This is a genomic window from Gulosibacter sediminis (genome assembly GCF_014904065.1).
Lineage (GTDB): Bacteria > Actinomycetota > Actinomycetes > Actinomycetales > Microbacteriaceae > Gulosibacter > Gulosibacter sediminis.
The window spans coordinates 68,638-124,258 of the sequence record NZ_JACXJG010000009.1 but is presented as its reverse complement, the minus strand read 5'-3'; the positions used below and the strand labels follow the sequence as shown (position 1 = coordinate 124,258).

At 69.2% G+C, this 55,621-nt stretch carries 51 protein-coding genes and 3 pseudogenes; 25 read left to right on the top strand and 29 right to left on the bottom strand.

From position 1 onward, the window contains the following. A partial coding sequence (locus ID132_RS14345; RefSeq protein WP_193128033.1) for a DUF222 domain-containing protein occupies nucleotides 1–1,040 on the bottom strand: 1,040 nt, incomplete at its 3' end. 516 nt (nucleotides 1,041–1,556) lie between these two features. After that, complete coding sequence (locus ID132_RS05235; protein WP_125107557.1) at nucleotides 1,557–2,696, bottom strand: glycerate kinase; 1,140 nt, start codon at nucleotides 2,694–2,696, stop codon at nucleotides 1,557–1,559. A 72-nt stretch (nucleotides 2,697–2,768) separates the two neighbouring features. Between ID132_RS05235 and ID132_RS05230 the strand changes: the two genes are divergently transcribed. From ID132_RS05230 to ID132_RS05215, 4 genes are all read left to right on the top strand, one after another. Next, complete coding sequence (locus ID132_RS05230) at nucleotides 2,769–3,806, top strand: LacI family DNA-binding transcriptional regulator (RefSeq protein ID WP_193128032.1); 1,038 nt, start codon at nucleotides 2,769–2,771, stop codon at nucleotides 3,804–3,806. Nucleotides 3,807–4,122: 316 nt separating this feature from the next. Continuing rightward, complete coding sequence (locus tag ID132_RS05225; protein ID WP_125107559.1) at nucleotides 4,123–5,313, top strand: Gfo/Idh/MocA family protein; 1,191 nt, start codon at nucleotides 4,123–4,125, stop codon at nucleotides 5,311–5,313. Beyond that, nucleotides 5,313–6,419, top strand: coding sequence for a DUF993 family protein (locus ID132_RS05220; protein ID WP_193128031.1), 1,107 nt, complete (start codon nucleotides 5,313–5,315; stop codon nucleotides 6,417–6,419). Before ID132_RS05225 ends, ID132_RS05220 begins: the two co-directional genes overlap by 1 nt. 471 nt (nucleotides 6,420–6,890) lie before the next feature. After that, entirely contained in the window at nucleotides 6,891–8,129 is a 1,239-nt protein-coding gene (locus ID132_RS05215; protein WP_125107563.1) for an Nramp family divalent metal transporter, read from the top strand. Between the two features lie 6 nt (nucleotides 8,130–8,135). Here ID132_RS05215 and ID132_RS05210 read toward each other — a convergent pair whose 3' ends face one another. From ID132_RS05210 to ID132_RS14710, 11 genes are all read right to left on the bottom strand, one after another. Then, nucleotides 8,136–8,813: a metal-dependent transcriptional regulator gene (locus tag ID132_RS05210; RefSeq protein WP_125107564.1), complete on the bottom strand. Its 678-nt coding sequence runs from the start codon at nucleotides 8,811–8,813 to the stop codon at nucleotides 8,136–8,138. Nucleotides 8,814–8,874: 61 nt separating this feature from the next. Continuing rightward, complete coding sequence (locus tag ID132_RS05205) at nucleotides 8,875–9,990, bottom strand: fatty acid desaturase family protein (protein WP_413229352.1); 1,116 nt, start codon at nucleotides 9,988–9,990, stop codon at nucleotides 8,875–8,877. Between the two features lie 149 nt (nucleotides 9,991–10,139). Continuing rightward, on the bottom strand, nucleotides 10,140–10,619 hold the full coding sequence (locus ID132_RS05200) for a hypothetical protein (protein WP_193128030.1): 480 nt from the start codon (nucleotides 10,617–10,619) through the stop codon (nucleotides 10,140–10,142). Nucleotides 10,620–10,660: 41 nt separating this feature from the next. After that, complete coding sequence (purL, locus tag ID132_RS05195; protein ID WP_193128029.1) at nucleotides 10,661–12,970, bottom strand: phosphoribosylformylglycinamidine synthase subunit PurL; 2,310 nt, start codon at nucleotides 12,968–12,970, stop codon at nucleotides 10,661–10,663. A 78-nt stretch (nucleotides 12,971–13,048) separates the two neighbouring features. Beyond that, nucleotides 13,049–14,152, bottom strand: a complete 1,104-nt coding sequence (locus ID132_RS05190) for a hypothetical protein (protein WP_125107568.1) — start codon at nucleotides 14,150–14,152, stop codon at nucleotides 13,049–13,051. A 108-nt stretch (nucleotides 14,153–14,260) separates the two neighbouring features. Beyond that, nucleotides 14,261–15,961: an ABC transporter ATP-binding protein gene (locus tag ID132_RS05185; protein ID WP_328743688.1), complete on the bottom strand. Its 1,701-nt coding sequence runs from the start codon at nucleotides 15,959–15,961 to the stop codon at nucleotides 14,261–14,263. Between the two features lie 1,232 nt (nucleotides 15,962–17,193). Further along, nucleotides 17,194–18,024: a hypothetical protein gene (locus ID132_RS05175; RefSeq protein ID WP_193128027.1), complete on the bottom strand. Its 831-nt coding sequence runs from the start codon at nucleotides 18,022–18,024 to the stop codon at nucleotides 17,194–17,196. Continuing rightward, complete coding sequence (locus ID132_RS05170) at nucleotides 18,024–18,572, bottom strand: hypothetical protein (protein ID WP_193128026.1); 549 nt, start codon at nucleotides 18,570–18,572, stop codon at nucleotides 18,024–18,026. The genes ID132_RS05175 and ID132_RS05170 overlap by 1 nt, the downstream gene beginning before the upstream one ends. 7 nt (nucleotides 18,573–18,579) lie before the next feature. After that, the gene (locus ID132_RS05165; protein WP_193128025.1) at nucleotides 18,580–20,016 is read right to left on the bottom strand and encodes a phytoene desaturase family protein; all 1,437 of its coding nucleotides are present in this window, start codon (nucleotides 20,014–20,016) and stop codon (nucleotides 18,580–18,582) included. 66 nt (nucleotides 20,017–20,082) lie between these two features. Further along, nucleotides 20,083–20,514 carry a DUF3817 domain-containing protein gene (locus tag ID132_RS05160; protein WP_125107573.1) on the bottom strand — a complete coding sequence of 144 codons (432 nt, stop codon included), beginning with the start codon at nucleotides 20,512–20,514 and terminating at the stop codon, nucleotides 20,083–20,085. A gap of 9 nt (nucleotides 20,515–20,523) precedes the next feature. Next, the gene (locus ID132_RS14710) at nucleotides 20,524–20,877 is read right to left on the bottom strand and encodes an EamA family transporter (RefSeq protein ID WP_193128024.1); all 354 of its coding nucleotides are present in this window, start codon (nucleotides 20,875–20,877) and stop codon (nucleotides 20,524–20,526) included. Nucleotides 20,878–21,869: 992 nt separating this feature from the next. Here ID132_RS14710 and ID132_RS05145 point away from each other — a divergent pair. From ID132_RS05145 to ID132_RS14705, 3 genes are read left to right on the top strand one after another with little or no spacing between them, the layout of a single operon-like run. Then, nucleotides 21,870–22,148, top strand: a complete 279-nt coding sequence (locus tag ID132_RS05145; RefSeq protein ID WP_193128023.1) for a hypothetical protein — start codon at nucleotides 21,870–21,872, stop codon at nucleotides 22,146–22,148. Nucleotides 22,149–22,159: 11 nt separating this feature from the next. Next, complete coding sequence (locus ID132_RS05140) at nucleotides 22,160–22,339, top strand: hypothetical protein (RefSeq protein WP_125107576.1); 180 nt, start codon at nucleotides 22,160–22,162, stop codon at nucleotides 22,337–22,339. Between the two features lie 18 nt (nucleotides 22,340–22,357). Beyond that, entirely contained in the window at nucleotides 22,358–22,936 is a 579-nt protein-coding gene (locus ID132_RS14705) for a helix-turn-helix transcriptional regulator (RefSeq protein ID WP_125107577.1), read from the top strand. A 12-nt stretch (nucleotides 22,937–22,948) separates the two neighbouring features. Here the strand turns inward: ID132_RS14705 and purQ are convergent, their stop codons facing one another. Both purQ and purS read right to left on the bottom strand, forming a co-directional pair. After that, nucleotides 22,949–23,641 (bottom strand): phosphoribosylformylglycinamidine synthase subunit PurQ, encoded by a 693-nt coding sequence (purQ, locus tag ID132_RS05130; RefSeq protein WP_125107578.1) that lies wholly within the window; start codon nucleotides 23,639–23,641, stop codon nucleotides 22,949–22,951. Beyond that, the gene (gene purS / locus ID132_RS05125) at nucleotides 23,641–23,904 is read right to left on the bottom strand and encodes a phosphoribosylformylglycinamidine synthase subunit PurS (protein ID WP_125107579.1); all 264 of its coding nucleotides are present in this window, start codon (nucleotides 23,902–23,904) and stop codon (nucleotides 23,641–23,643) included. The genes purQ and purS overlap by 1 nt, the downstream gene beginning before the upstream one ends. A gap of 148 nt (nucleotides 23,905–24,052) precedes the next feature. On the opposite strand from purS, the gene ID132_RS05120 reads away from it, so the two are divergent. Then, on the top strand, nucleotides 24,053–25,288 hold the full coding sequence (locus ID132_RS05120; protein WP_241209203.1) for an AI-2E family transporter: 1,236 nt from the start codon (nucleotides 24,053–24,055) through the stop codon (nucleotides 25,286–25,288). 12 nt (nucleotides 25,289–25,300) lie between these two features. Here ID132_RS05120 and purD read toward each other — a convergent pair whose 3' ends face one another. Next, complete coding sequence (gene purD, locus ID132_RS05115; protein ID WP_193128022.1) at nucleotides 25,301–27,583, bottom strand: phosphoribosylamine--glycine ligase; 2,283 nt, start codon at nucleotides 27,581–27,583, stop codon at nucleotides 25,301–25,303. A 53-nt stretch (nucleotides 27,584–27,636) separates the two neighbouring features. Between purD and ID132_RS05110 the strand changes: the two genes are divergently transcribed. Continuing rightward, entirely contained in the window at nucleotides 27,637–28,005 is a 369-nt protein-coding gene (locus tag ID132_RS05110; protein ID WP_125107582.1) for a sterol carrier family protein, read from the top strand. A gap of 17 nt (nucleotides 28,006–28,022) precedes the next feature. After that, nucleotides 28,023–28,427 carry a hypothetical protein gene (locus ID132_RS05105; protein ID WP_125107583.1) on the top strand — a complete coding sequence of 135 codons (405 nt, stop codon included), beginning with the start codon at nucleotides 28,023–28,025 and terminating at the stop codon, nucleotides 28,425–28,427. Between the two features lie 19 nt (nucleotides 28,428–28,446). Here ID132_RS05105 and ID132_RS05100 read toward each other — a convergent pair whose 3' ends face one another. The 3 genes and pseudogenes from ID132_RS05100 to purF all read right to left on the bottom strand — a co-directional run bounded on the left by ID132_RS05100 (nucleotide 28,447) and on the right by purF (nucleotide 30,638). After that, nucleotides 28,447–28,752 carry a helix-turn-helix domain-containing protein gene (locus ID132_RS05100; protein WP_125107584.1) on the bottom strand — a complete coding sequence of 102 codons (306 nt, stop codon included), beginning with the start codon at nucleotides 28,750–28,752 and terminating at the stop codon, nucleotides 28,447–28,449. After that, nucleotides 28,752–29,102: a type II toxin-antitoxin system RelE/ParE family toxin gene (locus tag ID132_RS05095; protein ID WP_125107585.1), complete on the bottom strand. Its 351-nt coding sequence runs from the start codon at nucleotides 29,100–29,102 to the stop codon at nucleotides 28,752–28,754. Before ID132_RS05095 ends, ID132_RS05100 begins: the two co-directional genes overlap by 1 nt. Nucleotides 29,103–29,179: 77 nt before the next feature. Next, nucleotides 29,180–30,638 (bottom strand): annotated as a pseudogene (purF, locus tag ID132_RS05090) (amidophosphoribosyltransferase). Between the two features lie 107 nt (nucleotides 30,639–30,745). On the opposite strand from purF, the gene ID132_RS05085 reads away from it, so the two are divergent. Both ID132_RS05085 and purM read left to right on the top strand, forming a co-directional pair. Continuing rightward, nucleotides 30,746–31,513, top strand: coding sequence for a tyrosine-protein phosphatase (locus ID132_RS05085; protein WP_193128021.1), 768 nt, complete (start codon nucleotides 30,746–30,748; stop codon nucleotides 31,511–31,513). A gap of 10 nt (nucleotides 31,514–31,523) precedes the next feature. Further along, nucleotides 31,524–32,627 (top strand): phosphoribosylformylglycinamidine cyclo-ligase, encoded by a 1,104-nt coding sequence (gene purM, locus ID132_RS05080; RefSeq protein ID WP_193128020.1) that lies wholly within the window; start codon nucleotides 31,524–31,526, stop codon nucleotides 32,625–32,627. On the opposite strand, the gene ID132_RS05075 is transcribed toward purM, so the two are convergent. Then, the gene (locus ID132_RS05075; RefSeq protein ID WP_125107589.1) at nucleotides 32,624–33,001 is read right to left on the bottom strand and encodes an SdpI family protein; all 378 of its coding nucleotides are present in this window, start codon (nucleotides 32,999–33,001) and stop codon (nucleotides 32,624–32,626) included. The genes purM and ID132_RS05075 overlap by 4 nt on opposite strands. A 12-nt stretch (nucleotides 33,002–33,013) precedes the next feature. After that, a complete protein-coding gene (locus ID132_RS05070; RefSeq protein ID WP_125107590.1) occupies nucleotides 33,014–33,250 on the bottom strand; it encodes a DUF3073 domain-containing protein in 237 nt (78 codons plus the stop codon). A 169-nt stretch (nucleotides 33,251–33,419) separates the two neighbouring features. Here ID132_RS05070 and ID132_RS05065 point away from each other — a divergent pair, with 169 nt between their 5' ends. Next, on the top strand, nucleotides 33,420–34,553 hold the full coding sequence (locus tag ID132_RS05065) for an NAD(P)-binding domain-containing protein (RefSeq protein ID WP_193128019.1): 1,134 nt from the start codon (nucleotides 33,420–33,422) through the stop codon (nucleotides 34,551–34,553). Here the strand turns inward: ID132_RS05065 and ID132_RS13665 are convergent. The 5 genes from ID132_RS13665 to ID132_RS05040 form a co-directional block, all read right to left on the bottom strand. After that, nucleotides 34,437–34,850 (bottom strand): fluoride efflux transporter FluC, encoded by a 414-nt coding sequence (locus ID132_RS13665; protein ID WP_235988323.1) that lies wholly within the window; start codon nucleotides 34,848–34,850, stop codon nucleotides 34,437–34,439. The genes ID132_RS05065 and ID132_RS13665 overlap by 117 nt on opposite strands. A gap of 77 nt (nucleotides 34,851–34,927) precedes the next feature. Further along, nucleotides 34,928–35,311: a fluoride efflux transporter FluC gene (locus tag ID132_RS13660; protein WP_193128018.1), complete on the bottom strand. Its 384-nt coding sequence runs from the start codon at nucleotides 35,309–35,311 to the stop codon at nucleotides 34,928–34,930. A gap of 10 nt (nucleotides 35,312–35,321) precedes the next feature. Beyond that, nucleotides 35,322–35,873, bottom strand: a complete 552-nt coding sequence (locus ID132_RS05050; RefSeq protein ID WP_125107594.1) for a PadR family transcriptional regulator — start codon at nucleotides 35,871–35,873, stop codon at nucleotides 35,322–35,324. Continuing rightward, nucleotides 35,870–36,847, bottom strand: coding sequence for a DUF4097 family beta strand repeat-containing protein (locus ID132_RS05045; RefSeq protein WP_193128017.1), 978 nt, complete (start codon nucleotides 36,845–36,847; stop codon nucleotides 35,870–35,872). The genes ID132_RS05050 and ID132_RS05045 overlap by 4 nt, the downstream gene beginning before the upstream one ends. 32 nt (nucleotides 36,848–36,879) lie before the next feature. Next, the gene (locus ID132_RS05040) at nucleotides 36,880–38,136 is read right to left on the bottom strand and encodes a GNAT family N-acetyltransferase (RefSeq protein WP_193128016.1); all 1,257 of its coding nucleotides are present in this window, start codon (nucleotides 38,134–38,136) and stop codon (nucleotides 36,880–36,882) included. 56 nt (nucleotides 38,137–38,192) lie between these two features. Between ID132_RS05040 and ID132_RS14325 the strand changes: the two are divergent. From ID132_RS14325 to ID132_RS05025, 7 genes and pseudogenes are all read left to right on the top strand, one after another. Next, nucleotides 38,193–39,536, top strand: a pseudogene (locus ID132_RS14325) (efflux RND transporter permease subunit); the annotation flags it as partial. Nucleotides 39,537–39,639: 103 nt separating this feature from the next. Beyond that, nucleotides 39,640–40,605: an efflux RND transporter permease subunit gene (locus ID132_RS14320; protein WP_268898494.1), complete on the top strand. Its 966-nt coding sequence runs from the start codon at nucleotides 39,640–39,642 to the stop codon at nucleotides 40,603–40,605. Continuing rightward, on the top strand, nucleotides 40,592–41,365 hold the full coding sequence (locus ID132_RS14315) for an efflux RND transporter permease subunit (RefSeq protein ID WP_328743687.1): 774 nt from the start codon (nucleotides 40,592–40,594) through the stop codon (nucleotides 41,363–41,365). The genes ID132_RS14320 and ID132_RS14315 overlap by 14 nt, the downstream gene beginning before the upstream one ends. A 38-nt stretch (nucleotides 41,366–41,403) precedes the next feature. Next, complete coding sequence (locus ID132_RS05030; protein WP_235988310.1) at nucleotides 41,404–42,825, top strand: DEAD/DEAH box helicase; 1,422 nt, start codon at nucleotides 41,404–41,406, stop codon at nucleotides 42,823–42,825. 74 nt (nucleotides 42,826–42,899) lie between these two features. Next, nucleotides 42,900–43,550, top strand: coding sequence for a lamin tail domain-containing protein (locus tag ID132_RS15495; protein WP_328743686.1), 651 nt, complete (start codon nucleotides 42,900–42,902; stop codon nucleotides 43,548–43,550). Then, nucleotides 43,435–44,091: pseudogene (locus ID132_RS15490) on the top strand (lamin tail domain-containing protein); the annotation flags it as partial. The gene ID132_RS15495 and the pseudogene ID132_RS15490, both read left to right, overlap by 116 nt. Beyond that, complete coding sequence (locus tag ID132_RS05025) at nucleotides 44,083–46,185, top strand: lamin tail domain-containing protein (protein ID WP_459562444.1); 2,103 nt, start codon at nucleotides 44,083–44,085, stop codon at nucleotides 46,183–46,185. The pseudogene ID132_RS15490 and the gene ID132_RS05025, both read left to right, overlap by 9 nt. A 64-nt stretch (nucleotides 46,186–46,249) precedes the next feature. Here the strand turns inward: ID132_RS05025 and ID132_RS05020 are convergent, their stop codons facing one another. Genes ID132_RS05020 through ID132_RS14700 form a run of 3 tightly spaced genes read right to left on the bottom strand, consistent with a single transcriptional unit; the run spans nucleotide 46,250 to nucleotide 49,211 of the window. Further along, nucleotides 46,250–47,020, bottom strand: a complete 771-nt coding sequence (locus ID132_RS05020; protein ID WP_193128014.1) for an energy-coupling factor transporter transmembrane component T family protein — start codon at nucleotides 47,018–47,020, stop codon at nucleotides 46,250–46,252. Beyond that, nucleotides 47,017–47,640, bottom strand: a complete 624-nt coding sequence (locus ID132_RS05015; protein ID WP_193128013.1) for an energy-coupling factor ABC transporter ATP-binding protein — start codon at nucleotides 47,638–47,640, stop codon at nucleotides 47,017–47,019. Before ID132_RS05015 ends, ID132_RS05020 begins: the two co-directional genes overlap by 4 nt. Beyond that, nucleotides 47,544–49,211 (bottom strand): ECF transporter S component, encoded by a 1,668-nt coding sequence (locus tag ID132_RS14700; protein WP_459562443.1) that lies wholly within the window; start codon nucleotides 49,209–49,211, stop codon nucleotides 47,544–47,546. Before ID132_RS14700 ends, ID132_RS05015 begins: the two co-directional genes overlap by 97 nt. Before the next feature lie 186 nt (nucleotides 49,212–49,397). On the opposite strand from ID132_RS14700, the gene ID132_RS05005 reads away from it, so the two are divergent. From ID132_RS05005 to ypfJ, 5 genes are all read left to right on the top strand, one after another. Next, nucleotides 49,398–49,793 carry a response regulator gene (locus ID132_RS05005; protein WP_193128011.1) on the top strand — a complete coding sequence of 132 codons (396 nt, stop codon included), beginning with the start codon at nucleotides 49,398–49,400 and terminating at the stop codon, nucleotides 49,791–49,793. Nucleotides 49,794–49,836: 43 nt separating this feature from the next. Continuing rightward, nucleotides 49,837–50,733: an ABC transporter ATP-binding protein gene (locus ID132_RS05000; protein WP_125108030.1), complete on the top strand. Its 897-nt coding sequence runs from the start codon at nucleotides 49,837–49,839 to the stop codon at nucleotides 50,731–50,733. Then, nucleotides 50,733–51,926, top strand: a complete 1,194-nt coding sequence (locus tag ID132_RS04995) for an ABC transporter permease (protein ID WP_193128010.1) — start codon at nucleotides 50,733–50,735, stop codon at nucleotides 51,924–51,926. Before ID132_RS05000 ends, ID132_RS04995 begins: the two co-directional genes overlap by 1 nt. Nucleotides 51,927–52,142: 216 nt before the next feature. After that, entirely contained in the window at nucleotides 52,143–54,227 is a 2,085-nt protein-coding gene (locus tag ID132_RS04990) for an acyl-CoA dehydrogenase family protein (RefSeq protein ID WP_193128009.1), read from the top strand. 47 nt (nucleotides 54,228–54,274) lie between these two features. Continuing rightward, entirely contained in the window at nucleotides 54,275–55,159 is an 885-nt protein-coding gene (ypfJ, locus tag ID132_RS04985; RefSeq protein ID WP_125107606.1) for a KPN_02809 family neutral zinc metallopeptidase, read from the top strand. Nucleotides 55,160–55,621: the final 462 nt, after the last annotated feature.

Sequence of the window (55,621 nt, the reverse complement as noted above, 5' to 3'; positions counted from 1 at the left end):
ATGCGGTCGAAGCAGGTCACGGTGCCCGCGATTTGGCGGGCTTCGAACGCGCTGATGGGTTCCATCCCGTCGATGGTCGCGATATCGCGCGGCGCATCTGGGTCGAGCAGCGTGGTGATCGGGACGATGATGCTCACCGTCGCCTGCACGCGGGGTTTCCCCTTCGCGACGGATTCGAGGATGCTTTGCGGCGTCGAGGTGAGGAGCGTCTCGATGAACACATCGGCGCGGAGTTGTGCGACGGTGCGCGGATCGTCAATGAACGCGGCATCCTCCGGGGAGAGTTCCTCCCCGGCTGCTTGCGCCTCGCGGACGCGGGCGCGGTGCGCTTTGGCGTCATCGTGGTGGTCGTCGCGCAGCTGGGTAGCTTGTTTGCTGAGCAGGTCGTAGCCCGCGTGTGCGGCGACGGTTGGGATGGTCGCGGAGAGGATCGACATGCCGTCGTCGAGGTCTTGGATGGTGACCGCGCGGTCATCGTAGGCGCGTTCGAATGCGGTTTCGAAGTCGGCGGCGTTGAGGCGTGCCGCGAGTTTCTTGGCGTAGGTGTCGGTCTGCCCTGGCGTGTGCGTCGCCGCGTAGTCGAGGACCTTCGTGCCGTAGTCATCGCGTCGGTCGTCGTTGACCTTGTTCGCGTAGCGCAGCAGCGCGGTGGCGTGGCGGAGGGTGACGGTGCCGTCGTCGAGCGCGGTCATCCAGGCAGGGAAGGCGGTGGTGAGGCGGTGGGCGTCGCGGGCGCGGTTGGCGAGGGTGAGGTCGCTGTCATTGGTGCGGATGCCGGCGGTGCCGACGATGGATCGGAGGTGGGAGTGGAGGCGGTGTTCGTCGGAGATGAGGTGCGCGCCCGCGGTGGTGTCGCGGCGGGTGTGTTCGGCGGCGATGTCGTAGGCGACCGCCAGCATGCGGATCTCGCCGACGTCGGCGTGGCGGCGCTGCTGGTTGTAGTCGAGATAACCGGTGGTGAAACGCCTGGTGCGTTCGGTGAGGTCGTCGTATTCGGGGTCGGGGGTGGTGCCGTCGGGTCGGTGCCGGGTGGATGCCATGGGTGTCACCTCCTCAAAACTGTTCGTCAGCGTGCCGGGTCTGGTGGAGCTCTTCGTTGTTGCCTTGGAGACGCACGAGCGGCCCAAAACGTGAACCAGGGTGCGAGTCTTTTTGCTGGGATTTTCCTGACCACGAGGGTGTGGGCAAGGACGAGTCGGCGACGGAATTCAGGGGGAGTGCTGGGGGACTGGTTCCACTTCACCACGAGCCACCGACATGGCCAGTGGTGCGGGAAATCGGGGGAGTTCGGGGGACTGGTTCTACTTGATCACGAGCCACCGACATGTATCGGCGGTCTTGGAATCGGAGGAATTCTGGGGATCGCAGTTAGCTCATCACGAGCCACCGACATGCATCAGCGTCGCTGGAATCGGAGGAGTTCTGGGGGGGGATGAGTTCCACTCCATCACGGGCCTCCGACATTGCTCGGCCGCGGCCGATAGCGGGTGATCGGGCGACTGACTTCACGAGATCACGAGCCACCGACATAGGTCGGCAGCACGGCAGCTCAGCGCTCAGCGGCTAGACTGGCCCGCACCAACCCGCTCGAACGACTCCGCGGCCCGCGCCCCCGCGGCCTCGAGCCAGCGCTCGGTGTCCCGCATCGCTGCATCCGCGCCGCCGGCCAGCTCGGTGAGCGACCAGGCCTCGACCTCGCCCGTCGCGCGGCGCAACTGAAGCGCATCCGGGGTCACGCGGCCCGCAATCACGCCCGCCGGGACGCCCGCCGCGTCGGCCATGCCGAACACGATCGACGGCACCTTGCCCGCGAGCGACTGCGTGTCGAAGCTGCCCTCGCCGGTCAGCACGAAGTCGGCGCCGGCGATGGCGTCGGCGAGCCCGATCGTTCGCGCGATCTCGACGGCTCCGGGGCGGATGCGCGCCCCGAGCGCGAGCAGGCCGAAGCCGGTTCCGCCGGCGGCGCCCGCGCCCGGCGCATCCCGGTCGGCGTCGAGCAGCTCGGCGAGGCGCGCAAGGCCCGCGTCGAAGCGCGCGACGTCCTCTACCGAGGCGCCCTTCTGCGGCCCGAACACGGCAGCGGCACCGGCATCACCCAACAACGGACTCTCAACATCGGTCAGCGCTAGCAGCTCATCCGGCAGCGAGACACATCCGCTCAAGTCAACCGAGGCGAGCTCGTGCAGCCCCGCGTTGCCCGGCGACACCTCGCGCCCCGCAGCATCGACAGCCCGCGCCCCCAATGCCACCAGCGCCCCGAGCCCTCCGTCGGTCGACGCGCTGCTGCCGAGCCCGACGAGCACACGCCTGGCGCCGTGCGACACGGCGAAGCGAATCGCCTCGCCGAGCCCAAACGTCGTGGCCGAGGCGGCCGTCGCGCGCGTCACCTCGGGCAGGTAGGCGATGCCGCTCGTCTCGGCGAGCTCGACCACCCACGTGTCGTCGGCGAGCCGGAGCACCTGCGCGTCGACCGGCGCGCCAAGTGGCCCGCGCACGCGCACCCGCTCAATCGAGGCCCCGTCACTCGCTGAGCCCATCGCCTCGATCGTGCCCTCGCCGCCGTCGGCCATCGGGGCGGCGACGCACTCGTCGTCGGGCCGCACCGAGCGCCAGCCCCGTACGATGGCGGCAGCCACATCGGCGGCGGGGCAGGTGCCCTTAAACGAGTCGGGGCAGATGACGATGCGACGATGCATGCGTCAAGGTTAGCCGGAAAGCCGTTTCCCGCTAGAATCAACTCCGACAACGACGAACATTCGGAGGGACGCATGGCGGCAGCGAAGCAGCCGGTGACGCTCGGGGATGTCGCTCGTGAGGCGGGCGTGTCGATCGCGACCGCCTCGCGCGCGATCAACGGCAGCACTCGGCGCGTGAACGAAGACATCCGCGCGCGCGTGCAGGAAACCGCAGATCGCCTCGGCTACCTGCCGAACCTCTCGGCGCAGGCGGTTGCGAAAGGCGCCTCGTCGACGATCGCGGTCGTCGTGAGCGACATCGCCGACCCCTACTTCAGCGCGATCGCCGCCGGTGTCATGCGCGGCGCGGCCGAAGAAGGCCTGGTCGTGATGGTCGCGACGGCCCATCATGACACCGGCTCCGAGGTCGAGATCGTGCGCACGCTGCGCACGCAGCGGCCAAAGGCGATCATTCTCACCGGCTCGCGCACGACGGATGCGGCGAGCCAGTCGGCGCTCGACCAGCACCTCAGCGACTACATCGCGACCGGCGGCAAGGTTGTGCTCATTTCGCAGCACCACCCGCCGTTCGACGTCGTTGAGCTCTCGAACCGTCAGGGTGCGAAGGACCTCGCGCTCGCACTCGTGAAGCTCGGCGGCACGCGGTTCGGCATCGTCTCGGGCCCGCGCCGCCTTGTTACCAACGTCGACCGCGTCGAGGGCTTCATCGAGGGACTCGCCGAGGCGGGCATCGAGTTCGGCGGCGACCACCACGTCGAGGCCGAGTTCAGCCGCGACGGCGGCTACGCCGGCGCCCGCAAGCTGCTCTCGCGGATGCCCGACGTCGACACCATCTTCGCGACGAGCGACGTGATGGCGATCGGCGCCATGACCGCCCTGCGTGACCACGGCAAGCTGCCCGGCCGCGACGTTTCGGTCGCCGGCTTCGACGACATCGACACCGCCCGAGACGTCACGCCGACCCTCACCACGGTCGTCGTGCCGCTCGACGACATGGGCTACCGCGCGGTCAAGGTCGCGATGCAAGACGACCCCGAGCGCGCCCCCGTCGCCCTCGCGGCGAACACGTCGGTCGTGATCCGCGAGAGCACCCCGCCCCGCAGTGCCTAGCTGCGCCTGACCGGCACCGCCCCGCGGCGTCGACCCCGGGGGGGGCATCCGGCCCCGCCCCGCGGCGCCTAACCGCGCCGCCCGACCGGCCTGACCCTGTGGCGCCGAACCGCGCGCATCCGGCCCCGCCTAACCGGCCCGACCGCCCCCGCTTCGCGGCGCCGAACCGCGCATCCGCCACCCGCGCCAACCCGCCCCAAACCCGGCCCCCGCCCACCCGCGGAGGCCGGTTTCGCATCCATCGCTTGCTCGGGTAAGCGCTTTCCCATAGGATTGCCACAACCTCAACGACGAGGTCTCGCATGAGAGGACCGACATGACTCAGAACACGATTGGCATCATCGTCAACGGTGCGACCGGCCGCATGGGCTACCGCCAGCACCTCGTTCGTTCGCTGCTCGCGCTGCGCGACGAAGGCGGCTTCCCGCTTTCTGACGGCTCGCGCCAGCCGATCGAGCTCTACCTCGTGGCCCGCAATGAAGAGAAGCTGCGCGAGGTCGCCGAGAAGCACGGCGTCGAGAAGTACACGACCGACCTCGACGAGGCGCTCGCCGACCCCGACTTCCCTATCTACTTCGACGCGCTCGTCACGCAGCTGCGCGTGCCCGCGATCCGCAAGGCGATCGCGGCCGGCAAGGCGATCTACACCGAAAAGCCCACCGCCGAGAGCTACGCCGAGGCCGTCGCCCTCGCTGACGAGGCCGAGGCCGCGGGCATCAAGAACGGCGTCGTGCACGACAAGCTCTACCTGCCCGGCCTGCTCAAGCTCAAGCGCCTCATCGACAGCGGCTTCTTCGGCGAGATCCTCTCGGTGCGCGGCGAATTCGGCTACTGGGTGTTCGAGGGCGACTGGCAGCCCGCCCAGCGCCCGAGCTGGAACTACCGCAGCGAAGACGGCGGCGGCATCATCGTCGACATGTTCCCGCACTGGAACTACGTCATCGAGAACCTCTTCGGCAAGATCTCCTCGGTCTACACCGAGAAGCGCACGCACATCCCCACCCGCGTCGACGAGCGCGGCGAGGCCTACACCGCCACCGCCGATGATGCCGCCTACGCGATCTTCGACCTCGAGGACGGCCCCATCGTGCAGTTCAACTCGAGCTGGACGGTGCGTGTGAACCGCGACGAGCTCGTCGAGCTGCACGTCGACGGCACGCATGGCAGCGCCGTCGTCGGCCTCTTCGGCGCGAAGGTGCAGCCGCGCAACGCGACGCCGAAGCCGACGTGGAACCCCGATTTGCCCGACGCGAACGACTACCAGTCGAACTGGGTCGAGGTGCCGCAGAACGACGCCATCGAGAACGGCTTCAAGCTGCAGTGGGTCGAGTTCCTCCGCTACGTCGTCGGCGACGGCGAGCACCACTACGACTTCCGCTCGGGCGCCGCGGGCATGCTGCTCGCCGAGGCCGCCCTCGAGTCGGATGCGCAGGGTCGTCGCGTGAGCCTGCAGGAGTTCGCGCTCGGCAACGCCGTCGACCGCGCCGCAGAGCAGGTGGATGCCTGATGACCGCGACGCAGACGTTCGACTCGAGCCGCGCATCCACCGACATCACGCTGCAGCTGCTCGACGCCGACGGCACGACCCGCGCCACCGAGTTGCTCGCGGCCCCGGCGTTCGCGAAGCCGACCGGCCCGCTGCGCTCGCGCACGCTCTACGCGGCGGCGCACGTGATTCCGAAGGCGCACGCCGAGAACGTGCCCGGCGCACCGGCCGACATCGACTGGGATGCGACGCTCGACTACCGGCGCCAGATCTTCTCGTGGGGCCTCGACGTCGCGGATGCGATGGACACCGCCCAGCGCAACATGGGTCTCGACGCGGCCGCGACCCGCGAGCTCATCGCGAAGTCGGCGGAGTGCGCGCGTGAGGCGGGCGGCCGGGTCGCCGTCGGCGTGAACACCGACGGCCGCACCGAGGAGCAGCTCTCGCTGCAGGAGATCGAGACGGCCTACCTCGAGCAGCTCGCGTTCGCGCAGGAGCAGGGCGTCACGCCCGTGCTCATGTCGAGCCGGCACCTCGCCCGCGCGGCGACGTCGGCTGCCGACTACCTGCGCGTCTACGACCACGTGCTGCGCGAGGCGTCGAGCAAGGTGATCATCCACTGGCTCGGCACCGCGTTCGACCCACAGCTCGCGGGCTACTTCGGGTACAGCGACTGGCGCACCGCCGCCGACTACCTACTCGAGATCGTCGACAGCCACGCCGCGAAGATCGCCGGCATCAAGATGAGCCTTCTCGACGCCGATGCCGAGCGGTACGTGCGGGGGCAGCTGCCCGAGGGCGTCACGATGTTCACGGGCGACGACTTCAACTACGTCGAGCTCATCCGTGCCGACGAGTCGGGCGAGTATTCGGATGCGCTGCTCGGCGCGTTCAGCGTGCTCGCGCCGAACGCCTCGGCGGCCGTGCAGGCGCTCGACGCGGGCGACGTCGAGAGCTTCACGCGCATCCTCGAACCCACGCAGGAGCTCTCGCGCCAGGTGTTCGCCGCGCCGACCTGCTATTACAAGACCGGCGTCGCGTTCATGAGCTGGCTCAACGGTCACCAGTCCGCCTCGGTCACGATCCACCACGCGATGAATGCGATGACGAGGAAGATGGTCGGGTAGACGTAGCCGCTCGTTTGCTGGAGCCAGCCCGACTTCGCCCTGCGCCGAGCCTTGGGCTTGGGCGCGTCTGGTGAGTCGATCACCGGAGTTGCAGTGGTTGCACTTGTCATGTGCACTCCTTACATCGTTGTAAGAGATCTGAGAGGCGATGGGTAAACGCTTTCCGGTGACGTCAGCCTACAACGGCGCGAGTGGCATCGGCAACCATCTGGATGCCCGGGAAAGGTTTCCGACTCGGCTCGCGTCGCGTCCTAGCTTGCGTCGCCGTGCCTCGGCCAGCGGGGAGCCGGGATCTGCAAGCGGCGCGCGGCGAGGGCTGTCGCCACCGCGAGCAGCCCGGCCGCGCCGACGCAGAATGCGGGAGTGAGATGCAAGGGGCAGCGTCACGCGCGATAAATATTCGGTGCTACTGTTTTCAAAAGTTCGGCGCGACGAAGTTTTGTCGCAAATGGCGAAAAGGTGGACGACACGATGGCGAGTACGACCGGCACGCAGCGAGCAACGAAGGCGAAGCCGGCATGGTTGCTCGGCCCCGCGCTCGTGGCCGGCGTCGCGTATCTCGACCCGGGCAACGTCGCCGTCAACATGTCGGCCGGCGCGCAGTTCGGTTACCTGCTCGTCTGGGTGCTCGTCGCGGCGAACGTCGCGGCCTGGCTCGTGCAGTACCTCTCGGCGAAGCTCGGCCTCGCGACGCACGCGAGCCTCGCCGAGCTGCTCGGCCGCCGCATCTCGAATCGTGCCGGGCGCATCCTTTACGGTCTGCAGGCGCAGTTCGTCGCGATCGCGACCGACCTCGCCGAGGTCATCGGCGGCGCCGTCGCGCTCTGGATCATGTTCGACATTCCCCTCGTCGTCGGCGCGATCATCACCGGCGTCGTCTCGACCGTGCTGCTGCTCATTCAGTCACGCCGCGGCGCGAAGACATTTGAGTTCGTCATCATCGGCCTCGTACTGGTTATCGCGATCGGTTTCTGCTGGAGCCTCTGGCTCGCGCCGCCCGCCGTAGGCGACGTGCTCGGCGGCATGGTGCCTCGCTTCGAAGGCGCCGACTCGGTGCTGCTCGCCGCGAGCATCCTCGGTGCAACCGTCATGCCCCACGCGATCTACGCGCACTCCTCGCTCGCCCGCGACCGATTCGGTGCGGACACGAAGAAGCCGCTACGCACGCTCATCCGCGCGACCCGCGTTGACGTCACGATCGCGCTCACGATCGCCGGCACGGTGAACCTCGCGATGTTGCTTGTCGCAGCGACCGTGCTGCCGGGGGTCGAGGGCACCGATACGCTCGGTGGCGCGCACGCCGCGCTCGAGCACGCGCTCGGCACGACGGCGGCCTGGATGTTCGCGATCGGCCTGCTCGCCTCGGGCATCGCCTCGACCGCGGTCGGCGCCTACGCCGGCAGCGACATCATGGGCGGCCTGCTCAACCGAGGCATGCGGCTGCTCACGCGCCGGCTCATCACGATCATCCCCGCGATCATCGTGCTCGCGATCGGCATCGACCCGACCCAGGCACTCGTCTGGAGCCAGGTCATCCTCTCGTTCGGCATCCCGTTCGCGCTCGTGCCGCTCGTCTGGCTCACCGCGCGCAAGTCGGTCATGGGCGAGGCGGTCAACGCGTGGTGGACGACGGCGCTCGCCTGGATCATCACCGCGGCGATCATCGTGCTCAACATCGGCCTGATCGTGCTGCAGTTTGGGATGCAGTAGGGCGCGTTACGCGCGCTCGCTCACCCAGACTTCGTGTGCGGCCGTCGAGCTGATCGACAGGCTCGCGCCGGTGGGCTGCACCGTGAGGCTGACCGCGTCGGTGAACGGGGCCGAGCCCTGCACCTCGAGCTCAGCGCCGTAGATGACGCCCTGCTCGGCGAGGTATTCGAGCAGTGCTGGGTCGCTGTCGGAGACGCGCTCGACGAGCAGCGACTGCCCGGGCTTCGCCTCGCTCAGCGGGGTCGCCTCGGGTCTGTCGACGGTGCCGTCGGGGCCCGGGATGGGGTCGCCGTGCGGGTCGCGCCGCGGGTTGCCGAGTGAGGCGTCGATGCGCTCGATCATGAAGTCCGAGACCTCGTTCTCGAGCCGCTCGGCCTCGTCGTGGACCTGATCCCAGCGGTAGCCGAGGGCCTCGACCAGGAAGGTTTCAATGAGTCGGTGGCGGCGGACTGTCTGCACCGCGTGCACGGTGCCCTCCTCGGTCAGCGTCACAGCACCGTAGGGCGCGTGGTCGAGCAGACCGCGCTCCGAGAGCTTCTTGATCGCATCCGACGCCGTCGACGTGCGCACGCCGACGCGGGCCGCGATCATCGTCGCCGTCACCGGTTCATGCGACCACTCGCCGAGGGCCCAGACGGCCTTGAGGTAGCTGAGGTTGCTCGGCGAGAGCGGCGCGTTCGACACGCATGAACCGTACCAAAGTTTCGAGTTCGGGCAGTCAAACTCAGCGGGGGTTGAACCCTGCCTAGACCCGCCGGAACTGCTGCGCGGCCGGGCAGTCGAAGGGGTCGCGCGCCGCGAGCCCCACCCGGTTGAGGTACTCGATCACGATTGCGTACGAGCGCCAGAGCGAGGTCTCGGTGTAGGGCACGCCGAGGGTCTTGCAGTGCTGGCGCACGATCTCGCGGGCCTTCGCGAGGTGCGGCCGCGGCATGCTCGGGAACAGGTGGTGCTCGACCTGGTAGTTGAGCCCGCCCATGAGCCAGGTGGCCCACCAGCCGCCGCGGATGTTGCGCGAGGTGCGCACCTGCTTGCTGAAGAAGTCGAGCTTCGCGCTCTCGGCGATGACCGGCATGCCCTTGTGGTTCGGGGCAAACGACGCGCCCATGTAGACGCCGAACACGGCGTAGAGCACGCCGAGGAACGCGAACGCCATGCCGACGGGCAGGAACAGGAAGATCGGGGTGAGCAGCAGCACGAAGCGCGCGAAGATGATGCCGAGCTCGGTCCAGCGGCCGTTGACCGGGCCGCGCTGGAAGAGGTGCTTGAAGCTGTGGAGGTGCAGGTTGAACCCCTCGAGCGTGAGCAGCGGGAAGAAGAACCAGCCCTGGCGCTTCGTGATGGCCCGCCGGAGCCCGCGGGCCTCGACCGCATCCTCTTCGAGGAACGAGATGGTGTCGACCTCGATGTCGGGGTCTTTGCGCATGCGGTTCGGGTTCGCATGGTGGCGGGTGTGCTTCGAGTCCCACCACGCGTAGCTCATGCCGACGCTGCAGGCGAGGATGCGCCCGAGCCGCTTGTTCGAGGGGCCCGACTCGAGGATCTGCCGGTGCGCCGCCTCGTGGGCGAGGAACGCGACCTGCGTGAAGATGATGCCGAGCGCCGCGGCGATGAGCAGCTGGAACCAGCTCGGGCCGAGCAGGATGAACCCGGTCACCGCGCCGCCGAGCGCGAGCACGATCGCGAGGCCGACGAGGCCGTAGAACCAGGGCGTGCGGCGCAGCAATCCGGTCTCGCGCACCACGGCCGAAACCTCGGTGTAGGCCTTCGCGATGGGCGGGAAGTCGGTGGTGTCGGCGCGCTTGGTCGTGCGCAGCGGACCGAGCCCGCTAACAACGGGCGTGGCGGTGGGAGAGATGATCGGTACCTGTTTTCGTCGCGGGCCGCAACTCGGCCCTTGGGAAGCCAAAGGCAGATTACCGATCGCTTCAACTCACCGTACCGAGCGAGGGCCGCGTGAAACTGGGCGCAACGTGCCCATCGCCTGTGGATGCGGTTACCCCGCACCTGCTACGGCCCCTCGGTGCGGTCGGCCGACATGGCGAGGCCCTCGTTGTCGACGGCGACCACGGCGTCGAGGCCGGTGACTCCCCCGGCGTGCTCGAGCACGGTTGTTGCGAACGCCTCGAGGTCGTTAGGGCGCACCTTTTCGCTGAGCACGACGGTGACGCGGCCCTCGCTGAACGAGTCCCACGAGCCGATGTACGACATCAGGATCGTCGTGTTGTCGGTCGCCTCGATCTCGCTGAACTCGTCGACCTCGTACGCGTCGAGCACGGCCTGCTCGCTCGCGCTCGCGAGGGCGGTGCCGTCGTAGGCGGGAGCCGCGGGGGTCGCGGCGGAGTCGTTGTCCGGCGTGCCCGATTTCGCTTCAACGGTCGGCGCTGCGACGCGAATCAGCACGACAATCGCAATGACCGCGCCCGCGACGACCACCCAGGTCCACAAATTCTTCCACCACGGCACCGCCGCGCTCTGCCCATCACGCATGCTGCGCAGGATAAACGACGCGCGTTGCGCGCCGGAAAACGCTACGCCTCGACGCGCTCGCCGAAGCGCTTCGGCAGCGTCGCGCTGCGCAGTTCGCGGAGCTTCGTGACCGGCACGGTGAACTGGCCCTGCACCTCGAGCTGCGCATCCGCATCCACGCCGTCGGAGACGCCGATGCGGATCACGGGGAAGCCGCGCGCCTCGCACATGTACGTGAACTTCACGTCCTCTTCGCGCGGAACCGACACGAGCACGCGGCCGGTCGACTCCGAGAAGAGGGCGGTCGCGGCGTCGACGTGGTCGCGCGAGATGATCTCGTCGAGCACGACGCGGGCGCCGATGCCGAAGCGCGTCACGCACTCGGCGAGCGCGAGCGCGAGCCCACCCTCAGAGAGGTCGTGCGACGAGCCGAGGATGCCCTGGCGCGAGGCGCCGTCGATGAGGTCGGCGAGCGCCTGCTCGCGCTCGAAGTCGACGACCGGCGGGTGGCCGCCGAGGTGGCCGTGCACCGCATCCGCCCAGAGCGAGCCCGAGAGCTCGGTGTGGGTCTCGCCGAGCAGGTAGAGGTTGTGGCCCTCTTCCTGCCAGCCGTTCGGCACGCGGCGCGCGACGTCGTCGAACTTGCCGAGCACGGCAACGACGGGGGTCGGGTGGATGGGCACGTCGCCCGTCTGGTTGTAGAACGACACGTTGCCGCCGGTAACCGGAATCGAGAGCTCGAGGCAGCCGTCGGCGAGGCCCTCAACGGCCTCCTTGAACTGCCACATCACCTCGGGGTTCTCGGGCGACCCGAAGTTGAGGCAGTCCGAGACTGCCATCGGCGCGGCGCCGGTCGCGGCGACGTTGCGGAACGCCTCGGCGAGCGCGAGTCGCGCACCCGCACGGGGGTCGAGCTGGGCGTAGCGGCCGTTCGCATCCATCGCGAGGGCGACGCCCATGCCGGTCGACTCGTCGACGCGCACGACGCCGGCGTCCTCCGGGTAGGCGAAGGCGGTGTTGCCGAGCACGTAGCGGTCGTACTGGTCGGTGATCCACGCCGGGTCGGCCGCGTTCGGCGAGCCGAGCAGCGTCAGGAACTGTGCCTTGAGCTCTTCGCCCGATGTCGGGCGGGGGAGGCCCTCGGCGTTGTTCGCCTGGAGCGCGTCGATCCACGTCGGGTAGACAACCGGGCGGTCGTAGACGGGCGAGTCGACGGCGACGGTGCGCGGGTCGACGTCGACGATGCGGCCGCCGCGCCAGTCAATCGTGAGGCGACCGGAGTCGTTCACCTCGCCGAGCACCGAGGTCTCGACCTCCCACTTACTCGTGATGGCAAGGAACGCCTCGAGCTTCTCGGGCTTGACGATCGCCATCATGCGCTCTTGCGACTCGCTCATGAGGATTTCCTCGGCGGTGAGCGTCGGGTCGCGCAGCAGCACGCTGTCGAGGTCGATGTGCATGCCGCCGTCGCCGGCGGCCGCGAGCTCAGACGTGGCGCACGAGATGCCGGCCGCGCCGAGGTCTTGAATGCCCTCAACGGAGTCGTTCGCGAACAGCTCGAGGCAGCACTCGATGAGCACCTTCTCAGCGAACGGGTCGCCCACCTGCACGGCGGGGCGCTTCGTCGGGCCGCCCTCGCTGAAGGTGTCGGACGCGAGAATCGAGGCTCCGCCGATGCCATCGCCGCCGGTGCGCGCACCGAAGAGCACGACCTTGTTGCCGGCACCGCGCGCGTTCGCGAGGTGGAGGTCATCGCGCTTGAGCACACCCACGGCGAGCGCGTTGACGAGCGGGTTCACCTGGTAGGTCTTGTCGAACCAGGTCTCGCCGCCGATGTTCGGCAGGCCGAGGCAGTTGCCGTAGAACGAGATGCCGCCGACGACGCCGTGCACGACGCGCGAGGTGTCGGGGTGGTCGATGGCTCCGAAGCGCAGGCCGTCCATGACGGCCACGGGGCGCGCGCCCATCGAGATGATGTCGCGGACGATGCCGCCGACGCCGGTCGCGGCACCCTGGAACGGCTCGATGTAGCTCGGGTGGTTGTGCGACTCGACCTTGAAGGTGACGGCCCAGTCGTCGCCGAGGTCGAGCACGCCCGCGTTCTCGCCCATGCCGACGAGTAGGTGCTCACGCATCTTGTCGTTCACCTTCTGGCCGAACTGGCGCAGGTACTTTTTCGACGACTTGTACGAGCAGTGCTCTGACCACATCACCGAGTACATGGCGAGCTCGCCCGACGTGGGGCGGCGGCCGAGCAGTTCGCGAATCTGCGCGTATTCGTCGGCCTTGAGCCCGAGTGCCTCGTACGGCTGTTCGCGCTCGGGGGATGCCTCGGCGTGCTCAACGGTGTCGGGAACGTGCTCGATGCTCAAGTGACGGCTCCTTGCAGACGGATGCTGGCGGCGATTTCGCCTTCCCTGAGTCTAGTCGGCGTGCGGGCCGCGGTGCGCCTACGTGTTGCCTGCCACATCCGCGAGGGTGATCGAGCCGTCGGTGCCGACGCGGTAGAGCAGGCGCACGGAGTCGCGGGTGCTGGGCAGGCCGTCGGCTTGCGACACCGAGCAGCTGCTCGCGGACGTGCTTGAGCAGGTCACCTTCGAGTAGTCGATGCTGAGCGGGCTTACCTCGGCGTACTGCGCGGCTGCGTCGCCCTGCTCGGTAATCGCTGACTCCCAGTCGCCCGGGTTGTCGCGGTCGACCGGGGTGACCGACGAGGCGCCGGGGCCGGTCGTGATCGTGAAGATGCCGGTGCCGTCGACGGCCTGCGACCACACCATCGCCTGCCACTTGTCGTTCGCCGGCTCGCTGCACCAGCCCGAGCACATGTTCACGTCGTCGGCGTACTTGCCCGAGACGAGGTCGATTCCGGCGGACGACAGCTGGATGCTCGCGGCCGAGGCGATCTCTTCGCGCGTTGGCGGTGTCTCGTTCTCGCGGTCACCGACGAATACCGGCACCTGCTCGGCGTCGGTGGTCACCTCAAACGCGCCGGTCGGTGGCGTCACGGTGTAGAGGTACGCGCCCGGCAATGAGTCGATCTTGTCGTCGAGCTCGATGCCGTCCTGCTGTGGCACCACCTCGTAGTCGGCGAAGGGGCCGCTGCCGCCGCTGCTCGGCGTCTCGACCTCGACGATGGCATTCGTGAGCTGCCAGGCCGGGTCGTCGCTGCCGCTCGAGACGTACCGCAGCTGCGCATCCCACGACGCCTCCTCGCCGGCGAGCGAATAGGTGACCTGCACGGTCGCCGAGGCGCCGTCGAAGTGGCCCGTGTTGCCCGTGATCTCGCCGATCTCGACGAGCTCGGGCGCCACGTCGGGCACCTGCACGTCGACGTCGTCGTAGTCGGGCACGAGCTCGTCGAGCCGGTCGGCGTCGTGCTCGTCGATCGCGGTGAAGAGGTCGGTGATGACCGACTCCACCTCGGGCGCCTCCGCGACTTGCTGCGCGGCGTCGGTCGAGTGATCGTTGGGCTCGATGCGCTCGCCGCCGCCCGAACAGGCGGTCAGCGCGAGGCCCGCGAGCGCGAACCCGCCGGCGGCGCGCAGCCACCGCATCCGTGTAATCGACGTTCGTCGCGCACCAAAACCCATCACGAGTTGAAGACTACGCAGGTGCGCGACGCCGATCGTCGGTCGGCGGTTGTAGCGGACTCGGCCCGGAGGCTACTCCTCGTCGTCCGCGTCGTCGGCCTCGCGGGGCTGACCGAACGCGGCGACGGCCGCCGCCGTGCGCTCACGGCTGGCCGGGTCGGTGCCGTCGAGGCGCCAGTCGCGTACATCCACGCCGAGCGCTTCGGGCCGGTGTGAGGCGACGATCGCGATGCCGGGATACTCGCGCAGCACCCCGCGCAGAGCCTCGAGCCCGCTCGCGTCGAGCGCCGAGTCGAGGTGCTCGAGCACGAGCAGCGGCGGCGTGCCGAGCAGCGCCCGCGCGAGCTTGAGCCGCGCGACGTCACCGCTCGACCAGGGCGCGCCGTCGTTCTTGAGCTTGCGGTCGAGGCCGCGGGGGTCGGTGCGGATGCGCTGCTCGAGGCCGACGACGCGCACGACCCGCCAGATCTCGGCGTCGCTCGCGTCGGGCAGCCGGTAGCCGATGAGCCGACGCAGCGAGCCGCGCTCGAGCGGCAGCTGGCTCGACGCGAAGCCGACGAGGTGGCGGCGAAAGCGCGCGGGCGCGAGCCGCAGGTCGAAGCCGGCGATGCGCACCGTGCCGCCCGACTCGGGGTCGCCCTCGAGCAGCTCGGCGAGCACGCGGCGCACGAGGGGCGGATGCTCGGAGCGCAGCAGCACGCGTTCGCCCGGCTCGGCGTGCAGCTCGGGCACCGCGACGCCGCCGGGGCGCACGCCCTCGATGCGGAGCTTGCCGGTGCCGGCGGGCGCGCCCGCATCCCCGTGCGAGCGGCGCCACTCGCGCTCGCGGGCGCGCTCGGCGGCGGTGAGCTCGCGCGCCTGCGCGAGCATCGGGGCGAGGATGCGCCGGGCCGCGCGGTAGTTCTGGCGATATTCGACGACGCGGCCGAGGTCGGACATCGGCGTCGCCATGACGCCGAGCAGCGTCATCGCCGAGGCGACCGCGGCCGCCTCGATCTGGCCGAGTAGCGCGAGCAGCACGACCGCCGCGGTGCACAGCGACGCCGTCGTGACCGTGAGCGCGCGCACGAGGCCGGTGACCTGCGCGCGGTGCAGCGCCGCATCCACCACCCGGGCCGAGGCGCGGTCGACGGCGCTGAGCTCGCGGCGCACGGCCCCCGCGATGCGCACCGATTCGCCGGCGCGAGCGGTGTCGGCGATGTGCCCCGACATCTTGCCGCGCTGGCGGCGCAGCGCGCGGGCCCGGTCGTGGGCGAGCTGCGCGAGCCGCGGCAGCACAAGCGCCATGAGGCCGATCGGCACCGCGATCGCGAGGGCGATGAGCGGCTGCGTCACGGCGAGCACGCCGATGACGACGACGATGAGGCTGAGCCCGGTGCACAGCGGCACGATGCCCTGCGCGATCCAGTTGCGCACCGCGTTGAGGTCGTTCGAGGCGCGGGTGACGATGACGCCGAGCGAGCGGTTGCCGACATTGCCGAGCGCGGCCGCGACGAGGTGGCGACGCTGCTCGAACACGTAGTCCTGTCCGAGCGACTCGGCGACGATCCGCTCGGCCCAGCGCGCGATGCCGATGAGCAGCACCGAGGTGACGAGCGCGACGAGCGCGAGCCAGGCCGAGGCATCCCCGGTGCCGCCGAGCACCGCATCCACGCTGAAGGCCATCACGAGCGCGAGGGCCGCCTGCGCGACGCCGAGCCCGACGAGGGTGAGCAGCATGCCACGGCGCCGGCCCCGCCACACGGCGGGCATCTTCGGCGTCGAGTCGGCCACTACTTCGCCCGCTCGAGCAGCGACAGCGCCACCTCGGGTGCCGTGAGGTCGAAGGTGCCGAGCACGCGCACGCCGAGCGGGTCGAGCACGGCACGGGCCTCGGTGCTCGCGAGCGGCGACGAGGTCATGACGCCGGTCGCGGCGCTCACGCGCAGGCCCGCCGACTGCAGCTCGCGCACCCCGGCGAGGGCGCCGAGCGCGTCGACGGCCGAGAACACGACGTGGTCGACCGCGGCGTGGAAGCCCGGGTCGCGCAGCAGCTGCGAGGTCTCGCCCTGAAACACGCCGTCGGCGATCTCGACCACGACGACGTCGGGGTCGGCCGCCGCGAGCTGCTCGATGAGCCCGAAGGTGATCGCGCGAATCTGCGGCATTGGCAGCTTGAACGTCGTGCCGAAGCCGAAGTCGCTGAAGTCGAGCACGGTCTCGGCGCCCGCGTCGCGGTAGATCGTCGGGTCGTTGCCCGCGCCGGTGCCGGTCGCCTTGCCCGCCGTAACGCGCAGGCCCGACTTCGTGAGGCCGTTGATGAGCGTCGCCATCGAGGTCGACTTGCCCGAGTTCATCGAGGTGCCGAGCACCGCGATCACCTCGGGGCGCTTGCGGCCGCGGGCGTCGAGCGGGCGCTCGGGCGCGTCGGTGGCGGATGCCGTGAACGGCGCGTAGTCACGCAGGTTCACGACGCCGTGGTGGTCGGCGAGCAGGCCGAGCGGCTCGAGCTGCGTCGGCGCACCGATGCGGTCGTGCTGGGTCTCGACCGCGCCCGCGATGCCGCCGGCGGCGACGAGGTGGCAAGGGCCGAGGTCGGCGGGCACGTGGGCGAGGAACTGGTCGGCGGCGTAGCGGTTGCCGTAGGCGACCATGACGATGTGGTCGCCGAACAGGATCGCCTTGCGCGACTCGGGCGTCTCGATGCGCTTGTGATTGCCGATCTTCGTGACGCGGGCGACGACAACGTCGCCGGCCTGCGGGTGCACCTCGGCGCCCGAGACGAGGTGNAAGGCGTCGCGGTTCGCCTCGACGGCGGCGCCGACGAAGCGGGTGGTGTAGGCGGGCTGGATGCGCGCCGGCAGCGGCTGCCGAGCGCTCGCGGTGATGGGTGCCGGGGCGGTGGCGGAGGTGGTCATGATGGCGGCCTTTCGAGCGAGGGGACCGGCGGTGTCTGCCGATTCATTCCGAGTGAATCGCTCGCGCATGATGTGCAAATGGGATGCACGTGAGAGCGTTCTCATGCGCTAGCGCGGGCTGAGTGCGGGGATGTTCGTGAGGTAGGGCAGGTAGGCGACGCCGGAGGTGTTGTAGCTGAATTTGATGCCCATGATCATGCGAATTCCGACGTGCATGCCCCAGGCGCCGGCGCTAAACAGCGCGCCGAGCCGGCGGTCGACGAGCGAGAGCGGCGCGCCGAGTTCGATGACGAGGGCGCCGATCGCGAGCAAGCCGAACTGCCCCTTGCTGCGATACATTTCGCCCGCGAACTTCGGCGGCACCCCGCCGAACGACTCCTTGCGAATCGCGTCGGCCGCGATCTGCTCGCGCAGGGTGTCGCCGCTCGCCCAAGCCCACCCCTGCGGGCTGCGCACCTTCGCGACGCCCGAGATGAGATAGACGGCGCAGGTCGCGAGGTTCATGACGGTCGCGATGCCGCCATAGTGCCGGCTCACGCGGTTCGGCAGCAGGGTGCGCTGCGTGACCAGGGCATCCACCGAGAGCGCGTCGGCGCTGCGCCCGAGCCCAAGCGCCATCTGGTGCATCGTGAGCGTGTTGTCGTTGTGAAAGACCATGCCCCACGAGTTGCGGTAGGTGATGGTCCACAGCTGCAGCGCGGCATTGAGTGGGCCGGTGACGCGGTGGGCGAGCCCCGCGGTCGCGGCGAGGTTCACGAGCTGGGCGGCGTCGACGGGAGCCCAGCGATCCTCGCCCTGCCGGTGCAGCGTGCGGAACATCGCGCGGCGACGCAGATTGTGCACCGCCGAGAAGGCGCCGACGCCGAGCCGCAGCAGCGCGGGCCGGACGGCGTGGGTAGTGGGGCGAAGCGTGCGCGTCATGGCACGAACGATGGGCATCACAGTGGCTCCTGGTTGGGGTCGATGACTGCGGTGGACTTGCGGGTGACGCGGCAGCGCACGGCCGTGCCGCCGACGGCACACTCGGCGTGCACCACCTCGGAGCTCGGCGCGGTGCGGCCGGCGAAGTAGCGGTCGAACACGAAGCGGGCGCGCACGACCTCGACGCGCACGAGCTCGCGCTCGCCCGCGACGGCGAGCGAGTCGGCGTACTGCTGCGCGACGCTCGCGGCCTGGCCGGCGCGCACCGCGCGGGCGATCTGCTTGCGCACCTGATTCAGCCCGCCGGCCCCGTAGTGGCGGTAGTGGGGGATGCGCCGCTCGCCCGCCGCCGTGAAGGCGACGACATGGGGCAGGTAGAGCCGGCCGCGGCGGTCGGCCGAGAACATCGGGTAGGTCGACAGCGGAAACGAATCCTCCTCGACCTTCGCCCGGTCGACCTCGGCGCGGGTGCCGCGGTAGTGGCCCAGCGGGGCGAGCAGTACGCCGGCGAGGGCGGCGTAGCCGAGCAGCGGCAGGGCATCTCGGGCGGTGACGGGCGATTTCACGGGTGGCTCACTTCTCTCGGGTGTCGGCGATAAGGGTCTTTGCGGCCCAGTAGCCCGGCATGCCGTGCACGCCGGCGCCGGGCGGGGCGGAAGCGGAGGCGAGGTAGGTGCCGGGCGCGAGCCGGTAGGGGTTCGGCCCGACGCCGAAGCGGCGCAGCAGCTGCGTGCCGGTCATCGCGCCGCCGGCGATGTCGCCGCCGACGAGGTTCGGGTTCCACGCCTCGAGCTGCTCGGGCGAGGTGGTGCGGCGGAACACGACGGTGTCGCGGAATCCCGGCGCGAAGCGCTCGAGCTGGCGCTCGATGCGGTCGACGACCTCGTCCTCGCGCCACTCGGCGTAGCCGTGCGGCACGTGCGCGTAGCCCGACACGACGACCGAGTCGCCCGGGGCGCGCACGCGGTCGGCCGCCTGCTGCTGCGTGAGCAGCACGAACGGATGCTCGGGCAGGCGGTCGCGCGCCACCTCGCGTTCGGCGAGCAGCAGCTCTTCGGCGGTGCCGACGACGTGCACCGTCGTGGCCTCGGCGACGCGCGGGTTCGTCCACGGAATCGGCTCGCGCAGCAGGTAGTCGACCTTGAACGCGCTCGCGCCGTGCCGCCACCGCCGCAGGCCGCGGGGGAGCTCGGACGCGCCGCCGAGCCGCGCGATCTGGCGTGGGGTGAGCGCGAGCACCGTCGCGTCGGCGGGCGGCAGCTCGCGCAAGTCGGTGACCTCGTGGTCGAGGTGCAGGCGGGCGCCGTGGGCGCGCGNGACCGCGAGCAGCGCATCCGTAATCGCCTGGCTGCCGCCGGCCGCGACCGGCCAGCCATGCGTCATGCCGAGCGCCCCGAAGAGCACGCCGAACGCGCCCGTGAGCGGCTGCTGCAACGGGGCGAAGGCGTGTGCGGCCGAGCCGAGAAACAGCGCCCGGGCGGCCGGCGTCGTGAGAGCGCGGCGGGCAATCGTCGACGCAGGTGCGAGCGCTGCCGGCGCGAAGCGCGCGAGCTGCACCGGGTGACGGGGCAGGTGCGCGAGCGGTTGGAGCACCTCGTTGAGCAGCGCGTCGATGTCGTCGGTCGCGGGGCGGTGGAGGCGGCGCCAGGCGGCCGCGTCGGCGCCGAGGTCTTCGGCCGTCCAGCCGAGCTGGTGGTGGAGCAGCCCCGCGTCGCCGCCGGGGAGCGGATGCGCGAGCGCGAGCCCCGAGTGCTGCCACTCGAGGCCGTAGTTCGTGAGCTCGAGCTCGCGGAACGCGCGGCTCGCGACGCCGAAGGGATGCGCGGCGGCGCCGAGATCGACGAGCGTGCCGGGCCCGAGCGCCGAGGTGGTGGCGGCCGCGCCGCCGGGGCGGTCGGCGCGCTCGTAGATGTCGACCTGCCAGCCCGCTTTCGCGAGCACGGCGGCCGCAGTGAGCCCGTTTGGGCCGGCGCCGACGACGTTCGCGCGGCGCCCGTGGTGGGTGTGCATACCCAACACTGTTTCGCCCGGTCATGAGCCGGGCGTGAGGCAACTATGAGAGGGCGATGAGAGGCGCTAAGCCGACAGCGACGACGTCAGCACGAACGCGAACACTGCGAGCGTGCTGCAGGCGAGGGTGAAGGGATGCGTCGCGGTCCAGCGCACGAGGCCGCGCGCATCCGCGCCCTCGCCTTCGTCGCGCACCGACGGCGGCACGTGGCCCTTGCGGTGCACGTACCAATCGAACAGCAGCGTGCAGAACGGCGGCAGCGCCGCGAGCCCGCCGAGCAGCGCGACGCGGAACGGCCAGCGCGCGTGCACCCACGCGACGATCACCGCGAAGCCATACGCGAGAAACGCCGTGCCGTGCAGCGAGCCCGCCCACGAGATGAGCGTGCCGCCGAGCTCTGCGTCGCCGAGCGTGCGGATGAGCATCGACGCGATGAGCAGTGCCCACGTGCACGCCTCGATGATCGAGGTGACGCGAAGCAGGCGAGCGGGATGCACCCGTCTAGCCTATCGATTCGCGGCAGCCCGCCGCGCGTTCGCGACCGTCGTGAAGCCGATCGCCGCGATGACGATCGCGATGCCGAGCCACTGCAGCACCGTGATCTGCTCGGCGAGGAACACGACGCCGCCGACGACCGCGACGAGCGGCTGGATGAGCAGCAGCATCGGGCCGGTCGTGCCGTCGACGCGGGGGAGTGCGCTCGACGTCGCGATCCAGCCGACCACCTGCGCGAGCAGTGCGAGGGCAATGAGCACGAGCAGGTGATCGAGCGGCGGCGTGAAGTTCGGCGCACCGAACGNGCCGCGACGAGCGTGCCGACGACCATCGCCGCCGTCGTCGACAGGAACACCTGCGTGCACGCGTGGCCGGTCGGGCGCGCCCGCGCGATCACCATGACGTAGCCCGCATACGCGAAGCCGCCAGCGACCGCGAGCATGACGCCGAAGAACACCTCGCCCGAGAACGAGCCCTGCTCGAGCGCACCGCTGAGCAGCACGACGCCGGCGAGCATGAACGGAATCGCGATGACGAACGGGCGCGCCATGCGCTCGCGGAAGAACAGCATCGCCATGAGCGGCACGATGATGACCTGCAGGTTGCCCGCGACGGTGGCGATGCNCGCGCCGGCGAGGTAGACGCCCGGGATGAACAGGCCCACGTCGAGGCCAAAGAACACGCCCGCGAGCAGGTGCATCGCTATGCCCTTCCAGCGCATCCGGCCGTTGAGGCGCCACTCGAGCACCGCGAAGATCGCGAGCGGAATGAGCGCGATGCTAAAGCGGAAGAAGATCGTCGTCGCCGCATTCTCGCCCGACATCTTCGTGAGCAGCGGGCCCATGCCGACCGCGAGCGAGCCGAGCACGACCACGAGCCGGGCGTCGAGCTTCGTGAGAAACGCGAAGAGGTCTTTCGGTACGCGCTTGCCGGCTGCGCGCAGGCGCCGGCGTTCGGCGGCGGGGATCGCCGTGGTGAGCAGCATCGTCGTCGTCGGCACGACGGGGAGGACATCGCTGACCGGCTCTTCCTGCCGCTCGTTCGGCTTCGCCCAGTGCGACCTGTTGCTGCGCTCCGGCTGCTCCACCATGTCTCCCTCTTTCTCGACGAATGAATGATGTCACCCCGACGTTTCGCGACCAAAAACGGCCGAAATCTGGCTGCACGAAGCTGCCACGCGAACTACCTGCCACGAGAAATTTTCGCTCATCCAAACGGCTGACTTCCCAGTGATTGCAAGGGATGCGGGGGTGCCAGATCGCACCCCGTTGCAGCATCCGGACACGGCTCGAAGCTGATCTTGTTGGCCACCCCGCCGCCGGGCGAACCTCGAACCACCTCGAGAACAGGAGCTCGCATGACCACCCAGAACCGAACCCTCCAGCTCACCGTCGGCATCATCGGTGTCCTCGCTTTCGCGACGGCGCCAACTAGCGCGATCGTCACGGGCCAGGTGCCTCCGCTTACGTACCTCAGCCTGCTGGTCGGTGTTGCCGCGACGGTCTACGTCGTCGTCACCTTCGTGCGCAAACGGCCGGCGACGCCGGGACTCGTGACTTCGCTTGTATCGCTCGCCGTCGGTGACCGCCTCGCTGGGGCGAATGGCTACTACGGCCACGACACCAGCGGCGAATGAAGGGGGCGTGGATGCTGAGCAAGCACGCCACGACGCTCTACGAATACGTGAGCTCGCAGGCCGACGCCACCGTGCAACAGGCGTCAGTATCGCTCGCACTGCGCATGACCGAGACCGAGGAGGCCTGGCGAGAGCTCGCCGACCGCCGCCTCATCACACCCGCCTACGAGGACGCCGAGACCTTCACCTGACGCCGCGTCACGAGGGAGGTGCTCATCGTGCAGCCCGGCCGCGGCTCGACCGTCGAGCTGCAAGAGGAGTCCGACCTCAAAGACGCCGAGCTACTCGAGGCGGGCATTTCGCGCCGCACCCTGATGCATGACCGCCGGCGTGACCACGTGCCGACGCGGCGCTCGGTCGAACGGCTTGGCGAGCTCGGCGCCGAGTTCCGCACCGTACCGTCGCTGCCGGTGCGGCTGCTCGTGTTTGACCGCAACAAGGCGATCGTCTCGCGGCACCGGGAGAAGAACGACCCGGCCGCGCTCGTCATCCGCGACCCCGACGTCGCGATGGTGTTCGCGCGCCTGTTCGACACGGTGTGGGATTATGCGACGCCGTTCGAGATCTGCCCCGACGAGGCTGAGTCGGCCGACGCGGTGAAGCTGTCGGCGACGCAGCAGGCCATTCTCGAGGGGCTCTCGATCGGCATGACCGACGAGGCCCTCGCGAGCCGCCTGCAGATGAGCGTGCGCACGTGCCGGCGCCACATCTCGCAGTTGTTCGAGATTCTCGGCGCCGACAGCCGATTCCAGGCGGGCGTGCTCGCCGCCCGCCGCGGCTGGCTCTAGCCTCGGAGGGCGCTAGCCGACGAGTTCGCGCACGAGGCCCATGAACATGCCGCGGCCGTCGATGCCCGAGCGCATCCGCTCGGCAATGTCGGGGCCGTAGCCCGGCTCAACCGCGTGCTCGGGGTGCGGCATGAGGCCCACCACATTGCCGGCCTCGTTGCGCAGGCCAGCGATGTCGTTCATCGAGCCGTTCGGGTTGACGCCGAGGTAGCGGAATGCGACCTGGCCCTCGCCTTCGATGCGGCGCAGCGTCTCGTCGTCGGCGATGAACGAGCCCTCGCCGTTCTTGAGCGGAATGACGATCTCTTCGTTCTGCTCGTAGCCGCGGGTCCACGGGGTGTCGATGTTCTCGACGCGCAGTCCCTGGTCGCGGCAGATGAAGCGGCCGTGGTCGTTGCGGATCAGGCCGCCGGGCAGCAGGTGCGCCTCCATGAGCATCTGGAAGCCGTTGCAGATGCCGAGCACGGGCAGGCCCTTGGCCGCGGCATCCTTTACCTCGCGCATGATCGCCGAGTGCGAGGCGATCGCGCCGCAGCGCAGGTAGTCGCCATAGCTAAAGCCGCCGGGCAGAATCACGGCGTCGACACCCTGCAGGTCGTGGTCGCCGTGCCAGAGCATGACGGGCTCGCCGCCACTGATCTCAACCGCGCGCGCGGCGTCACGGTCGTCGAGCGAGCCCGGGAAGGTGATGATGCCGACGCGCACTACGAGAGCTCCTCGTCGCTCGCGACCTCAATCGAGATCACGTCTTCGATGACGCCGTTCGAGAGCAGGTCGTCGGCGATCTGCGCGACCTCGTCCATGAGCTCCGGCGTGACCTCGCGGTCGGTGACGATCTCGAAGCGCTTGCCGATACGTACATCCGTGAAGTGCTCGCGGCCGCCGGCGGCGAGCGACCGCTGCACGGCCTTGCCCGCTGGGTCCAGCAGCTCCTGCTTCGGCATGACCTGCACGACGATCTTGGGCATCGAATCTCCTTGCAACGTTTGGGGGATCTTCGCCCAATCCTACTCGTGGCGCGCCGCCGTACAGGCGGCCTGCGCAAGAATGGCGTTCGAATTAGTGGAGGCAAGCATGTTTGGACGTCTACGGAAGCCGGAGACCGATGCTGCGGGGGTGCCCCTAGCTGATTCCGCGCTCGAAGATCGCGAGCTGGATGCGCAGCTGCGGGCAAAGGCGCAGGAGCAGGAACGCCAGGGTCGCCTCGTGAGCCCGCGCCGTCCGGCGCAGCTCTGGACCGACAGCGTCGGCGTCGTCGCGACCCGCTCGCTGCAGGGCCTGCTGATCCTCGCCGCCTTCGCCATCCTCATCTTCGGCCTGCTGCACGTGGCCATCGTCGTCGTGCCGATTCTGCTCGCGCTCATCATCGCCTCGGCGTTTGAGCCGGTGATCTCGGCACTCAGCCGCTACCGCTGGCCGCGCGTGCTCTCGACCGTCGTCGTGCTCCTGCTCGTCGTTGTCGTGTTCGGCGGTCTCATCTGGATCGTCGTGATGCAGGTGATGGACCAGTGGGACAACCTCGTGTCGACCACCGCCGAGGGCTTCAACCAGCTCGTGTCGTGGTGGAACAACCAATTCCCGCAGTTCGCGCTCGACGACACTCGCCTCGACGACCTCTGGGCGACTATCCAGTCGCTGCTGTCGAACATCAACTTCGGCGCGGTCGGCAGCGGCCTCGCCTCTGGCCTGTCGGCCTTCGGTAACTTCGCGATGGCGGCCGTGCTGTTCGTCGTGATCCTGTTCTTCTTCCTCAAGGATGGCCCGTCGATCTGGGGCTTCATCGTGCGCCCGCTGCCGACGAACCAGCACCGTCGCGCCGAACTCATGGGCGCCCGCGCGGTCGGCGTCATGGGCGGCTACGTGCGCGGCACCGTGATCGTCGCGCTCGTCGACGCCGTCTTCATCGGCCTCGGCATGGTGTTCCTCGGCGTGCCGCTGTGGCTGCCGCTCGCGCTCGTCGTGTTCATCTGCGCGTTCATCCCGGTCGTCGGCGCGACGCTCGCGGGCATCATCGCGGCGCTCGTGACGCTCGTGACGAACGGCTTCGTGCCGGCGCTCGTCGTCGCCGGCATCGTCGTGCTCGTCAACCAGCTCGAGGGCAACCTGCTGCAGCCGGTCGTGCTCGGCAAGTCACTCAAGCTGCACGAGCTCGTCGTGCTGATCGCCCTGACCACCGGCACCGTGCTCGGCGGCATCATGGGCACGCTCATCGCCGTGCCGCTGACCGCCGTCGCTTGGGCGCTCATCAAGGCCTGGAACGAGTCGCTGCCCGAGCTTGAGGCGCAGCAGGAGGACGACACGATTCGCGCCCGCCTGCGCGAGCGCTGGCGCCGCGCCGAACGTGAAAGCTAGCTTGCCGGCGAGCTAGTCGGCCGGCTCGGCGGTCAGCCGGTCGATGAGCTCGCGGTACTTCGCCGCGGTCTGCTCGACGATCTCGTTCGGCAGTTGCGGGGGAGTACCCTCGCCGTTCCAGTTCTCGCGCAGCCAGTTGCGCACAATCTGCTTGTCGAACGAGGCGAGACGCTCGGGCAGCGGGCGCGACTCGTCGCTGTAGCGACGCTTGTCCCAGTAGCGCGAGGAGTCGGAGGTGAGCGCTTCGTCGGCGAGCGTGACGTGGCCGGCCGAGTCGAGGCCGAACTCGAACTTCGTGTCGGCGAGCACGAGGCCCTGCTCGGCGGCGATGGTCGAGCCCGCGGTGTAGAGGCGCAGCGAGAGCTCGCGCAGCTGCGCGGCGTGCTGCTCGCCGACGAGTTCGACGGTGCGAGCGTAGCTGATGTTCTCGTCGTGCTCGCCCTGCGGCGCCTTGTAGGCGGGGGTGTAGATCGGGGCGGGCAGCCGGTCGCCGTCTTCAAGGCCAGCGGGCAGCGGCACGCCGCACACGCTGCCGGTCTCGCAGTATTCGGCGAGGCCCGAGCCCGTGAGGTAGCCGCGCACGACGCACTCAATCGGGAACATCTGTAGCTTCGCGACCCGCATCGAGCGCGCGGCGAGCTCGGGGTCGAGCTGCGCACCCCAGCCCTCGGGCTCGCGGAGGTGGTTCGGGGCCGGAAGCTGCGAGAACCACCAGCGGCTCAGCTCGGTGAGCATGCGGCCCTTGCCCGGAATCTCGGGCTCGAGCAGGTGGTCGAAGGCCGAGACGCGGTTGCTCGCGACGACGAGGAGCACCTCGGCGTCGGACTCCGACTCGTAGACCTCGCGCACCTTGCCCGAGTAGATGTGGCGCCAGCCGGCAAGCTCGTCGGATGCTTCGGGCTCGGCGAGTGCCGCCGCGGGCGTCGGCAGTTGCTCGGCCGCCTGAACCGCGAGCGAGTCGGTCGTCGCCGCGACATCGCGCGCCTCGCTCAGCGAGATCGCGCCGGTGCGGGCGAGCTGGCTGTCCTGCAGCGCGGCGCCGTTCTGGGCGATGTCGGTGCGGAACTGGCCGCCCTCGAGGCGGATGAGCCCAAGCGCCGCGTAGGCGCCGCGACGGGCCTGCTGAATCGTCTCGGCGGTTGCGACCACGTTGAGTACGCGGCCGCCCGTGGCGATGATCGCCTCGTCGGCGACGCCGGTCGCGGCGTGGAACACCTGCGCACCTGTCGCCTCGGCGTCGGCGATGCCGGTGATCTCGCGGCCCGAGCGCACCTTGTCGGGGTAGCCCTCCGAAGCGAGCACGACGGTGACCGCCGACGCGTCGTTGAGCTCGAGCTCGCGGGCGTGGCTGCCGAGCGTGCCGTTCGCCGACTCGTAGAGCAGGGGCGTGAGCGGCTCGGCGAGGCGCTGCAGCACGACTTGCGTCTCGGGGTCGCCGAAGCGCGCGTTGAACTCGATGACGCGGATGCCCGCGGCCGTCACGATGAGGCCGCAGTAGAGCAGGCCCTGGAACGGCACGCCGTCGGCGCGCATGACGTCGACGACCGGCTGCGCCACCTGGTCGACCACGAGTTGCATGAAGTCGCGCTCGCCACCGAACTGGTCGTTGAGGAACGGCACGGGCGTGTACGCGCCCATGCCGCCCGTGTTCGGGCCGGCATCGTTGTTGAAGAGGCGCTTGAAGTCCTGTGCCGGCGGCAGCGCGCGCACCGTCTCGCCGTCGCTGAAGCAGAACAGCGAGACCTCGCTGCCGTCGAGGAACTCCTCGATGAGCACGGGGCCGTGCGTGAGCCAATGGTCGGCGTGGCTGATCGCGTCGCCGCGGTCTTCGGTGACGATGACGCCCTTGCCCGAGGCGAGGCCGTCGGCCTTGATCACGTAGGGGGCGCCGTATTCGTCGAGCGTCGCGATGACCTCGCTGAGCTCGCTGTGCTTCACCGCGCGGCCCGTGGGCACGCCGGCGCGCTGCATGATGTCTTTCGCGAACGACTTCGAGCCCTCGAGCGCGGCCGCGGCCTTCGATGGGCCGAACACCGGCACGCCCAGCTCGCGCACCGCATCCGCGACACCCGCGACGAGCGGCGCCTCGGGGCCGATCACGACGAGCTCAACCTGCTCGTTCTTCACGAAGTCAGCGATGAGTTCAGGGTTCGTCTGATCGATGCGGATGCGCTCTGCCAGCGCCTCCATTCCGACATTGCCGGGAGCGACGACGATTTCGTGGGCGTTTTCGCGGGCGAGCGACGCCACGAGGGCGTGTTCGCGAGCACCCGAGCCGAGTACCAGAATCTTCACTGCTCCAGGGTACCGGCCAGCAGCCCGGATGTCGTGGTTGCGACAATGGAGGCATGGCTCGTGCAACGATTTCCGACCCCGACGGCAACGCCGCGATCGCCGCCTGGCGGGCGGCGCGCGACGCCGGCGAGACGCTCACGCGCGCCGAGCTCGCGACCGCAGTGCGCTACACGCTGCAGCTGCTCGCCGAGCGCGCGCCCGGCCACGCCGTCGAGGTGCGCGTGCCGCCGTTCGGCGCGGTGCAGTGCATGCCCGGCCCGGGCCACACGCGTGGCACGCCCCCGAACGTGATTGAGACGGATGCGCAGACTTGGCTCGCNCTCGCGACCGGCGTGCTCGCGTGGGCCGACGCGGGCCCCGCGGTGCGCGCATCCGGCGTTCGCGCCGACGTGTCGGCCGCGCTGCCGCTGTTCGGTCGGTGAGTGAGAGAATAGAAGCCATGTCTGACCCCCAAACCCCCGACGCCGAGCCCGCAGCGCCTGCAGAATCCGGTGCTCCCGCCGAGCTCGACTACTTGGAGCCCGAGGCGGAGTACGTCGAGCTCGAGGTCGCCGAGGGTGCCGAGGTCGACGAGCGGGGCCCCACCGCCGTCACCACGAAGGTGCGCCGCGGCGTGAACATGCGCGGCTGGATCGCGCTCGGCTTGGGCCTCGGCGTGATCCTCGCGTTCGTGTTCACCTACGTGTTCCCCGAGCACGAGGAGTTCTCGCGCGGCCAGGTGCTCGGCTTCCTGCTCGTCTTCGTCACGGCGCTCACGACGATCATCGTCGTCGGCATCGCCGCCATCGTCGACTTCGTCATCGGCCGCCGCACTCGCAAGATCACGCTGACCCGCGAGCAGTAGCGGCGGCCTCGGCCTCGAGTTAGGCGATTTGGATGCGCTCGTCGCCGAGCTCAACCTCGATGCGGAGCTCTCCGCCGACCGCTTCGACGTAGCGGCGCAACGTGTCGACCTTTGCTCGCTCGATGTCGCCTCTCTCAATCATCGAAACGCGGTTCTGGCTCATCTGAAGTCGCTCGGCCAACTGAACCTGAGTGAGTTCAGATGCCTGGCGGAGTTCCTTGAGTCGGTGGGCACGAACCTCGTCCAGCATTCGCTTCTTATGTGCGTCCACGCGCGCGCGGTCGACGGGGCGCTTCTGCAGTAGTTCATCGAGACTCTTGGCCATTATTTCCTCCTCAGCCGCTCAAGATGACCGTCGAAGCGGTCATCTGCCAACGGAATGTTCTTCGAGTACCACTTTTTCCAGTTGCCATCCTTGTCGCCGGCGACCAGCACGATTGCTTTCCGCTCGGGATCAAACGCGAACAGGACTCGCAGTTCTGAGCGCCCGCTCGAACCTGGTCGCAGCTCCTTCATGTTTCGATGACGGGAGCCCGACACGGTGTCGACGAGTGGGCGACCCAAGTTGGGGCCCTGCTCAGCGAGCAACTCGAAGGCGGCGACGAGTTGTTCGTATGTTCGGTCGTCCAGTGCGGTCAGCCAGTCTTCAATCAACTCGATGTCTACGCTCCACATCACGTCCAGTCTAAAACTTCTGCGTTATATAACGCAAGGGTTTTGCGGAGGTGCCTGAGCGGCGGCCGAAGCGCTGGCTACGAGGTCTGTGAGGTCTCGAGCCAGGCGAGGTACTCGGGCGTGACTGTGCCGGTCACGTACTCGCCGGTGAAGCACGACATGTCGAGGCTCGTTACGTCGGAGCCCTGGGTGATGGCGTCGAACAGGTCGTCGACGTCCTGGTAGATCAGCGCGTCGGCGCCGATGACCGAGCAGACCTCTTCGACCGTGCGGGCCGAGGCGACGAGTTCGCCGCGCGTCGGCATGTTGATGCCGTAGACGTGCGGGTAGCGCACGGGCGGGGCCGCGGAGGCGAAGAAGACCTTCTTCGCGCCGGCCCAGCGGGCCATCTCGACGATCTCCTTCGAGGTCGTGCCGCGCACGATCGAGTCGTCGACGAGCAGCACGTTCTTGCCCTCGAACTCGCTCGGCAGTGCGTTGAGCTTCTGGCGCACCGACTTCTTGCGGGCCTTCTGGCCCGGCATGATGAACGTGCGGCCGACGTAGCGGTTCTTGTAGAAGCCCTCGCGGTACGGGATACCGAGGGTCTCGGCGAGCTGCATCGCGGCGGGGCGAGCCGAGTCGGGAATCGGCATGACGACATCGATCTCATCGACGCCGAGCTCGCGCTCGACCTTGTGGGCGAGCTTCTCGCCCATGCGCAGGCGGGTGTCGTAGACCGAGATGCCCGACATCGTCGAGTCGGGGCGCGCGAGGTAGACGTACTCGAACGAGCACGGCGACAGCTGCGTCGACGTCGAGCACTGGCGCGAGTACATGCGGCCGGCGTTCGTGATGAACACGGCCTCGCCGGGCTCGATGTCGCGCACGAGCTCGTAGCCGCCCGAGTCGAGCACGAGGCTCTCGGAGGCAACGACCCACTCCTNCGCGGCCGACCTCGTCGAGGCGACGGCCGAGCACGAGGGGGCGGATGCCGAACGGGTCGCGGAACGCGAGCATCCCGTGGCCGGCAATGAGCGTGATTGCGGCGTACGAGCCCTCGACGCGCTGGTGCACGTTCGCGACCGCATCGAAGAGCTCGTCGGGCGTGAGGTCGGCGCCCGAAATCTGCTCCTGCAGCGCGTTCGCGAGCACGTTGAGCAGGATCTCGGTGTCGCTCGGCGAGTTGAGGTGCCGGCGGTCGATGTTGAAGAGCTCATCGGTGAGCTCGCGGGTGTTCGTGAGGTTGCCGTTGTGCACGAGCACCAGGCCGTATGGCGCGTTCACGTAGAACGGCTGCACCTCGTCTTCGCTCTTCGCCGAGCCTGAGGTGGCGTAGCGCACGTGGCCGAGGCCGACGTTGCCGAGCAGGTTGCGCATGTCGCGAGTGCGGTAGCCCTCGCGCACCTGGCCCTTCAGCTTGACCTGGTGCAGCGTGCTGCCCTCGGCGGTCGCGATCCCGGTCGAGTCCTGGCCGCGGTGCTGCAGCAGCAGGAGCGAGTCGTAGATTTGCTGGTTGACGAGGTTGGTCGAGACATGACCGACGATGCCGCACACGGTATGGGGCGCTCCTGACTGGCAGCGAAACAAGGCGACTTCCATCATCCCACTTTCTGCGCCCCTCGCGCAGCGTCCACGACATTCACATGGGCGAGCATGGAGCTATGAGCGAACGACTTCTCGGCTGGGACGGCTTCTACAACGCGCGCGACCTCGGCGGGCTGCCGACCCGCGGCGGCGGCACGACAGCCCACGGCGGCTACGTTCGCTCGGCCGACCTGCGCTACGTCACCGAGGCCGGCCTGGGGCAGATGGCCGATGCGGGCATCCGCACCGTCTTCGACCTGCGCAATGATTTCGAGACGCACGTCGAGCCGCGCAACGCCGATGAAGAGCGGGCGAACGCCTACCGCGTGCCGCCGACTCCCGAGGCCGAGCTGCCCGAGGGCGTGTTCGGCGTGCGCGTGCCGCTCGACAACACGCGCGACCACGCGTTTTGGCAGCGGATGCGCGAAGAGGGCCGGCTGGGTTCGCCCCGCTTCTTCACGCCGGTGCTGCGGGAGCAGCCCGAGCGGGTTGTCGCGGTGCTGCGGGCGATGGCCCAGGCGCCGGGCGGCGTGCTGTTCCACTGCGCGATCGGCCGCGACCGCACCGGCCTCGTCGCGTTCACGCTGCTCGCCCTCGCCGACGTCGAGCCCGAGGCGATCGCCGCCGACTACCGCATCTCGACCGCCGCGCTCACGCCGTTCTTCGAGCGCATGGACTTCCCCGACCAGTCGCACCTCATCGACGCGGCGCTCGAGCGCAACGGCTTCACGATCGAGTCGGCCGTCGCCGAACAGCTCGACGGCTTTGATGCGTGGGCCACCCTCCGCGATGCCGGCCTGAGCGACGCGGAGCTCGAGACGTTGCGGGGCCGCCTCGTCGCCTAGGCTTGAGCGCATGAGCGATGAGCTGTACTCGGCGTCCGGTGTCGACACGCGCGCGGGCGACCGCGCCGTTGAACTCATGAAACAGGCCGTGCAGGCCACCCATGGCCCCGAGGTGCTCGGCGGCTTTGGCGGCTTCGCGGGGCTCTTCGACGCGTCGCGCCTCACCAAGTTCCAGCGGCCGCTGCTCGCGACCTCGACGGATGGTGTGGGCACGAAGGTCGCGCTCGCGCAGGCCATCGACAAGCACGACACCATCGGCCAAGACCTCGTCGGCATGGTCGTCGACGACATCATCGTGGTCGGCGCCGAGCCCCTGTTCATGACCGACTACATCGCCTGCGGCAAGGTCGTGCCCGAGCGCATCGCGAACATCGTTGAGGGCATCGCGCGCGCCTGCGCCGCGACCGGCACCGCCCTCACCGGCGGCGAGACCGCCGAACACCCGGGCCTGCTCGGCGACGACGAGTACGACGTCGCGGGCGCCGCGACCGGCGTGGTCGAGGCCGACCGCGTGCTCGGTGCCGAGCGCGTGACCGACGGCGACGTGATTATCGCGATCGGCGCATCCGGCCTGCACGCGAACGGCTACTCGCTCGTGCGCCGCCTCATCGCCGACCACGGCGTCGACCTGCGCGCGCACTCCGACGAGCTCGGCACGACCTGGGGCGAGGCCCTGCTCGAACCCACCCGCCTCTACACCGGCGAGCTCGTGCGCGTGCTGCGCCGGCCCGAGCTCGACGGCGCGATTCACGCGTTCTCGCACGTCACCGGCGGCGGCATCGCCGCGAACCTCGCGCGCGTGCTGCCCCGCGGCAGCTGGGCGCAGCTCGAGCGCTCGCGCTGGTCGCCGCTGCCGGTCTTCCGTGTACTCACCGAGCTCGCTGGGGCCTCGCTCGAGTCGGTTGAGGGCACCTGGAACCTCGGCATCGGCATGTTTGCCATCGTCGACGCCGCACGCGCCGACGCGGTCATCGACGCCGTGCGCGAAGAGGGCCACGAGGCCTGGATCGCGGGTGAGGTCACGATCGGCGAGCGCGACCTTGCCGGCTTTGAGCAGGGTGCGAAGGGCGTCGACGGCGGCGCGGTGCAGCTCGTCGGCGGCTACGCGAACTAACGCTCGAGCGTGCGCTGCGCGGCGCGGTGGCCGATGACGATCTGGCCGAGCGCGCCGATCGCGGTGCAGATCACTGCCGTGCCGCCCGCCACGAGAAACGGCAGCACGGTGTTGCCGAGCACCATCGTCGCAATGCCGGCGACCATGCCGAGCCCGTTGCACACGAGCGCCCACGGCCATGCCGCCTCGTGCGCCGCGTGCCAGGCTTCGTCGGAGGCGCGGGTCGCGTTCGTGCGGATGCCGCCGAGGGTGCCGGGCAGGATGCGCCCCGAGATCGCGAGGCGGATCGCGGCGAGCGCGGTGAAGTTACCGACGACAAGCATGAGCCCCAGGATGATCGACATCGCGATCCCCGGGGCCTGCAGGTTTTCCATACGGGAAGTGCGCTACGCGCGGCGACGCTGGTCGAGGTCGTCCCCGGCCTCGTACTCGCCATCGTCGTCGATGTACTCAGCCCACTTCGAGAGCTCGTCTTCTTCAGACTCGTCGCTCGAAGTCACCACCGGCTCGTCGTGGTTGCCCTGGAGTTCGCGCTGCAACGACTCGTAGTCGGTCTCGGGGATGTTGTACTTCAGCTCCCGAGCGACCTTGGTGTGCTTTGCCTTCTGACGGCCACGCCCCATGCGTAACCCCCCTAATAGCTATCGTGCTGGTCGGATGTACCGACGCAGCACGGAATGACATACATAAATATTGTGGGGCAACTTTACCACGCACGGTGAGGACGCCGAGTTTGCAGCGCCCGTTCCGTATCCTTTGCACTAAGCGTCCCTCTTCACTTCAGGAGCCCGCGTGCCAGCCTCCCGCAGCATCGATATCACGGTGATCGGTGCGGGCGCGGCAGGACTCACGGCCGCCTATTCGCTGCGCGCGCTCGGCCTGGAGGCCCTGCGCGATTTCGTCGTGTTGGATGCGCAGCCGCAGCCCGGCTCGACCTGGCAGCACGCCTGGAACTCGCTGACGATTGGGCGCGCCCTGCAGTTCGGCGAGTTGATTGACCTCGCCGGACAGGCCGACCTCGGCCTCGGCTTTCGCGACCTCGACCCCGCGCGGCGGGTGCACGAGGCGGTCGGCTCGGCGTGGCGGCGCTACGAAGATGCGTACGGGCTTTTCGTCGCGCACGGGATGCGCGTGCACCAGGTGCGCTCGAAGCCGCGCCGCGACGACCTGCGCGTGTTCTATCAGGGCCCGGTGGGCGGCGAAATCGAGATGTCGACGCGCATCGTCATTAACGCGACCGGCAGCTGGTCGAACCCGTTCGTGCCCTGGTACCCGGGGCAGCTCGAGTACCGGGGCACGCAGTTGCACGCGTATCGCATCGACCACTTCGGCCAGTTCCGCGGGCAGCGTGTGCTCGTCGTCGGCGGCGGCCGTGGAGCGGTCTCGGTGCTGCTCGAGCTCGAGCGCCGGGGTGCGCACACGCTCTGGTCGACCCGGCGCGACCCCGACTTTCACGAGCGGCCAAGCTTCGGCATCCTGCCGAGCCGCACCCTCACCGTGAGGGAGCTCACCGACGCGAACCTCTCGAAGGTGCGCCGCATGATTGAGCGCGGCAAGCGCATGCCAAGCGACGTCGCAGTGCGCGGCATTCCGCTGACCCGCGAGATCTTTGACGCGCGCCGCCGTGGCACGTTGAACTCCGCGGGTCCCCTCGAGCGGCTGCTGCCCGGGGGCGTGCGTTTCGTCGACGGTGCCGAGGTCGAGGTCGACGCGATCATCTGGGCCACGGGCGGCCGCGAGTCGCTGCGCCACCTCGCCCCGCTCGGGCTGCGCGATGCGGGCGGCACGCCGAAGATCGCGGGCGGCTGGTCACGCCGCGACGACCGCGTCGCGTTCCTCGGCTACGGCCCGGGCATGGACCCGGCCGACGTGCTCGACGAGGCCCTCGTGATCGGCGAGGATGCGATCGACCGACTCGAGAGCTAGGTCGACGGCGGCGTCACGAACANGCAGCGCGCCGGCGAGCGCGAACACGGCGCAGACGATGAACTGCCCGAACAGGAACACGGCGGCGCGGCCCCGACGCTGCTCGCGCCAGAGCCGCACGGCGTCGAGCATCGCGGTCGAGAAGGTGGTGAAGCCACCGCAAAAACCGGCGCCGAGCAGCGCATGCCAGGTACCGTCGGTCACGAGCCCCGTGAACAGGCCGAGCAGAAACGAGCCCGTGGCGTTGATGAGGAACGTCGCGGCGGGCGCCGTCCACTCGCGCCGCTCGCGTAGCAGGGTGTCGGTGACGTAGCGCGCGGCCGCGCCGAGGCNCGCCGGCGAGCGCGACGCCGAGCAGCAACAGGGGCGTGAACTCAGGCATCGCCGAGCCTCCAGCCAAGCGCCGAGAGGGCGAAGCCACCGAAAAGCGACGTCATGGCGACGACGATCCAGGTCAACTCGCCGTATGCGGCGAGCGTGCTCACGTCGAACGCGAACGACGAGTATGTGGTGAAGCCCCCGAGCAGGCCGCTGCCGAGCAGCAGGCGCAGTTGCTCGGTGCCGGGGCGCAGCGCGATCGGGGTGAGCACGCCGAGCGCGAATGCCCCGACGAGGTTGATCACGAGCGTCGTCCACACCGCGTCGAGCGGCACGAGGCTCGTGAGGGCGAAGCGCAGGCCCGCGCCGACCGTGCCGCCGGCAAACACGAGCGCCGCGTTGCGCAGCAGGCGCGACGTGGGCGTGGGGGTGACGGTCACCCCCACTACGTTACGCGCCGGCGAGCTCCTCGCGGATGCGCGCCTGCGCCCCGAGAATCTCGGCCTCGACGCGTGCGACCAGCTCGGGCGTGAGACGACCCGTCTCATCCGCCGTGCGTGCCGCGGCGCGGAGCTGCTGACGGAACGACTGGGCCGCCGCGTCGAGACGCTGCGCGAGCTCGCCCCGTTCGAGGGCGGGCGTGAGCGTGGCCCGCAGCGTGTCGCGCGCCTCGGCGGCAGACGCGCGCACCGCATCCGCTCGCGCCCGCACTGAGTCGGCGGCGCCGGTGATGCGTGTTGCCTCGTCAGTCCGCGACCGCACCTCGGCCTCGCCCTGCAGCGTGGTCGCGTAGAGCAGCTTCGTCGCGCCGTGGCTCGGCGTTACCGAGCCGTCGCGCTCGAGGTCGTGCAGCAGCCGCGACAGCACCGAGCCCGCGACGTTGTAGTTGCCGCCGAGGCGCTCGCGCAGGGCCTCGCGCAGCTCGGTGAACTCGCGCGGCCGCTCGTGCAACAGCGTCAGCGTGACGAGGCGCAGCTCGTCGTCTCGCAGTACCGGGGTCATGACTCCTCCGTTCCGGTCGCAGTGCGGAAGCCTGTGACGTCGGGCCGCTCGCCCTCGGATCTCGGCTCGCGCGCGGCCTGGGCCTCGGGCTCGTTCACGCGCTGCACCTTGGGGGCGTTGCTGAAATCGACGGGGGAATCGTCGACGCGGTGTGCGGCGCTCGCGGCGGGTTCGTTGGTCTCGGCCTCGACGACGGTGATCGAACCGGCGACCGAGTTGAGGCGCAGGAAGAGCGAGTCGCCGTCGCCGGTCGCCTGCTCGCGGTGCCGGCGACCGTGCAGCGGGTCGATCGTGTCATCGCCGATGTGCGTCGTCGCGGTGACGGTCTGGATGTTGTAGCTCGGGTTCGTGCCCGCCGCGAGTCGCACCGTGGCCCGGCCCGACACCGTGTTGTGGGTGAACTGGCGGGTGCCGGCGTCGAGCAGGTCGACGACCGCCGAACCCGAGACGGTATTGCCCGTGTACTCGAGCAGCGTGCCCGAAACCGTGATGTCGCCCGTCGTCGTCTTCGCGTCGACGCGACCGGCGTGCTCGCGCGCGGTGACGTTGCCCGACACCGAGCTCAGCGCGAGGGTGCCGCCGGTCTGGTCGGCGAACTGCTCGCCGCTCACCGTCGAGATCGACACCTCGCCCTCGACGCCCGCGACGAGCACCTCGGCCGAGGTGGCCTTGACGTTCACGTCGCAGCGCCGTGGCACGAGCACGTAGACCTCCGCGCTCGGGCCGTCGACGAGCGTGCGCACCGAGGTGCCGAACTGCTGCCAGTCGAGTTGCGGGTGGTCGATCGTGAGCGTGTCGCCGTCGAGCTCGACCTTGAGGTCGCGACCCGTCAGCCCATCCACCTCGACCCGGCAGCTCGCGTCGTCGTGGGCGACGACGTTGACGCTGCCGCCCATGAGGCTCGCGCGCACACGCCGCACGAGGCCGACGTCGATCGACTCGGGCCCATCTACTTGCCACGTTTCGCTTGTCACGGTGACTCCAATCGGGTGTGGGATGCGCGGGCCTAGTAGCCCGTGAGGTTGCGCACCGGTTCGGCGCGGTAGAAGAGGCTCGCGAAGTCGCGGATCGCGCCGGGCTCGCCCTCGACGCGGCCGACGTGTGCGAGCGCGACGGGGGAGTCGTTCGACTCCCAGATGCGCGCCAGTTCGGCAATGTCGAGCGCGACGTGCGGCGCCTCATCCGTCGTCACCGCAGAGCCGCGCCCGCCGAGCACCGTGATATGCCAGACGCCGTCCGCGAGCCCGAGGCCGTCTTCGACGCGCACGATCACCTCGCCGTCGCGCTCAAACGAGCGCGCCGCGATGGCCGCGGGGAGGTCGAGGATGCGCAACCAGGTCCAGTCGCCGAAGTCCTTAATCTCCATGGCCCGCTCGTCGGTGAGGGCGAGCGGCAGCGGGTCACCGGGCTGCGTGTAGAAGCCGAGCTGCCCGATGAGGTCCATGCTCGCGAGTGCCTGCCAGAGCGCGAGCTCGACGCCGAGCGTGCTGCCGAACAGCGAGAAGACCTTGACTCGGCGTGGCTGCTCCCAGCCCGTGTGCTCGAAGGTCGCGAAGCCGTCGACCTGCCCCGACTCGTCGAAGTGGGCGACGGCCCGGAGCTTCTTCGCGGGGCCCTGCGCCTCGCCCGACCACTCGCCGAGGATCTCCATCTTCGTGCGCGCGTACGGCCGGACCGAGCCGAGCTGCCGGGCATGGAAAGCATCAGTGACGCGGTCGACGTGCTCGGCAAGGAAGCCAGGCTCGATCCACTCGACCTGGCCCGCGGCTACCGGGGCGGTGGGCCGCAGCTTGAACTTGTTGACGTCGATCGTCACCTCGCCGATGCGGGTGCTCGGCGCGAAGCCGAAGCGGCCGTAGATCGTCGCCTCGCTCGCCGAGAGCGTCGCGAACGGAATGCCGTCGGCCTTCGCCTGCTGCAGCTGCTGCGTCATGAGTTCGCGCAGCAGGCCGCGGCGGCGGTGCGCGGGGTTGACGCCGATGGTGTTGATGACGAGCGTCGCCGCGTCCTCGGCGCCCGCGTTGTAGCGGCCGACGATCGACGAGCAGCCGCCCACGACGGTGTCACCGACGTGCGTGCGTGTCGTGATCATCGCAAGCCGGGCGTCGTCGGCGCGGCGGTTGCGACGGAAAAACGCGAGCTGCGCGTCGCCCGCCGGTTCGTCGAGCAGGGTGAGGCGGAACACGTCGAGGTACTGGCGCCAGCGCGGGTCGTCATCGGGCGCGTCGAGGGGCAGTAGGCCGTACTGATAAGAATCGTCCACGGCGTGAGGCTAGCGAACCGCCCCGATGTTTGCCCAAGTGTGAAAAACTTGCACTCGTGCACGCCCTTGCCAAGCTCAGTCTCGCCAACCGCGCCCTCATCGCTCTCATCACCGTGTCGATCGCGATCTTCGGCGCGCTCCTCATGACGAACCTGAAGCAGGAGCTGATCCCCTCGATCTCGCTCCCGCAGGTCTCTGTGGTGACGAGCTACCAGGGTGCCTCGCCCGAGATCGTCGACGAGGACGTCTCGCAGCCGATCGAGTCGGCGCTGCAGGGCCTGCAGGGCCTCGACTCGACGACGACGACGTCGAGCGACGGCCAGTCGGTTGTCTCGGCCAGCTTCGAGTTCGGCACCGACATTGTCTATGCCGAGCAACGCATCCAGCAGGCCCTCAACCGCATCGACGCGCAGCTGCCCGAAGACGCCGACTGGAGCGTGCTTTCGGGCTCGATCGACGACCTTCCCGTCGTGCAGCTCGCCTTCACGGGCGGCGACCCGACGCAGCTTGCCGAGCGCGTCGAGCAACTCGCCGTGCCCGAGTTGCGCGGCCTGGACGGCGTGCGCGCCGCCGACGTCTCGGGCGACCGCGCCGAGCGCATCACGATCGCGCCCGACCAGGAGGCGCTCGCGGCGAACGGCCTGTCGCTGCAGGACATCACCGACACCCTCGACGACGCCGGCGTACTCGTACCCGCTGGCACGATCACCGAGGGCGACGAGACGCTGACGGTGCAGGCAGGCGATCTGCTCGCGTCGGTCGACGAGCTCCGCGAGATCCCGATGCCGGTGTCGGCGGATGCGACTACCCAGCAGGACCCGACGGCGCCGGCCGCGACCCCCACCGTCGTGACCCTTGGCGACGTCGCCGACGTCGAGCAGGACTACGCACCGATCACCTCGATCTCGCGCGTCAACGGTGAGGATGCGCTCACCGTGTCGGTCACGAAGCGCCCCTCGGCGAACACCGTCGAAGTGTCGCAGGCCGTCGCTTCAGTGCTGCCAGAAATCGAGGCGGCGCTCGGCGACGACGTCACCGTGACCGTCGCGCTCGACCAGGCCCCGTTCATCCAGCAGTCGATCGACACGCTTGTCACCGAGGGACTGCTCGGCCTCGCCTTCGCCGTGCTCGTCATCTTCTTCTTCCTCTTCTCGGTGCGCGCGACACTGATCACCGCGATCTCGATTCCGACGTCGCTGCTCGTCACGTTCATCGCCCTCTACTTCCTCGACTACTCGCTCAACGTGCTCACGCTCGGCGCGCTGACGATCGCGATCGGTCGTGTCGTTGACGACTCGATCGTGGTGGTCGAAAACATCCGCCGACACCTCACGATGAATCCGTCGGCTGCCCTGCGCGGCGGCGAGCGCGTCAAGGTCATCACCGAGGCGGTGCGCGAGGTCGGCATGGCGATCACGGCGTCGACGCTCGTGACCGTTGCCGTGTTCCTGCCCGTGATCTNTCGTCGGCGACGTCACCGGCGAACTGTTTCGGCCATTCGGCTTGACGAGCGCGGTCGCGCTACTCGCTTCGCTGTTCGTCTCGCTCACGATCGTGCCCGTGCTCGCGTACTGGTTCATGGGCGGCTCGAAGGTGCGCGCGTCGGAGGTCGAGACGCACGGCGCGCACGCGGTGGATGCGGAGGCCGACGAGCCGCGCAACTGGCTGCAGAAGTTCTACGAGCCGCTGCTACGTCGCATCATCGTGCGCCCGGGCTGGGTGCTCGTCGGCGCCGTTGTCGTGCTCGCCGGCACGATCGCGCTCATTCCGCTCATGAAGACGAACTTCCTCGGCTCGGCCGGGCAGAACACCTTCCAGATGTCGCAGGAGGTCGGCGTCAACGCCTCGCTCGACGCGAAGACGGCGTACGCCGAGCGCCTCGAGAGCGTGCTTGACGACACCGAGGGCATCGACATCGTGCAGGTGAGCTACGGCGGCGGCGACCTCATCTCGATGTTCACGGGCGGCGGCTCGAACACCATCACCTGGTCGATCACGACCGACCCCGAGGCCGACGCCGACGCGATTCAGTCGCAGCTGCGCGACGAGGTCGAGGGCCGCGACGACCTCGGCGACGTTGAGATCGGTGCGAGCGCCGGCTTTAGCACCGACGTCACCGTTCGCGTCAGCGCGCCCGACGCCGACGCGCTGCGCGAGGCCGTCGATGCCGTAACTCCCGCGGTCGAGGGCGTCGAGGGAGTGCAGCAGGTGAACACCGGCATCGACGAGACCCGTCCGTTTATCGAGCTCAACATCGACCAGACCGCAGCGGCCGAGGCTGGCCTCAACGAGGTCGCGATCGGCGGGCAGGTGATGCAGGCGCTTCAGCCAGTGCCCGCTGGCTCGATCATGATCGACGGCAGCTCGCTGCAGGTCTACTTCGTCGGCGACGAGAAGCCGCCCGTGAGCGNTCGACGAGCTGCGCGAGCTCGACATCCAGACCGGCACCGGCGTCGTGCCGCTGAGTGATCTCGCCGACGTCGAGGTCACTGACGGCCCCGTGTCGATCACGGCCGAGTCGAGCACGCCCTACACCGACCTCACCATCGTGAGCGAGAGCGACGACCTCGGCGGCATGAGCAGCGCGATCACTGAGGCGATCGACGACATCGAGCTGCCGGGCGGCGCGACCGCCGAGCTCGGCGGCAGCGCGGCCGACCAGCAGCAGGCATTCCAGCAGCTCGGCCTCGCGATGCTCGCCGCGATTCTCGTGGTCTACATCGTCATGGTGGCGACGCTGAAGAGCCTGCTGCAGCCGCTGCTGCTGCTCGTGTCGGTGCCATTCGCCGCGACCGGCGCGATCCTGCTGCAGGTCGCGACAGGTCTGCCGCTCGGCGTGGCCTCGCTCATCGGCGTGCTGATGCTCATCGGCATCGTCGTGACGAACGCGATCGTGCTCATCGACCTCGTGAATCAGTTCAGGAACCGAGGCAACGACGTGCGAGAGGCGACCTTCGATGGCGCCACGCGCCGTGTGCGCCCGATCGTCATGACCGCGCTCGCCACGATCCTCGCCCTCACCCCGATGGCGCTCGGCATCACGGGCCACGGCGGCTTCATCTCGCAGCCGATGGCGGTGGTCGTGATCGGCGGCTTGCTCTCGTCGACGCTGCTCACACTCGTCGTGCTGCCCGCGCTTTACGTGCTCGTCGAGGGCCGCCGCGAGAAGCGCGCCAACCGCCGCGCCGAGCGCAACGAGCAGAAGCTGCAGGAGGCCGGTTTGGCGTAGCTCGCTAGGCTGGGGAGTCAGCAACCAGGAGGTGCCAGATGGCCCGCGGCTACAAGGCCCCCTCGAACTATGACCCGCGCAAGAAAAAGGGCGCGGGCAAGTTCAATAACAAGCGCTACCGGCCCGAGCCGTCCGCGCGCCCCGCGCCGACGCCGGCCGAGAAGGCTGAGCCGAAGCGCGAGGCGCCCGAGCGGCGCGCCCCGCGGCTCAAGACCGACGAGGTCTACGCGCCCCTGCCCGCCACGACCATCACGGCCGCCGAGGCTGAGGGTGTGACGTTTGCCGACCTCGGGCTTGGGCCGCGCATTATCCGCGAGCTCGCGAAGCAGGGCGCCGAGACGCCCTACCCGCTGCAGGTGGCGACGATTCCAGATGCGCTGGCCGGCCGCANCGTGCTCGGCCGCGGCCGCACGGGTTCGGGCAAGACCATCGCGTTTGGCGCTGCGCTCGTCGAGCGACTGTTCCTGCTGCGCGGCAAGCGCGGTCGGGTTGAGGGCCGCGCCCCGCAGGCGCTCGTGCTCGCGCCGACCCGCGAGCTCGCGCTGCAGATCGACCGCACCATTCAGCCCTTCGCCCGCGCGATCGGCTTCTTCACGACCCAGCTCTACGGTGGCGTGCCCGCGGCGCGTCAGCGCGAGGGCCTCAAGCGCGGCGTCGACATCGTCATTGGCACGCCGGGGCGCATCAATGACCTTGCCGACCGCGGCACCCTCGACCTCAGCCAGGTCGTCATCACGGTGCTCGACGAGGCCGACATCATGAGCGACATGGGCTTCATCGAGCAGGTCAACAGCATCCTGTTCCGCACCCGCCCCTCGGGCCAGCGGATGCTCTTCTCGGCCACGCTCGACAGCCAGGTGCGCGGCCTGGTCGAGCGCTACCTGCCGAACCCGGCCGTCTACGAGGTCGCCGACGACCGAGCGGCGATCGACCACCGCATCCTCACCGTGCGCCGCGACGACAAGGATGCGGTGGCGGCGCAGCTCGCCGGCTCGGGCGGCCGCGTGCTTGTGTTCGTGCGCACGAAGCTCGGCGCCGACCGGCTCGTTGAGGCCTTTGCCGAGCACGGCGTGACCTCGCTCGCGCTGCACGGCGACCTCACGCAGGAGGAGCGCACCGCGAACCTCGACAAGTTCCAGTCGGGCAAGGTCGACGTGCTCGTCGCGNCGACGTTGCCGCGCGCGGCATTCACGTCGACGACATTCGCCTCGTCGTGCAGTTCGACCCGCCGATCGGCCACAAGACCTACGTGCACCGCGCCGGTCGCACGGGCCGGGCAGAGGCGAGCGGCACCGTCATCACGCTCGTCACGCCGTCGCACCGCGACCGGATGCGCGCCATGCTCGAGGAGGCTGGCGTCGAGGCGCACGTGCAGCCCGCGTCGCCGGGTGGCCGCGAACTCGACGAATTTGCCCAGCTCTAACGCGCGCGCAGCGGCGGGTTTGCCTCGCGTTCACTGAGGCGACACCTGCCGCTTAGGTGGGCGGGATTGGGTAGCTGGGTTCCACCCCCGCCCCCTGCCCCAGGAGTATGTATGCGCGCTCGTCGCCCGCTTTCGCTGCTCGCTGCTGCGACGATCGGCTGCGCCGGCCTCATGGCCGCGCCCTCGATCGCCCTGGCTGCGCCGGTCGAAAACAACATTGTCATCAACGAAGTCGAGTCGAGCGGGGGCAACCCCGGCGACTGGATCGAGCTGTTCAACCCGGCCGACAGCGAGGTCGACCTCTCGGGCTACATCCTGCGCGACTCGGACGACGACCACACCTTCGTGATTCCTGCCGGCACCGTCGTCGCCGCGGGTGGCTACCTCGTGTTCGACGAGCTCAACGACGGCGCCGGTGACTTCGACTTCGGCCTCGGCGGCACCGACAGCGTGCGCCTGTTCGCGCCCGACGGCACGACCCTCGTCACCGAGCAGAGCTGGGACGGCCACGCCGAGGTGAGCTACGGCGTGAACGCCGCCGGCGACTTCNGCCGAGACCGCGGTGCCGACGAAGGGCGCCGCGAACAACTTCAGCGGCGTCGTCATCAACGAGGTCGTCTACGACGACGTCTCGGGCCGCGAAGACGCGATCGAGCTGTTCAACGCGGGCTCGGCCGCTGTCGACCTCGCCGGCTGGAGCGTGCACGACGACAAGGACCGCCCGGGCGAGGGCGACCTCAGCGGCAGCCTCGCGCCTGGTGAGTACCTCGTGCTCAACGCCGACGTCGNCTTCACCTTCGGCCTCGGCAAGGGCGACTCGGTCGTGCTCAAGGACGCCTCGGGCGCCGAGATCGACCGCCTCGACTACGAGAACACCGCCCCGCTCGCCGACTGGTCGCGCTGCGAAGACGGCACGGGCGCCTGGGCCCCCGGCACCGAGGTGACCCTCGGCGCCGCGAACAACTGNGAGCCCGTCGAGGTCGAGCCGACCCCGGCCGAGCTCATCCTCAACGAGATCGACTCGTCGCCCGCCGACTGGGTCGAGTTCACGAACCCCGGCGACGAGGCGCTCGACATCTCGGGCTACGAGATTCGCGACAACTCCGACGACCACCGCTGGCGCTTCCCCGCCGGCACCTCGATCGCGCCGGGCGAGTACCTCGTCGTCGACGCGGCGACCGAGGGTGAGTACTTCGACGACGCGACCGACACCTACGTGCNCGGCACGTTCGAGGCCGCCATTGGCATCGGCTCGGGCGACAGCATCCGCGTCTACGACGCCGCCGGTACGCTCATTCAGAACTACAGCTGGACGGAACACCCGGCCATCGACGGCGACGAGACCGCCGCGACGTGGTCGCGCTACCCGGATGCGACGGGCAACTTCGCGCTGAGCTACGCTACCCCGGGCGCCGCGAACGAGGGCGTCGCACCGAGCGTCGCGATCAACGAGATCGAGTCGAACGGCGACGTCACCGACTGGGCCGAGATCGTGAACACCGGCGACACCGCGATCGACATCTCGGGCTGGACGCTCATGGACAACGACCCGATCGGCCACGCGGCCGACGTCACCCCGCTGGCCGACGGCACGACGCTGCAGTCGGGCGAGTTCTTCGTCTTCGACGGCGGCGAGCNCTTCACCTTCGGCCTCGGCAATGGCGACACCGTGACGATCCGCGATGCGGCTGGCCAGACGGTCGCCGAGCACAGCTACGCCGAGCACGCGGATGGTGTGCTCGCGCGCTGCCCGGATGGCACCGGCGACTTCGTCGACGTCGCGGTGGCGACGAAGGACGAGGCGAACTCGTGCGGCAACCCGGTTGTGCTCAACGAGGTCGAGTCGTCTGACGCCGCGGGCGGCGACGACTGGATCGAGCTGTACAACCCGCTCGACGAGCCCCTCGACGTGTCGGGCCTCGGCGTGATGGACAGCAACGACCGCGACTCCACGATCGCCGCCGGCACTGTCATCGAGGCGAACGACTACCTCGTGCTCACCGAGAGCGACTTCGGCTTCGGCCTCGGCGGCAGCGACGAGGTGCGCATCGTCGACGGTGACACCGTCGTCGAGCAGACCGCGTGGACCGAGCACGCCGCCGAGACCTGGGGCCGCTGCCCCGACGCGACCGGCGACTACGGCGTCACGAGCGAGCCCACCCCGGGCGAGCGCAACAAGTGCGCCGGCATCCCCGACGTCATCGCCTGGCCCGGTAGCCAGGACGTGACGGTGCAGGACACCGACCCGACGTTCCTCGAGGACTCCTCGGGCCTCGACTTCGCTGACGGCGCGCTCTGGGCCGTCGACAACGGCACCGGCACCATCTGGAAGACCGACGCACAGGCCGACGGCACCGTGACGGTCGCGGATGGCTGGGCCGACGGCAAGCGCGTGCGCTACGCCAAGGACGCCGACAACCCCGACGCCGCGGGCCCCGACACCGAGGGCATCACGGTCGACGGTGACGGCCTGGTCTACGTCGCCTCCGAGCGCGACAACAGCGACAAGGGCGTGAACTACAACAGCGTGCTCGTCGTCGATCCGAACGAGGCCGGCCCCGACCTGATCGCGCAGAACGAGTGGGACCTCACCGCGCTGCTCCCGGCCGTGAACGCGAACGTGGGCATCGAGGCCGTCGAGTGGGTCTCGAACGACGCGCTGGGCGACCAGCTCGTCGGCGACGCCGGCGTCTACGACCCCGCGAACTACCCGAACGCGGTGGCCGACGGCGTATTCTTCGTCGCGCTCGAAGATAACGGCCACGTCTACGCCTTCGTCTTCAACGCCGACGGCTCGGCCGAGCTCGTTGCCGACCTCGACCCGCAGATCGGCGGCGCCATGGGCCTCGACTACGACGAGGCGCTCGGCGTGCTCTGGGTCGAGGCCGACGACGGCTACAACGGCCTCCTCGCGCAGCTCACGCTGAACGGCACCACCACGCCCGACGTCGTGCACATCGAGCGACCGACCGGCATGGAGAACCTGAACAACGAGGGCTTCGCCGTCTCGTCGATCGACTTCTGCGTCGACGGCCAGCGCCCCGTCTGGTGGTTCGCCGACGGCCTGCAGCCGGAGGCCCTGCGCTCGGGCATGCTCGACTGCGAGGTCGAGAACGGCGGCGGGGAGACCCCTGNGACCCCGACCCCGACCCCGACGCCGACTGGGCCGGAGGAGACTGAGCAGCCTGGTGCTTCGGAGACGCCGGTCGCTACGGAAACGCAGGATGGCTCCGGTTCGACTTCGGGTGCGGGTTCGACCAGCACTCCCGCAGCCGGTACCAACGGCCTCGCCACCACTGGCGTCGACGGCATCGTGCCGCTGCTCGCGCTGAGCGGCGTGCTGCTCGCGGCAAGCCTCGTGCTCATGCGCATCCGTCGTGGGAATCACGCGGAGTAGCGAGCGCTAACGAACAAGAAGGCGGGCGTCCGGATGGGGCGCCCGCCTTCTCGTTGCTCAGTAGCTAGGCAAGTCCAACGACGAAGCACGCGGCAAAGACGGCGAGCCCGACGACGAGAAACAGCCAGTCTGTCGCGACGATGCGCAGCGGGTGGCGCTCGGTGCGGGTGGCGGCGTAGCCGAAGCCGCGGGCATCCATGGCGAGTGCCACGCGGTCGGCGTGCCGCATCGAGGCGGCAAGCAGCGGCACGAGCGACGCGCGCTGCCGGCGAAACCAGCCGCCGAGCCCGCGCCCGAACACCATGCCGCGGGCGCGGTGCGCACGGCGAATGTTCTCGAGCTCGGTGCGGAACCGCGGCACGAAGCGGAACGCTGCGAGCCCCGCGTAACCGAAGCGATAGGGCACGTGCAGGTGCTGCACGAGCGCGCGCACGAAGTCGTCGCCCGAAGTCGACGAGCCGCTGAGCAGCGCGAGCGCGAATAAGGCGATGAGGCGCAGCGAGTTCGCAAGCCCGTGCTCCCACGTGCCGAGCGTGAACTGCCACTCGCCGAGCTGCGCGATCACGGGCGTGCCCTCGCCGAGCACGGGGTTCACCCAGACGCCGAGGGTGATCGAGAGAATGAACGCGAGCACGGGCAGGCCGACCACGAGCGCNATGCGCTGGCGCCAGCGCATCCGTGAGCCGACGAGCACCGTGCCGAGCGCCACCACCCCGACGAGTGCCGGCACGTGCCAGCCGTCGACAAAGAACAGCGCGACCATGGGCACGAGCGCGACTACGAACTTGCTGAGCGGGTGGATGCGGTGCAGGAACGGCTGCCGCTCGGCGGTCATCGCCACACCTCGCGCCCGGGCACCTCGCGCATGCGCGTGATCGCGCCGTGCGGGCCCGCGATACCGCGGAATGCCGCAGCGACCGGCGGCAGCCCGAGACCGACGCGCTCGAGCACGCCCGAGGCGATGACGTCGTGCGTTGCGCCGTCGGCGACGAGCCGCGCGTCGTCGAGCACGAGCACCCGGTCGGCCTCCTCGGCTGCGAGTTGCAGATCGTGCGTCGCGATGAGCACCGTGGTGCCCCCGGCGACAAGCTCGCGCAGCATGCCGACAAGTTCGGCGGCGCGCGCCTCGTCCTGCCCGAACGTCGGCTCGTCGAGCACGAGGGTGCTCGCGCCCGACACGAGCGCCGTCGCGACCGAGAGCCGGCGCTTCTGCCCGCCCGAGAGCACGAACGGATGCTGCTCTGCGTGCGCCGTGAGGTCGAAGCGCTCGAGGGATGCGCGAACCCGCGCCTCAACCTCGGCCTCGTCGAGCCCGCGGCTGCGCAGCTCGAGCGCGAGCTCGTCCCAAACCCGCCCCGTCAGAAACTGCTGTTCGGGGTTCTGGAAGACGATGCCGATGCGGTCGCGCAGCTCGCGCTCGGGCAGCCGAGTGAGGTCGTCGCCGCCGACGAACACGTGCCCGCGGCCCGGGGGAGTGATGCCCGTGAGCGCGTGCNCGACTTGCCGGCGCCGTTCGGCCCAACGAGCGCGGTGAAGGATGCGGCGGGCAGCGAGAACGACAGCTGGCCGAAGAGCCCGCGGGCGCCGATGGCTTCGGGAGCGTCGGCGGGGGCCGGTGACGGGCGCTCGGCAACCTCGGGCAGCGCGGACGTGACCGTGAGTGTGCGGCGAAGCTCGTCGATCGTCAGCGGCAGCTCGTCGAAGTGCACGCCCGCGCCCCAGAGTCGCGCGCCGATCTGCGTCGCGACGGGCAGCCAGACGCCGAGCTCGGCGAGCACGTGGGCGTGGTCGACGAGCACCTCGCGCGGCGAGCCCGTGACGGCGACGCGCCCCTCGTGGTCAAGCACGAGCACCCGGGTGGCGATGCGCAGCGCCTGATCGAGGTTGTGCTCGACGAGCACGATGCCGACGTCACCGCGCGCGAGCAACTCACCGAGCACGTCGTAGACTTCGGCGGCCGAGCGCGGGTCGAGGTTCGCGGTGGGCTCATCGAGCACGATGCAGGGCGAGCCCTGCGCGATTGCCGCGGCGATCGCGAGCCGCTGGCGCCCGCCGCCCGAGAGCACCTCGGGGGCGTCGTCGCGGCGATCCCAGAGGCGCACGGCCCGCAGGGCGGCCTCGACGCGGCGCTCGATCTCGTCGACGGGCACGCAGAGATTCTCGGGCCCGAAGGCGACCTCGTCATAGACGGTGCCCGCGACGATCTGCGCGTCGGCATCCTGAAACACCATCGCGATGTGCGCGCTCGCGTCGGCGAGCCGCAACTCGACGAGGTCGCGACCGCCAAGCTCGACGCGACCCGACACATCCGCCCACACGCTCTTCGGCACGAGGCCGTTCAGCGCGAGCGCGAGCGTTGACTTGCCGCTGCCCGAGGGGCCGAGCACGAGCAGCGCCTCGCCCGTGGCGACCTCGAAGTTCACGCTGGCCGGCGTGGGCCGCGCGGCGTCGCGGTGAGTGACGGAGAGCTGGTCGCAACGCAGCAGCGGGGCGGTCACCGCTGTCGGCGCTCGTCCTGCTGCAGNGCCGCGCGCGACGCCGGCGCGGTCGAGCGCGCCCGCGAGCCAGACGCCGATCATCGTGAACACGAGCGGCGAGATGAGGAAGCAGCCGACGATGAGGATCGTGCCGGCTGTGCCGTAGTCCTCGCCGCCGAGGATGCCGAAGGCCGCGCCCGCCGTGATACCCGCGCTGAGCACGCCGCTCACCACGAAGAGCCACGGCCGCCAGATGCGGTAGCGGGTGACGAGGAACGGGATCTCCTGCACCACGCCGATCATGAGGCTCGTGAGGAACGCCATGAAGAAGATGGGCTGGAACGGGCTCGCGACGAGACCCGAGAGCGCCGTTGTGAGCAGCGCGATGCCGGGCCGGTGGAACAGCGACTGGGCGAGCGCCCCAGGCAAGAAATAGAGGCCCATCGTGAGGCCGTAGACGAACGGCACCGTGTTCACCGTGATGAGCCCAAGCCAGGCATGGGCGGTGAATAGGACACCGCCGGCGACGCCAATGGCGGCGCACGTCATGAGCAGACGCGTACTGATGTTCTTCATGGGGCACCTCTTCAAGTAATTCTAAGGGTCGCCTGACCTGATGGGCGTGGGGAACAGGAATACACACCTGTAATTTGCCGCGGCTCAAGGTGCGCGTTACCGGGGGTAGGTACCGTTCGGGCAAAGCAACCGCGCTCCGGCGCCGAAGGGGAGGTGGCTATGTCGTCGACAAGCGTCGTCGTGGTGGAGCCGCACCTGTTGGTTCGTGCTGGCTTTTCGCTCATTCTTGATGCCCCGGCCGACATCGATGTCGTGGGGCAGGGCGAAACCGTTGACGACCTCATGCGGCTGGCTAACGAACAGCGACCCGACGTGGTGTGCGTCGCCGCGAAGTTCGCCGATGGCACGACCATGATGGATGCGCTGGAGGCACTCACGCGCGTCGAGAGCTACCGGCCCGTGGTGCTGCTGCTCACCGGCAAGCACGACGCCGACATCGTCGACGTGGCGACGAGCCGCGGGGTCGCCGCGGCGATCTCGAAGTTCGCGACGCCGGAGGACATCGTCGACGCCGTCCGTACCGCCGCCCAGGGGGCTGTTACACGACTTCCGTAGCTTCGAGTACGACCTTTCCGCAGTCGAATCTTGGGGGAGCATGATGCTCGAAGTCCAACACGTAAGTCATTGGTACGGCGATCGGCAGGTGCTCAAGGACGTCAGTTTCTCGGTGTCCGACGGCCATCTGACGGGCTTTGTTGGCGCGAACGGCGCAGGTAAGACCACGACGATGCGCACCATCCTCGGGCTACTCAAGCCCCGCGAGGGTCGCGTGCTGCTCGACGGCAAGCCGATCAACGACGCCGATCGGGCGCGCTTCGGCTACATGCCCGAGGAGCGTGGCCTGTATCCGAAGATGAAGGTACGCGAGCAGATCGTCTATTTCGCCCGCCTCCACGGCGTTGGTCAGGGCGCCGCGAAGCGTCGCGCCGACGAGTTGCTGGAGCGGCTCAACCTGCACGAGCGCGCGAACGACAACGTCGAGTCGCTCTCGCTCGGCAATCAGCAGCGCGCGCAGGTGTGCGTCGCGCTCGTGCACTCGCCCGAGTTCCTCATGCTCGACGAGCCGTTCTCGGGCCTCGACCCGGTCGCGGTCGATGCGGTGCTCACGGTGCTGCAGGAGGAGGCCGCGAACGGCGTGCCCGTGCTGTTCTCCTCGCACCAGCTCGACGTGGTCGAGCGACTCAGCGACGAGCTCGTGATTATTTCCGAGGGCGAGATCAAGGCGACCGGCTCGCGGCGCCAGTTGCAGGAGCAGCACTCGCAGGGCCTCTACCGCATCGACGTCGACGACGTCACGTGGCTGGCCGCGCATCCCGACGTCGAACTCGTCGACGCGCTCGGCGAGGGCCAGGTCATTCGCATCCTCGCCGCCGATGAACAGGCCGCCGCGACCCGGGCGCAGGAGCTGCTGCGCGAGGGCGTTCAGCGAGGCGAAGTGCGCCGCTTCCAGCGCGAACTCACCCGACTCACTCAGATCTTCCGGGAGGTGCGCTAATGACGCAGCAGAACACATCCCCACGCACCATCAGTGTCATGGAGGGCGTGCGCCTCGTCGCCGGTCGCGAGATCTCGACCGCCGTGCGCGCGAAGGCCATGTGGTGGGGCCTTGCTTCGATCGTGGCGATCATCGCGGTCGTGCTGCTCGGCGGCCGGTTCCTCGGCGACGTCATGTCGGCGATTGCCGGAGGCAACGGCGAAGACCAGCAGATCGGCACGACCCTGCCCGAGTCGGCGCTGCCCGCCGATGCGATCGCGGGCGACCTCGTGCGCATCGACACGGTCGATGACGCCGTCGCCCAGCTCGAGTCGGGCGAGCTGGATGCGCTGGTGCTGTCGGGTGCCGACGCGGAGGGCCTCGAGCTGCACGCGGAGGACGGCAAGGTCATTTCGCCCGAGACCGTTGCGAACACCCCGAGCTACGTCGTCGTTGGCAACGACTCAGTGCCCGACTCGCTCGCGCAGAGCCTCACACTGTCGCCGCTCACTGGCTCGCTCGAGTTCGACCAGCAGCAGATTCCGCAGTTCATGATGATGTTCGTCGCCCTCGGTTATGGCCTCGTATTCTTCCTCGCGATCATGCTCTACGCGCAGCGGCTCTCGCAGTCGATCGTCGAAGAGAAGGCCTCGCGCATCGTCGAGCTGCTCGTGTCGACCGTGAAGCCGGGCACGATTCTCGCCGGCAAGATCGTCGGCGGCACCGTGCTCGCGATGGTGCAGGTCATCGTCATCGTCGCGGCCGCGCTCGTCTGCCTCGCGGTCGCCGGCCAACTGGGGCAGGTGCCCGACATCGGTGTCTCGCTCGTCTGGTTCGCGGTACTCACGCTGCTCGGCTTCATGTTCTACGCGAGCATGTACGCCGCGCTCTCGGCGACCGTGTCGCGCCCCGAGGACGTCGCGAGCGTCACCGCGCCGCTCACCTACCTGCTCATGATTCCGTATATCGGGCCAATCCTCGGGTTCCAGAACGACACCCTCATGACCTGGCTGTCATACATTCCCGTGTCGTCGCCGGTGGCGATGCCGCTGCGCATTCTGCAAGGCAACGCCGCGTGGTGGGAGCCGCTCGCGGCCACCGCCGTCATGGTGGTGTTCGTCGTCGTCGTGATCTGGCTCGCGGGGCGCATCTACCGCAATTCGGTGCTGCGCACCGGCAAGCGGGTGAAGCTCGCCGACGCCCTGCGCTCGTAGCCTGACCGGGTGCATCCTTGTGCGTGAGCGAACAGGATGCACCCTCAGGTTTGTGGGGTTGCGCCAAGTCAGGCGCGGGGTCGCGTCGCCCCATTGTGTCGAGGGCGCAGGCCGCGGGCGGTCGCTTCCGGCGCTGTCTTAGCGTGGGGAACACGTGCGCTGTTGCACTGTCGCGACAGCCACTTGCATCCCGCAGCGGCAGAGAAAAGGTGACACATGACTGACCAGCACCTCGAAGATCTTGACCACGACCTCGAGGTCGCAACCGGAACATCCGGCATCGACCGCGAAGCGATTTTCACCGCCATCATGGGCACCTGGCCCGAGCAGCGTGCGCTCGGTCGCAAGGTGTCGGCGACCCCAGACTTCTGGCGCGACGACAGCCTGAGCATGGCGGAACACCGCGAGCGTGTGCTCGAGCAGTCGCACAAGCTCGTCGCCTTTGGCACCCCGAAGCTCGCGTTTCCCGAGAGCGTCGGCGGTGGCAACAACCACGGCGGCAACCTGGCGGCGTTCGAGCAGCTCACCCTCGCCGACCCGTCGCTGCAGATCAAGACCGGCGTGCAGTTCGGTCTGTTCGGCTCGGCGATCATGCACCTCGGCACCGAGGTGCACCACAAGCGTTGGCTGCCCGACGTCATCGAGATGCGCATTCCCGGTGCGTTCGCCATGACCGAGTCGGGACACGGCTCGAATGTCGCCGGCCTCGACACCACCGCCACGTACGACGAGGCGACCCAGGAGTGGGTCATCAACACCCCATTCCGCAACGCGTGGAAGGACTACCTCGGCAACGCTGCGAAGCACGGCATCGCCGCGGTCGTGTTCGCGCAGCTCATCACGAAGGGCGTCAACCACGGCGTGCACGCGTTCTACGTGCCGATTCGCGACGACGCGGGCGAGTTCCTGCCTGGCGTCGGCGGCGACGACGACGCCGAGAAGGGTGGCCTCAACGGCATCGACAACGGCCGCCTGCACTTCGACCATGTGCGGATTCCCCGCGACTACCTGCTCAACCGCTACGGCAACGTCGACGAGGAGGGCAACTACACCTCGCCGATCGAGTCGCCCGGTCGCCGCTTCTTCGTCATGACCGGCACGCTCGTGCAGGGCCGCGTCTCGCTCGACGGCGCCTCGACCATCGCGCAGCAGGCTGCGCTGCAGATTGCCGTGACCTACGCGAACCAGCGCCGACAGTTCGACAACACGAAGTCGGGCCGCGAGACCGTGCTGCTCGACTACGGTCGCCACCAGCGCCGCCTGATTCCCCGTATCGCTACCGCGTTCGCCGCCACCTTCGCGCACGACGAACTGCTGCGCGAGTTCGACGCCGTGTTCTCGGGCAAGGGCGACACTCCCGAGCGTCGCGCCGACCTCGAGACGCTCGCCGCCGCGCTGAAGCCGCTGTCGACCTGGCAGGCGATGGACACGTTGCAGGACACCCGTGAGGCCTGCGGTGGCGCCGGCTTCCTCATGGAGAACCGCATCGTCGGCTTGCACCACGACTTCGACGTCTACACGACGTTCGAGGGCGACAACACGGTGCTGCACCAGCTCGTTGGCAAGCGCCTGCTCGACGACTTCGCCGCAAAGTTCAAGGGCGTGGATGCGCGCGGCCAGGCACGCATCGTCGCCACGCAGTTCGCCGGCAAGGCGTTCCGCGAGATCGGCCTTGCCCGCCTCGGCGGCAACGTCGGCGACCTCGGTCAGTCGGCGCGTTCAGTGGGCTGGCTGCGCGAGCCCGAGAACCAGCGAGGCCTGCTCGAGGCGCGAGTTGAAGAGGCGATCGCCGAGATCGGTATGGAGATCGGCAAGGTCGCGAAGGCCTCGGCTGAAGAGCAGAACGCCGTGTTCAACGCGAACCAGAGCAAGCTCATCGACGCGGCTCGCGCCTACGCCGAGCTCACGCAGTGGGATGCGTTCACCCGCAAGCTGTCGGACTTTGCGGAGGGCTCGGAGACGCAGCGCGTCATGACCTGGCTGCGCGACCTCTTCGGCCTTCGCCTCATCGAGCGCGACCTGCAGTGGTACCTGCTCGCCGGTCGTCTCACCGCGAAGCGTGCACGCCTCGTCACCTCGTACATCGACCGCCTCATCGTGCGCCTGCGCCCGCTCGCGCAGGACCTCGTGAGCTCGTTCGGCTACACCGACGCGCAGCTGCGCGCGAAGATCATCGAGGATGACCGCGAGGAGAAGCGCCAGGAAGAGGCGAACGCCTACTACGAGCAGCTTCGCGCCTCGGGCGAGGAGCCGAAGGATGAGCGCGACATTTACCGCATGAAGCGAGGCTCGCGCCGCTAGCCTCGTGAGTGGTCGCCTGCCTCGCGTGGGCGGGTTACTGTAGCGACATGACGTTCAACGAGAACTCAAATCTCGATTCTGGCAATGTTCGCAAGCGTCGAGGGGGCACCACCGCTGCCGTGGGTGGCGGTGGTGTCGTCGTGCTTATACTCGGGCTGCTGTCGACGCAGCTGTTCGGTGTTGACCTGACGCAGTTCTTCGGCGGGGCCGGCACCGAGCAGCAGCAGTCGGCCAGTGACGAAGACCTCGTCTGCACCGGCGCCGAGGCGAATGCGCAGCGAGACTGCCGCGTTGAGGGCGCTGCCGTGACGCTCGAGGCGTACTGGGCCGACGCATCCTCGGAGGTCGGCATTCGCGACTACGTCGACCCGACCGTGATTCTCTACGAGGGGCAGACCTCGTCGTCGTGCGGCACCGCGTCGAACGCCGTTGGGCCGTTCTACTGCCCGACCGACCAGTCCATCTATATGGACACCTCGTTCTTTGACATCCTCACCGAGCAGTTCGGTGCCTCGGGCGGACCGCTGTCGGAGATGTACGTGCTCGCGCACGAGTGGGGCCACCACATCCAGAACCTAGCCGGTGCCCTCACCGCCGACCGCCAGCGCGACACCGGCGACAACGGTGGCCAGGTGCGCATCGAGTTGCAGGCCGACTGCTACGCCGGCGCCTGGATGGGCGAGGCCGCCTCGCAGACCGACGCCGACGGCAATGCGATCCTCGAGGCACCGACGCGTGCCGAGATTGAGACCACCATTTCGGCCGCCGAGGCGATCGGTGACGACCACATCATGGAGCAGCAGGGCATGGAAGTTCAGCCCGAGGCGTTCACCCACGGCACGAGCGAACAGCGCGTGAATTGGCTGATCACGGGCTACGAGCAGGGTGTTGGCTCGTGCGATACGTTTAGCGTGCCCGATAGCAAGCTCTAGGAATCTATGACGTTTTCTCTTCTGCTCGCGTTGCAAGTTGTTGCCGTTGTTGTTGCCGTAGCTGTCACCATCGGTNGCGTCGCGCTCATCGTCATCGGCGCCGCTCGACTCGCTCGGAAGCCCGCGCCGCCGCGCGCCCAGGAGCCCGGATACTCGGAGGCCGTTGACTACGAAGGCCCCGAGCAGGTGCCCGCCGGCTTCGAGGATTCGCCGCGCTGGTTGGATGCGGATGTCACCTCCGACTCGCCGGGCGCCTCCTCGCACGTCGCGCGCTATTCGAATGCCGACCTGCACGCCGTTCGCCGCAGTGGCATCGCCTTCCTTGCTGGCGGCATTGTGTTGTTCCTCGTCGGTCTGGTCTTCGTGACGCAGACCTGGACCGCGCTGGCCTGAGCTAACGCCTGACGCCGAGGCGAAGCACTGGCGCCGGCAATTGGCAGCGTCCTCCCTCGCTAGAAGGGA

What these genes read in the sequence shown, in the direction of transcription:
- ID132_RS05215 (WP_125107563.1), top strand. Translation starts at nt 6,891, where the DNA reads ATGGCGAGTACGACCGGCACGCAGCGAGCAACGAAGGCGAAGCCGGCA.
- ID132_RS05075 (WP_125107589.1), bottom strand. Translation starts at nt 33,001, where the DNA reads ATGGAAAACCTGCAGGCCCCGGGGATCGCGATGTCGATCATCCTGGGG.
- ID132_RS05175 (WP_193128027.1), bottom strand. Translation starts at nt 18,024, where the DNA reads ATGCCCATCGTTCGTGCCATGACGCGCACGCTTCGCCCCACTACCCAC.
- ID132_RS05235 (WP_125107557.1), bottom strand. Translation starts at nt 2,696, where the DNA reads ATGCATCGTCGCATCGTCATCTGCCCCGACTCGTTTAAGGGCACCTGC.
- ID132_RS04995 (WP_193128010.1), top strand. Translation starts at nt 50,733, where the DNA reads ATGACGCAGCAGAACACATCCCCACGCACCATCAGTGTCATGGAGGGC.
- purS (WP_125107579.1), bottom strand. Translation starts at nt 23,904, where the DNA reads ATGCCCAAGATCGTCGTGCAGGTCATGCCGAAGCAGGAGCTGCTGGAC.
- purM (WP_193128020.1), top strand. Translation starts at nt 31,524, where the DNA reads ATGAGCGATGAGCTGTACTCGGCGTCCGGTGTCGACACGCGCGCGGGC.
- ID132_RS05005 (WP_193128011.1), top strand. Translation starts at nt 49,398, where the DNA reads ATGTCGTCGACAAGCGTCGTCGTGGTGGAGCCGCACCTGTTGGTTCGT.
- ypfJ (WP_125107606.1), top strand. Translation starts at nt 54,275, where the DNA reads ATGACGTTCAACGAGAACTCAAATCTCGATTCTGGCAATGTTCGCAAG.
- ID132_RS05100 (WP_125107584.1), bottom strand. Translation starts at nt 28,752, where the DNA reads ATGGCCAAGAGTCTCGATGAACTACTGCAGAAGCGCCCCGTCGACCGC.
- ID132_RS05230 (WP_193128032.1), top strand. Translation starts at nt 2,769, where the DNA reads ATGGCGGCAGCGAAGCAGCCGGTGACGCTCGGGGATGTCGCTCGTGAG.
- ID132_RS05145 (WP_193128023.1), top strand. Translation starts at nt 21,870, where the DNA reads ATGACCACCCAGAACCGAACCCTCCAGCTCACCGTCGGCATCATCGGT.
- ID132_RS05085 (WP_193128021.1), top strand. Translation starts at nt 30,746, where the DNA reads ATGAGCGAACGACTTCTCGGCTGGGACGGCTTCTACAACGCGCGCGAC.
- ID132_RS05220 (WP_193128031.1), top strand. Translation starts at nt 5,313, where the DNA reads ATGACCGCGACGCAGACGTTCGACTCGAGCCGCGCATCCACCGACATC.
- ID132_RS05140 (WP_125107576.1), top strand. Translation starts at nt 22,160, where the DNA reads ATGCTGAGCAAGCACGCCACGACGCTCTACGAATACGTGAGCTCGCAG.
- ID132_RS04990 (WP_193128009.1), top strand. Translation starts at nt 52,143, where the DNA reads ATGACTGACCAGCACCTCGAAGATCTTGACCACGACCTCGAGGTCGCA.
- ID132_RS05225 (WP_125107559.1), top strand. Translation starts at nt 4,123, where the DNA reads ATGACTCAGAACACGATTGGCATCATCGTCAACGGTGCGACCGGCCGC.
- ID132_RS05000 (WP_125108030.1), top strand. Translation starts at nt 49,837, where the DNA reads ATGCTCGAAGTCCAACACGTAAGTCATTGGTACGGCGATCGGCAGGTG.
- ID132_RS05095 (WP_125107585.1), bottom strand. Translation starts at nt 29,102, where the DNA reads ATGTGGAGCGTAGACATCGAGTTGATTGAAGACTGGCTGACCGCACTG.
- ID132_RS05190 (WP_125107568.1), bottom strand. Translation starts at nt 14,152, where the DNA reads ATGCGGTGGCTGCGCGCCGCCGGCGGGTTCGCGCTCGCGGGCCTCGCG.
- ID132_RS05050 (WP_125107594.1), bottom strand. Translation starts at nt 35,873, where the DNA reads ATGACCCCGGTACTGCGAGACGACGAGCTGCGCCTCGTCACGCTGACG.
- ID132_RS05105 (WP_125107583.1), top strand. Translation starts at nt 28,023, where the DNA reads ATGTCTGACCCCCAAACCCCCGACGCCGAGCCCGCAGCGCCTGCAGAA.
- ID132_RS05200 (WP_193128030.1), bottom strand. Translation starts at nt 10,619, where the DNA reads ATGCGTGATGGGCAGAGCGCGGCGGTGCCGTGGTGGAAGAATTTGTGG.
- ID132_RS05070 (WP_125107590.1), bottom strand. Translation starts at nt 33,250, where the DNA reads ATGGGGCGTGGCCGTCAGAAGGCAAAGCACACCAAGGTCGCTCGGGAG.